The sequence below is a fragment of the Streptomyces sp. NPDC030021 genome (genome assembly GCF_055574035.1).
In genome coordinates this window covers 1-57671 of record NZ_JBVIAH010000031.1, presented here as the reverse complement: position 1 = coordinate 57671, position 57671 = coordinate 1, and the positions used below count along the sequence as shown (strand labels likewise).

Here is a 57671-nt window from a genome sequence, read left to right as displayed (position 1 = left end):
TCCCACACCTGGAGCGGGTCCGCGCCCGCGTCCCCGGCCGTACTGCCGGCCGCGTACAGGAGCTGCCCGTCGGGGGTCTCCAGGAAGACCGGGTTCCCCGTGAAGTCGGCCAGGATCCGCAGGACCTGCGGGATGCCCCCGCCGCCCAGCAGGGCCTCCGTACAGCGCCGGTGGACCTCCTCGGCCCGCTGGAGCAGGGCGTAGTGGTGGTTGACGATCTCGGTGTGGACCTCCTCCGTGACCGCCACGAAGGGGACCTCCCGGTGGAGCTGGACCAGGGGCAGTCCCGCCGAGCGCGCGGTCTCCACGAGGGTCGCCGGCAGCCGGGTGAAGCGCGGGCCCAGTTCGACCACCAGCGCGGCGATCCCGCGGTCCGCGAGGCGGCGTACGAAGGCACGCTGCTCGGCCGGCCGGGTGCCGAGGCCCAGGCCCGTGGTCAGCAGCAGCTCACCGCCCTTGAGCAGGGACGCGATGTTCGGCACCTCGCCCGCGTGCACCCAGCGGACGGTCCGCCCCAGGCGGTCGGCGCAGGCCACCACCTCCGGCAGTCCGCTGCGCAGCCCCGGCAGCTCCAGTGCCCGCTGAACCGTGATCCCGCCCTGGTTTTCCATATCGCGGGACGCTACCGGCAGAACCGTGCCCATCGTCAGGTGGGCCGGATGTTGTGGTTGAAGCGGAAGATGTTGTCCGGGTCGTACTGCCGCTTCAGCGCGCCCAGCCGCTGCATGTTCTCGCCGCCGAGGCCCGAGACCACCCGCTCCACGCCCTCGTCCCCGGTGAAGTTGAGGTAGACCGCGCCGGTGCTCCACGGCCGGGCGTCGGCGCGGACGTCCTTGACCCACTGCCGGCAGCGCTCGTCGTCGGCCGCGTCCTCCCAGATCCCGAACGGGTGCACCACCCACGGCGAGTCGCGGTACGGCACCGGGTAGTCGGCCGGGCCGGAGGCGATGGCGCCGCCCTGCGGGAAGACCAGGTGCTGGGTGCCGGTCGGTACCGGCATGGCCTCGGCGCGGGCGCAGAAGACGTCCACGAACGCGTCGGGACAGCCGGTGAGGTACTCGGCCGACCAGTAGTTCCGCATGCCCGGCGGGTCGTCGATCATGCACTGGAGATCGGCGTACGGGATGGCCGTGACGATCTCCGACTCGTGGGGGATCGCCAGCAGCGGCTCGGCCAGTTTCCGCATCTCGTCCTCGGGGCCCGCGTACGTCAGCAGCGCCCCGGCCAGCAGCCGGCCGACCAGGTGCGCCGGGACGAACTCCTCGGGCGGGCCGGTGAGGTAGAGCGCGGCGCCCGAGGCCTCCGGCGGTGCGGCCTCGATGACGTCCCGGTACGTACGGACCACCTCGGGCCCGCGCTCCGGCAGGTACAGCAGGAACGCGATCGACATGTCGGGCAGTTCGTACAGCCGCAGGGTCAGCGAGGTGGCGACGCCGAAGTTCCCGCCGCCGCCGTGCAGCCCCCAGAACAGCCCCGGATGCTCCTCCGCGGTCGCGTGGATCAGCTCGCCCTCGGCCGTGACCACGTCCACGCCCAGCAGGTTGTCCACGGCCAGGCCGAACTTCCGGTCCAGCCAGCCGCTGCCGCCGCCCAGGACGTAGCCGCCGACGCCGGTGGTGGAGGCCCGGCCGCCGGTGGTCGCCAGCCCGTACGGCTCGCAGGCCCGGTCCAGGTGGCTCATGGTGGCCCCGCCCTCGATGTGCGCGGCCCCGGCCGCCGGATGGACCGTCACCTCGTGCATCCGCCGCAGGTCCACGACGAGGCCGCCGTCGTTGAGGGACATCCCGGCCACGCTGTGCCCGCCGCCGCGCACGGCGATGTTCAGGTCCAGTTCCCTCGCGAACCGCACGGCGGTCACCACGTCCGCCGTGCTCTCGCACTGGGCGATGACGGCGGGTCTGCGGTCGATCATCGCGTTGAAGAGGGTCCGGGCCTCGTCGTACCCCGGGTCCTCCGGGGCGAAGACCTCGCCGGACAGATCCTCGCGGAGCGCGGTCAGGGCCGCGCCCGCCTTCGACAGGGGAGCCATGGCTGCCCCCTTCCACCGGAGGGAGGGCATAGGACCCTTCCAGGGTAGGCGCGAACGATCACCGGGGCGCGGCGAAAAGATCCGCGCCCCGGGCGAGTCGCCCGCAGCCGAGCCGGCCCAGGCCGGCTCTTTCGACCTAAGGGCTGTCCCGCAATCCCCGGTGGATCAGCGCACGGCGTCAGATGCGGTGCATCGCAAGGCGGAGGGGCGTCCTCATACTGGGCGTATTCGGGCGTTCCGACAACGCGGCGAGGTGCCGTAGCTGACGTCGTGCGCCCGCCGGGGATTGCGGGACAGCCCTTAGCCTCCGTACGCCCCGCTGGCCGTCAGCCGCAGGGCCGTGTCGATCAGCGGAACGTGGCTGAAGGCCTGCGGGAAGTTCCCGACCTGCCGCTGGAGCCGCGGGTCCCACTCCTCCGCGAGCAGACCCAGGTCGTTGCGGAGCGACAGCAGCCGCTCGAACAGCCGCCGCGCCTCGTCCACCCGGCCGATCATCGCCAGGTCGTCGGCCATCCAGAACGAGCAGGCCAGGAAGGCCCCCTCGTCGCCCTCCAGGCCGTCCACGCCGGCCTCCTCGCCCGCCGTCGGGTAGCGCAGGATGAAACCGTCGGGCGTGGACAGCTCGCGCTGGATCGCCTCGATGGTGCCGATGACCCGCTTGTCGTCCGGCGGCAGGAAGCCCATCTGCGGAATCAGCAGCAGGGAGGCGTCCAGCTCCTTCGACCCGTACGACTGGGTGAAGGTGTTGCGCTCCTTGTCGTAGCCCTTCTCGCACACGTCCTGGTGGATCTCGTCCCGCAGCTCGCGCCACCGCTCCAGCGGGCCGTCCGCGTCCCCGCTCTCGATCAGCTTGATCGTGCGGTCCACGGCCACCCAGGCCATCACCTTCGAGTGCACGAAGTGGCGGCGCGGGCCGCGCACCTCCCAGATGCCCTCGTCGGGCTGGTCCCAGTGGGTCTCCAGGTAGCGGATCAGTTTGAGCTGGAGCAGCGAGGCGTAGTCGCTGCGGGCGAGCCCGGTCATGTGGCCCAGGTGCAGGGCCTCGGTGACCTCGCCGTACACGTCGAGCTGGAGCTGGCCCGCGGCGCCGTTGCCGACGCGGACCGGGCGGGAGTTCTCGTAGCCGGGCAGCCAGTCCAGCTCGGTCTCGCCGAGCTCCCGCTCGCCCGCGATCCCGTACATGATCTGCAGGTTCTCCGGGTCGCCGGCGACCGCGCGCAGCAGCCACTCGCGCCAGGCGCGGGCCTCCTCGCGGTATCCGGTGCGCAGCAGCGAGGAGAGGGTGATGGCCGCGTCCCGCAGCCAGGTGTAGCGGTAGTCCCAGTTCCGGACCCCGCCGATCTCCTCGGGGAGGGAGGTGGTGGGCGCGGCGACGATCCCGCCCGTGGGGCCGTACGTGAGGGCCTTGAGGGTGATCAGCGAGCGGATCACGGCCTCCCGGTAGGGCCCGTGGTACGTGCACTGCTCGACCCACTCGCGCCAGAACTCGGCGGTCGACTCCAGGGCCGCCTCGGCGTCGGGGGTCTCGGGCGCGTCGCGGTGCGAGGCCTGCCAGCTGATGCTGAAGGCCTTCCGGTCGCCGGGGCCGACGGTGAAGTCGGAGTACGTCGTCAGGTCCTTGCCGTAGGTCTGCGCGTCGGCGTCCAGCCAGACGGAGTCGGGGCCGGCCACGGCCACGGTGCGCCCGTCGACCTTGTGCACCCACGGCACGACCCGCCCGTAGCTGAAGCGCATCCGCAGGGCCGAGCGCATCGGCACGCGCCCGCTGACGCCCTCCACGATGCGGATCAGCTGCGGCGCGTGATCCTCACGGGGCGGCATGAAGTCGATCACGCGGACCTTGCCGCGCGGAGTGTCCCACTCCGACTCCAGCACCAGCGAATCACCGCGGTAGCGGCGGCGGGTCGCACGCGGGGCCTCGGTGCCCGCCGGGAACGACGGGCCGATCCGCCAGAACCCGTGATCCTCGGTGCCGAGAATGCTCGCGAACACGGCGTGCGAGTCGAAGCGTGGCAGGCAGAGCCAGTCCACCGCTCCGTCCCGACAGACCAGTGCCGCGGTCTGCATGTCCCCGATCAGTGCGTAATCCTCGATGCGCCCGGACACGTGCATCTCCAGTCGAACGGCCACGTCCGCCCCGAAGGGCGCTTGCATTGCGCGGTTGCGCGGTCTCCTGTGTGCAGGGATCTCCGCGTGAGCCCATGATTCCGTATATCGGCTCGGTTAGGCCGTCTGACGGACTGCCCGGCGGTGATGTGTGCAATATCCGAGCAGGATATGACGGCACCCTAGTGATCTCCGTGAGCCTGTGGAGAATGCGGTTGGGCCGAACGGGTGAGCAGCGGCGATGCCGCCCCGGCGCACTTCGGCGCCCCCGGACCGAGCGCGCGCGCCGCGTGCCCGGAGGCGGACCGCTCCGGGCGCTGATAGGCTGGTACCCCGTGGACCGGTGGTCTGCCTGTGCGAATCAGGAGCCCCGAAACCGCAGCTTCGGCGCCCCCTGAGACCCTTCCGGATCGAGGGTGGCCGGCGCCGGACGCACCTCACCTCGCGACCACGGGAGCCCCCTCTTGGCGATGCCGCCCAAATCCATGACGACCAAGCACATCTTCGTCACCGGGGGTGTCGCTTCCTCCCTCGGCAAGGGCCTGACGGCCTCCAGCCTGGGTGCGCTGCTGAAGGCGCGCGGTCTGCGGGTCACGATGCAGAAGCTCGACCCGTACCTGAACGTCGACCCCGGCACGATGAACCCGTTCCAGCACGGCGAGGTGTTCGTCACCAACGACGGCGCCGAGACCGACCTGGACATCGGCCACTACGAGCGCTTCCTCGACGTCGACCTCGACGGCTCGGCCAACGTCACCACCGGCCAGGTCTACAACACGGTCATCGCCAAGGAGCGCCGCGGCGAGTACCTCGGTGACACCGTGCAGGTCATCCCGCACATCACCAACGAGATCAAGCACCGCATCCGCCGCATGGCGACCGAGGACGTCGACGTCGTCATCACCGAGGTCGGCGGCACCGTCGGCGACATCGAGTCGCTGCCGTTCCTGGAGACCGTCCGCCAGGTCCGCCACGAGGTCGGCCGCGACAACGTCTTCGTCGTGCACATCTCGCTGCTCCCCTACATCGGCCCCTCCGGTGAGCTCAAGACCAAGCCGACCCAGCACTCGGTCGCGGCCCTGCGCAACATCGGCATCCAGCCCGACGCCATCGTGCTGCGCGCCGACCGTGACGTCCCCACCTCCATCAAGCGCAAGATCTCGCTGATGTGCGACGTGGACGAGGCGGCCGTGGTCGCGGCGATCGACGCCAAGTCGATCTACGACATCCCGAAGGTGCTGCACACCGAGGGCCTGGACGCGTACGTCGTGCGCAAGCTCGACCTGCCGTTCCGCGACGTCGACTGGACGGTGTGGGAGGACCTGCTCGACCGGGTCCACAACCCCGACCACGAGGTCAAGGTCGCGCTCGTCGGCAAGTACATCGACCTGCCCGACGCCTACCTGTCGGTGACCGAGGCGCTGCGCGCCGGCGGTTTCGCCAACAAGGCCCGGGTCCAGATCAAGTGGGTCACCTCCGACGACTGCAAGACCCCGGCGGGTGCCGCGGCGGTGCTCGGCGACGTGGACGCGATCTGCGTGCCCGGCGGCTTCGGCGACCGCGGCGTCAACGGCAAGGTCGGCGCGATCACCTACGCCCGCGAGAACAAGATCCCGCTGCTCGGCCTGTGCCTGGGTCTGCAGTGCGTGGTCATCGAGGCCGCGCGCAACCTCGCGGGCATCGAGGACGCCAACTCCACCGAGTTCGACGCCTCCACCCCGCACCCGGTCATCTCGACCATGGAGGAGCAGCTGGCCTTCGTCGAGGGCGCGGGCGACCTGGGCGGCACCATGCGCCTGGGCATGTACCCGGCCAAGCTCGCCGAGGGCTCCATCGTGCGCGAGGTCTACGGCGACCAGGCGTACGTGGACGAGCGCCACCGGCACCGCTACGAGGTCAACAACGCCTACCGCGGCGAGCTGGAGAAGAAGGCGGGCCTCGTCTTCTCCGGCACCTCCCCGGACAACAAGCTCGTCGAGTACGTCGAGTACCCGCGCGAGGTGCACCCCTACCTGGTGGCCACCCAGGCCCACCCGGAGCTGCGCTCGCGCCCGACGCGCCCGCACCCGCTCTTCGCCGGCCTGGTGAAGGCGGCCGTGGAGCGGCAGCAGTCCGCGAAGTGAGAGCCTGACCGCATAACGTAGGCAGCCGGGGCACGGATCGTGTCCCGGCTGTCGCGTTCTCGGGGAAGGTATCGGCCATGGCCATGGGCAACGACATCGTGGACACACCGGAGTCGTGGGAGGTCGTCGCCTCCCGGACCCCGTTCGAGGGCGCGAAGACGGCCGTGAAGTCGGACCAGGTGCGGATGCCGGACTCCTCGGTGGTGCGCCGCGACTACCAGGTGCACCCGGGCTCGGTGTGCGTCCTCGCCCTCGACGAGGAGCAGCGGGTGCTGGTCCTCAAGCAGTTCCGCCACCCGGTGCGGCACCGGCTGTGGGAGCTCCCGGCCGGACTGCTGGACGTACCCGGCGAGAACCCGCTGCACGCGGCCCAGCGGGAGCTGTACGAGGAGGCGCACGCCAAGGCGGGCGAGTGGCGGGTGCTGGCCGACTTCTTCACCTCGCCCGGCGGATCCGACGAGGCCGTCCGGATCTTCCTCGCGCGGGATCTGGCGGAGGCCGAGGGGGAGCGGTACGCGGTCTCCGAGGAGGAGGCGGACATGGAGATCGCCCGGGTCCCGCTCGCGGACCTGGTCCACGGAGTGCTGGCGGGTGAGCTGCACAACCCGGGGCTGGTGACCGGGGTACTGGCCCTCGCGGCGGCCCTCGCCTCCGAGGGCGGCATCGATGCCCTGCGCCCGGCCCTCGCCCCCTGGCCGGCCCGCCCTTACGAGGCTTAGCGGGGGTCTTGGCGATCAGGCCGGGTTCGCGGGGTCTGGTGCCGCACCTCGCCGCGTTGTCCTCGGTCGGCGACGCTCCGCGTCGCCTCCCTCGTCCGCCTTGCGATGCACCAGACCCCGCTCACTGATCCGGCCTGATCGACAAGACACCCCCTGGAGGTGTCCGCGGGGCGCCGGCCGAGCGCGCCGCGCGAGCGGGGCGTGAAAAATAGGTCCATCTGCTGATCCGATTGGGGGATTTGCCCGCCGCGCTCCACCCGGGTCGTCGCTCTGCGTGAACTACGCTCGCAATCCGGTGGCAGGGAGAGGAGCGGATCCGTGGCGGATTTCGTCGGGCGGCGGCGTGAGCTCAAGGAGCTGCGCGAGGACATCGCGCGAACCGGGCTCGACACCCTCTCCGGCCGCAAGGCCAAGGCGCCCCGGGCCCGGGTGCTGCTCGTCGCCGGGCGGCCCGGCTCCGGGCGCACGGCCCTCGCCGAGGCCTTCGTGCACGAGGTCGCCGAGGAGTACCCCGACGGAGTCGTCCGCACCCGGCTCACCGCCCCCGGCGGGGAGACCGTGGCCACCGAGCGGGCCGTCCGGAGCCTGCTGGAGGGACTGGGGCGGCCCACCCCGCCGGGGGCCGGTGAGGACGAGCTGAGCTCCGCCCTGCGCACCGCCCTCGAAGGCCGCCGGGTCATCATCCTGGTCGACGACGCCGCCGACCCCGAGCAGGTGGACGCCCTGCTGCCGGACACCCCCGAGTGCCTCGTCGTGGTCACCGCCGAGGGGCCGCTCACCGGGATCCCCGACGTCCGGCCCTGCACCCTCGGCGGGCTCGACACCCCTTCCGCCGTGGAGCTGCTCGCCCAGCGCATCGGCGACACCCGGGTCACCGCCGACCCCCGGGCCGCCGAGGCCCTCGCCGAGGAGTGCGGGGGCCAGCCCGCCGCGCTCGTCCTCGTCGGCGGGTGGCTCGCCGCCCACCCCAAGGCCTCCGTCGCCGACGTGGCCAAGCAGCTCCACGACATGCCCGCCACCACCGGCGGCCCGCTCGCCCGCGGCTTCCGGCTCGTCTACGAGTCCCTGCCGCAGCCCGCCCAGCGGACCCTGCGGCTGCTGCCGCTCGCCCCGGCCGGCATCGTCGACTCGCACACCGCCTCCGCCCTGGCCGGCTGCTCCGTGGCCGCCGCCCAGTCCACCCTGGACGACTTCGCCGGGCTGGGCCTCGTCCGCCCCTCCCGCGACGGCCTCTTCCTGCTGCCCGGCTGCCTCGCGCCGCTGCTCCAGGCCCTCCTGGAGGCCAAGGAGCGCCCCGCCGAGGTCCAGCTGGCCCGGGCCCGGATGCTGGAGCGCACCGTACGGCTGCTGCACTCCTGCCGGGCCATGGCCGAGGCGGGGGAGCCCGGGGTGGACGCAGCCGTCGACGACGGCCTCCGCGAGCTGCTGGACGGCCTGCCGCGCGCCCTGCGGTTCCCCGACCGGCGGGCCGCCGCCACCTGGCTGGACACCCGGCTGCCCGCGCTCACCGCGGCCGCCTCCCTGGCCGTGGCCGACGGGGAGCTGGACACCCTGGCCCGCCGGCTGGTCGCGGCCCTCGTACGGGCACTGGCGGACCACCGGGGGACGGCCGGGGCCGCGCCCGAGCTGTACGGGCTGCACCGCCTGGTCCTGGACGTGGCCGAGCGGCGCAACCTGCGCCGGGAGCAGGCCGCAGCGCTGCTGAACCTGGCCGACCTGGACGCCGAGACCGGCCGGACCCAGGACGCCCTGGAGCGCTACCGGGCCGCGCTGGACGCCGGACGGGCGGCGAACGATCCGTACGCGACGGGCCGCGCGATGGAATCCGTAGGCGGCGCCTACCAGGAGCTGGCGGACTGGCACCGGGCCTCCGACTGGTTCGGCCGGGCGCTCTCCCAGGCCCTCGCACGGGGCGAGCGCGCGGACGAGGCCCGGCTGTACGGGCGGCTCGGGAACGTCCACACCTACGCGGGGCGGTACGGGGACGCGCTGCGCAGCTGGCGGGCGGCCGCCGCGGGCTACCGGAAGCTGGCCGATGTCCCCGGTCAGGCAAAGGCGTTGAGCGAGATGGCGCGGGTCCAGGAGTACGCCGGCCGGCCCGAGGAATCGCTGCACACCTGCCGCGAGGCGGTGGAGCTGGCCCGCAGGGCCGGCGACCAGCGACTTCAGGCCGCACTGCAGGTCCGGCTGGCCGACACGCTGGACAGACTGGGGGACCCCGCAGCTGCCAGGCTGCACCGCTCCGCAGCCGACAGATTGCTGGGAGATGACCCCGCAGCCTGCGAAATCCGTAGTGCTTCCGACTGAGATTATTGCTTTGCAAGGCTAGACAGCGCGTCGTCCTTCATTAGACTGGGTTCACCGCGGCTTCCCGTGGTGCATCCCGTTGCGCGTTCTTGTGGGCGGGTATGTATGGAAGTGCCCCGTAAATCCCCCTGAGCCAAGGACCGTGATCGACGATGAAGGTCGGCATCCCCCGCGAGGTCAAGAACAACGAGTTCCGGGTCGCCATCACGCCCGCCGGCGTGCATGAGCTGGTCCGCAACGGCCACCAGGTCTTCATCGAGCAGAACGCCGGTGTGGGTTCCTCGATCACGGACGCCGAGTACGTCTCGGCCGGCGCCGAGATCCTCGGTACCGCGGACGAGGTCTGGGCCACCGCCGACCTGCTGCTCAAGGTCAAGGAGCCCATCGCGGAGGAGTACCACCGCCTCCGCAAGGACCAGACGCTCTTCACCTACCTGCACCTCGCGGCCTCCCGCGAGTGCACGGACGCCCTGCTGGAGTCCGGCACCACCGCCATCGCCTACGAGACGGTCGAGCTCGCCAACCGCGCGCTTCCGCTGCTCGCCCCGATGTCCGAGGTCGCGGGCCGCCTGGCCCCGCAGGTCGGCGCCTACCACCTGATGCGCTCGGCCGGCGGCCGTGGCGTCCTCCCGGGCGGTGTCCCCGGCACCCACGCCGGCGAGTGCGTCGTCATCGGCGGCGGCGTCTCCGGCTGGAACGCCGCGCAGATCGCCATCGGCATGGGCTTCCACGTGACCCTGCTCGACCGCGACATCAACAAGCTCCGCGAGGCCGACAAGATCTTCGGCACGAAGATCAAGACGATCGTCTCCAACGCCTTCGAGCTGGAGAAGGCCGTCGTCGAGGCCGACCTCGTCATCGGCGCGGTGCTGATCCCGGGTGCGAAGGCCCCGAAGCTGGTCACCAACGAGCTCGTCGCCAAGATGAAGCCCGGAAGTGTCCTTGTCGACATCGCGATCGACCAGGGCGGCTGCTTCGAGGACTCCCGTCCGACCACTCACGCCGAGCCGACCTTCACGGTCCACAACTCGGTCTTCTACTGCGTCGCCAACATGCCGGGCGCGGTTCCGAACACCTCCACCTACGCGCTGACGAACGCGACGCTGCCCTACATCGTGCAGCTCGCCAACCTCGGCTGGGTCGAGGCGCTGCGTCGTGACGCCGCGCTCGCGCTGGGCCTCAACACCCATGACGGCCAGGTCGTTTACGGCCCCGTCGCCGAGGCCCACGGCCTTGAGACCCTTGAGCTGGGCACGCTGCTCGGCTGACACGTCAACGACTGACGTCAATCTCACGTATCCGGCCGGACCTTGCCCGCAAGGTCCGGCCGGGCGTGTTTGCGGGCTGCCCCGGGACCCCGCTCAACTCGCCTCGAACGTAACCCTTTAACCCTTTCGCGCACCCGCGAAACTTCGCAGCGACAGCTCGTGCGCCCTTGACAGAGTGGTGTTCGGTTGCCGACACATCGTGCCGGGTCCGGCGGATTGTGTTGCCGCTGGGCGGTGACACGCCATAGAGTCGCCAACCGTCGGCATGGTGCCACGCTGACCTATCGATAAGTGTCCTGGTCACGTCCGAGGAGGTAAGACGACTTGTGAATGAGTCGACATTTGCTCCTGGGGGTGGTCGAGCAGGGATGCCTGAGCGGGGCCAGGGCCCTACCGGGCTCGAAGCTGTCGGCTCCGTCGCAGTACGCACCTTCGCAAACCACCAGCACATGACGACGCCCCAAAAGAGCATGGACGGCCTAGACGTGAACTCCAGGGCCGGCGACCTGAGCGGCGAAAAGCCCGTGGGTTTCGCCGACTACGACAATGTGCCCGAGGGGCACTTCTACGACCCCGACGCGGAGTACGAACCGGACCCCGAGTACGCGGCCACTCTCGCCCCCGACGCTGCCCGTCAGCGCCGTGAGCGGATCGGCCCGACCGGACGCCCGCTTCCGTACTTCCCGATCCCGGGTCCGCTGACCGACCACGGTCCGGCGAAGATCATCGCGATGTGCAACCAGAAGGGCGGCGTGGGCAAGACCACGTCGACCATCAACCTGGGTGCCGCGCTCGCCGAGTACGGGCGCCGCGTGCTGCTCGTCGACTTCGACCCGCAGGGCGCGCTGTCCGTGGGTCTCGGCGTGAACCCGATGGAACTCGACCTGACGGTCTACAACCTGCTCATGGAGCGGGGCATGTCGGCCGACGAGGTGCTGCTCAAGACGGCGGTCCCCAACATGGACCTGCTGCCGAGCAACATCGACCTGTCCGCCGCCGAGGTGCAGTTGGTCAGTGAGGTGGCGCGCGAGTCCACCCTGCAGCGGGCCCTGAAGCCCCTGCTGCCCGACTACGACTACATCGTGATCGACTGTCAGCCCTCGCTCGGTCTGCTGACCGTGAACGCCCTGACGGCGGCTCACAAGGTCATCGTCCCGCTGGAGTGCGAGTTCTTCGCGCTGCGCGGCGTGGCGCTGCTGACCGAGACCATCGAGAAGGTGCAGGAGCGGCTCAACCCCGAGCTGGAGCTCGACGGCATCCTCGCCACGATGTACGACTCCCGTACGGTGCACAGCCGTGAGGTGCTGGCGCGCGTCGTCGAGGCCTTCGACGACCACGTCTACCACACGGTCATCGGCCGCACGGTGCGCTTCCCGGAGACCACGGTCGCCGGTGAGCCGATCACGACGTACGCGTCCAACTCCGTCGGCGCCGCCGCCTACCGCCAGCTGGCCAGGGAGGTGCTCGCCCGGTGTCACGCCGAGTGAGTCTGCCCGGAGCCGACGAACTGTTCCGTACGACCGGGGGGATGGCGCTCCAGTCGTCCTCACCGCGGCGCGGGGTCGAGGAGACGCCCGCCGCGGAACACTCGGCCACTTCGGCCGAGGGCGCGGCGGGTGAGGGCCGCGGCCGGGAGGCCGCGGACTCCGGCGGGCCCGTCGTGGGGCAGCCCAGGCGGCCGCAGGAAGGTTCTGCCGGACCGGCCGGCGTCGTGGGGTCCGCCCCGGCCGGCGCGGGCCGCCGGGGCAAGGGGCAGGGCCGGGGTGCGAACCGGCGCCCCAGCGGCCGTGAGCGCCACGACGAGAAGATCACGGTCTACGTCTCCGCCGAGGAGCTCATGGACCTGGAACACGCGCGGCTGGTGCTGCGCGGGGAGCACGGACTGGCGGTGGACCGGGGCCGCATCGTCCGCGAGGCGGTCGCGGTCGTCCTGGCCGATCTGGAATCCCGCGGCGACGCGAGCATCCTCGTACGGCGCCTGCGCGGCCGCTGACCGCCCTGCGGGCCCGCTCTCCCGGCGCCCCAGCCCGTCCGGGCCGCCGGCGCGTCGCTGCTGCTCGGCCCGCGGTGCGCTTTCCCGGAGCCCGGAGCCCGGAGCCGGGACCCGGCGGCCGTCCGCCCGGCGGCCGGGCCTCCGGGCGATCTGCGGCCCGGTCCCCCGGAACTCCGCCCCGTCGCGGGGAGCCGCCCGCACGGGGCTCCGTACGGGCGGGGAGCGCCGGTCCGGCGGTGAGGCGCCGTGCCGGGCGGTGGTCCACCGGGGAGCGCGGGGGAGCCCGTAGGCTGCTGGTGGCCGCGGCCACGGCGCCCGGCCCTCCACGCCGCCCCGATGCACCTCCTGGACCGCGATGCCCTTCCCCGCCGAATCCGGCCGACCGACCCGGCGCGTCCTGGGGCGTGGCCCCGGCGCTCCCGACGCGGCCCGGCAACCGGACGCGCGCGACGGGGGAGCGGGCCCAGAGGCCCCTGAGGCGCCCGCTGCGCGCCCCGCGCCGACGGCGGGCGGTACCCGGCCGGAACGTTCCCCCGGGCCCGCAGACGGGCAGCAGCAGCCCCCTGAGTCCCACCCGGACCCGGAGGCCGGGGCGGCCGTACGCCCGCCGACCGCGCCCCCCGCGGGCGGCGACGGGCGGTTCACCCTGCGGCTCGCCAACTTCGAGGGCCCCTTCGACCTGCTGCTCCAGCTGATCTCCCGGCACAAGCTCGACGTCACCGAGGTCGCGCTGTCCAAGGTCACCGACGAGTTCATGGCGCACATCCGCGCCATGGGGCCCGACTGGGACCTCGACCAGACCACCGAGTTCCTCGTCGTCGCCGCCACCCTCCTCGACCTGAAGGCCGCCCGGCTGCTGCCGGTCGCCGAGGTCGAGGACGAGGCGGACCTGGCCCTGCTGGAGGCCCGGGACCTGCTCTTCGCGCGCCTGCTCCAGTACCGCGCGTACAAGCAGATCGCCGAGATCTTCGAGCGGCGCGCGGAGGCCGAGGGCAGGCGGTACCCGCGGACGGTCGGGCTGGAGCCGCACCACGCGGACCTGCTGCCCGAGGTCGTCATCAGCATCGGGCCGGAGGGGTTCGCCCGGCTCGCCGTGAAGGCCATGCAGCCCAAGGCCAAGCCCCAGGTGTACGTGGACCACATCCACGCCCCCCTGGTCAGCGTGCGCGAGCAGGCCGGTCTGGTGGTGCGGATGCTGAAGGCGCGCGGGGAGGCCACCTTCCAGGAGCTCACCGAGGACGCGGTGGACACCCTCACCGTCGTCGCGCGCTTCCTGGCCCTGCTGGAGCTCTACCGGGAGAAGGCGGTCGTCCTCGACCAGGAAGAGGCCCTGCAGATCCTCACCGTGCGCTGGAGCGGCGGGGACGGCGACGGCATGCCGACCGTGACCGACGAGTTCGACCAGATCGTGGAGGCGAAGGATTGAACGGCGACGTGAGCGCGGTGGCCGCGCTGGAGCTGAAGCCGGCCCTGGAGGCCGTACTCATGGTCGTGGACGAGCCGGCCACCGAGGCGCACCTGGCCAAGGTGCTGGAGCGCACCCCGCGCGAGGTCGGGCAGGCGCTGCGGGAGCTCGCCGACGAGTACACGGCCGCGCGCCGGGGCTTCGAGCTGCGGCTGGTCGCCGGCGGCTGGCGGTTCTACACCCGGGCCGCGTACGCGCCGGCCGTGGAGGGCTTCGTACTGGACGGCCAGCAGGCCCGGCTCACCCAGGCGGCCCTGGAGACCCTGGCGGTCGTCGCGTACCGCCAGCCGGTCAGCCGGTCGCGGGTCTCGGCGGTCCGCGGAGTCAACTGCGACGGGGTCATGCGGACCCTCCTCCAGCGGGGTCTGGTGGAGGAGGCGGGGACGGAACCCGAAACAGGTGCGATCCTGTACAGGACGACGAACCACTTTTTGGAGCGGATGGGCCTGCGCGGCCTTGACGAGCTCCCGGAGCTCGCGCCCTTCCTCCCCGAGGCGGAGGCGATCGAAGCCGAGACGCAGGAAGGTGTTCCGTCGTTCGATCCGGACGCACCGGACACAGATGCAGACGACGACAAGACGACGGAACTTTGATGCGAAGCAGCGGCAACGGCAACGGTGGCGGCAACAGGAACAGCGGCGGCGGCGGCGGTGGCGGCGGGCGCGGTAACTCCCGCGGCGGCTCCTCCAGCGGCGGCGGTGGCTACCGCGGGAGCGGCTCCGGCGGTGGCAGCGGCTCCGGCGGCTCCCGCGGCGGCAGCTCCGGCGGCGGTTACCGGGGTGGCAGCTCCGGCGGCTCCGGCGGCGGCTCCCGTGGAGGCAGCTCCGGCGGCTCCCGCGGCGGCTACCAGGGCGGCGGCTCCCAGGGCGGCGGCTCCCGCGGCGGCAGCTCGGGCGGCGGCTACCAGGGCGGTGGCGGCTACCAGGGCGGCGGCTCCGACTCGCGCGACCGCGACCAGCCGGCCCCCCGCATCCGCAACCCGCGTCCCGAGGAGCGCCGCTACGACGTAGGCCCCGAGGGCGAGCGCAGCGGACGCAGCGGCCCCAAGGCGGGCGGCGGCGGTGCCCGCGGCGCCGCGGCGCGCGGTGGCGCCAAGGGCGGTCCCCGGACCTCCAAGACCCCCGGCATCGGCGGCGCCGGCGGCCCGCGCAGCGGCCCCGGCAGCCGCAGCGGCCAGTCCCGCCCGCGCGAGCTGGACGCGCGGATCGAGGAGCGCGTGCGCGACCGGTACGCCGACAAGCCCGTGGTCAAGACCCCGAAGACCTTCCCGGGTGCCGAGGAGGAGGGTGAGCGTCTGCAGAAGGTGCTCGCCCGCGCCGGCATGGGTTCGCGCCGCGCCTGCGAGGAGCTCATCGAGCAGGCCCGCGTTGAGGTCAACGGCGAGATCGTGCTGGAGCAGGGCAAGCGCGTCCTGCCGAAGGACGAGATCAAGGTGGACGGTTTGACCGTCGCCACCCAGTCGTACCTGTTCTTCGCGCTGAACAAGCCCGCCGGTGTCGTCTCCACCATGGAGGACCCGGACGGCCGTCAGTGCCTCGGCGACTACGTCACCAACCGTGAGACCCGTCTCTTCCACGTCGGCCGGCTCGACACCGAGACCGAGGGCATCATCCTGCTCACCAACCACGGTGAGCTGGCCCACCGCCTCACGCACCCGAAGTACGGCGTGAAGAAGACGTACGTGGCGGCCATCACCGGCCCGCTGCCGCGCGAGATCGGCAAGCGGCTCAAGGACGGCATCGAGCTGGAGGACGGCTACGCCCGCGCCGACCACTTCCGCGTCGTCGACCAGGTCGGCAAGAACTACCTGGTCGAGGTCACCCTCCACGAGGGCCGCAAGCACATCGTCCGCCGCATGATGGCGGAGGCCGGCTTCCCGGTCGAGAAGCTCGTCCGGACCTCCTTCGGTCCGATCGAGCTGGGCGACCAGAAGTCGGGCTGGCTGCGCCGCCTGACCAACACCGAGGTCGGCATGCTGATGCGCGAGGTCGGTCTCTAGAACGCAGGCCGGCCGCCGCGCAGGCGGCCGGTCCGATCACAGAAAACCCGCGGTGCCCCAGGGCGCCGCGGGTTTTCTGCTTGTCGGGGACCCCGATCACTGTTTATAGTCAATCTGACCATTAAACAGTCCGAGGGGGTCGTCATGAGCTGGACCATGAGCTGGACCGAAGTGCTGGGCTTCGCCACCGGCGCCCTGTGCGTCTGGCTGGTCGCCCGGCAGCACGTCGCCAACTGGCCGATCGGGATCGCCAACAACGTCTTCTTCATCGTGCTCTTCGCCCAGGCAGGCCTCTACGCCGACGCCGGGCTCCAGATCGTCTTCATCGCCCTCGCCGCCTACGGCTGGTGGTCCTGGACCCACGGGGGTGGACCAGGATCCGCCGAGGCCCTGCCGGTGCGCCGCACCACGCGCACCGAATGGGCCGCGCTCGCCGCGGCGGGGGCGGTGGGGGTGCTCGCGCTCACCCTGCTGCTGAGCCGGGCCACCGACTCCACCGTCCCCTTCTGGGACGCGGCCACCACCGGGCTCTCGCTCCTCGCCACGTACGGGCAGTGCCGCAAGCTCGTGGAGTCCTGGTGGCTGTGGATCGCCGCCGACCTCGTCTACATCCCGCTCTACGCGCACAAGGGGCTCTACCTGACCTCCGCGCTCTACGTGGGCTTCCTCGCCCTGTGCGTCGTCGGACTCCTCGGCTGGCGGCGCACCCTGCCCGCGCGGGACGCCCGTACGGCGGCGGAGGCGACGGCATGAGGCGCCACGGGCACGGCCTGGTCCTCGGCAAGTTCTATCCGCCGCACGCCGGGCACCACCACCTCGTACGCACCGCCCAGGACCAGTGCGAGCGGCTGACCGTGCTGGTGTGCGCGGCCTCCGTCGAGTCGGTCCCGCTCGCCGACCGGGTCGCCTGGATGCGCGAGGCGCACCCCGGGGCCGAGGTCGTCGGCGCGGTCGACGACATCCCGGTCGACCTGCACGACCCGGAGATCTGGGAGGCGCACATGGCCGTCTTCCGCGGCGCGGTCCCCGGGCGGGTGGACGCCGTGTTCACCTCCGAGGAGTACGGCAGCGAGCTCGCCCGGCGCTTCGGCGCCGAGGAGGTCCTCGTGGACCGGGAACGGACGCTGTTCCCGGTGTCCGGTACGGCGGTACGCAAGGACCCGGCCGGCTCCTGGGAGTTCCTCGGGCCGGCCGTCCGCGCCGCCCTGACCCGGCGGGTCGTCGTCCTCGGCGCGGAGTCCACCGGGACCACCACGCTCTCGCGGGCCCTGGCGGACCACTACCGGCGGCGCGGCGGCGTCTGGGCCAAGACGGGCTGGGTCGCCGAGTACGGGCGCCGGTACAGCGAGGAGAAGCTGGCGGCGGCCCGCGCCGCCGACCCGGCGGCCTCCTGGACGGACGTGTCCTTCACCTCGCAGGAGTTCCCGGTCATCGCGCGCCGCCAGGACGCGGACGAGGAGCACGCGGCCCGGCTCGGCTCCCCGGTGCTGTTCTGCGACACCGACTCCTTCGCGACCGCCATCTGGCACGAGCGGTACATGGGCGGCCGGAACGCGGAGGTCGAGCGGATCGCCGACGTCACCCGGCGTGACCTGTACCTGCTCACCGACCACGCCGACGTGCCCTTCGAGGACGACGGACTGCGGGACGGGCCACAGCTGCGGCCCTGGATGACCGAGCGGTTCCGGGCAGAACTGGAGCGCACCGGGAGACGTTTCCTCGTCGTGCGCGGGGACCGGGCGGCCCGGCTGGAGGCGGCCGTCCGGGCCGTGGACGGACTGCTGGCCGAGGGCTGGCACTTCACCGACCCCCTTCCGGAGCACCGATGACCGCCGGCTATGACCCGTACGCCTTCGAGCCGTTCGCGGTGACCGTCGACCTGGCCGTCTTCACCGTGCGCGGCGGCGCCCTGCACGTCCTGCTGATCCGGCGCGGCCAGGAACCGTACGCCGGGTCCTGGGCGCTGCCCGGCGGGTTCGTACTGCCGCGGGAGTCCGCCGAGACCGCCGCCCGGCGCGAACTGGCCGAGGAGACCGGCCTGCCGGACCGGCTCGTGGCCGCGCTCCACCTGGAGCAGCTGCGCACCTACAGCGAACCGGACCGCGACCCCCGGATGCGGGTGGTCTCGGTGGCCTTCACCGCCCTCGTCCCCGACCTGCCGGAGCCGGCGGCCGAGGGCGGCGGGGACGCGGCGCACGCGCGCTGGACCGCGCTGGACGAGGTCTCGGAACTCGCCTTCGACCACGCGGTGATCCTTGCGGACGCACGCGAGCGGATCGGCGCCAAGCTGGAGTACACCTGCCTGGCCACCGGCTTCTGCCCGCCCGAGTTCACCCTCGGCGAGCTGCAGTCCGTCTACGAGACCGTCTGGAACACCACCCTCGACCGCCCCAACTTCCGCCGCAAGGTCCTGGCGACGCCGGGATTCGTCGAGGCCGTACCGGGCGCCGCCCGGCTCACCGGCGGCCGCGGCAAACCGGCCGCCCTCTACCGGCCCGGTCCGGCGACCACCCTCCACCCTCCCCTGCTGCGACCGGAAGGATCCCCCCGATGACCAAGCGAGCCGCGACGGGCGCCCTGATCGGCCTGGCCCTGGGCGATGCCCTCGGCTTCCCGACCGAGTTCAACGACGTGCCCTCGATCCTGGCCAAGACGGGCCCCTGGCGCGAGATGAGCCTGCCGCGCCCGGCGATCGTCACGGACGACACCCAGATGACCCTCGCCCTGGCCCGCGGCATGCGTACGGCGGCCGAGCGCGGCCCGGTCGGCCCGCTGCGCCTGACCCGGCCGGTCCGCGAGGAGTTCGTCGACTGGTACCACTCCCCGGAGAACAACCGGGCCCCGGGCCGCACCTGTATGACGGCCTGCCGGCTGCTCGACACCCCGGACCGGGACTGGCGCGACGCCAGCCAGATCGGCTCCAAGGGCTGCGGCGCCAACATGCGGGTGGTCCCGGTCGGGCTGGTGCCGGACTGGACCGAGGAGGAGCGGGCCGGCGCCGCACAGCTCCAGTCGGCCCTCACCCACGGACACCCGACGGCGCTCGCCGCCTCCGACCTGACCGCGCGGGCGGTGTACCTGCTGGCTGGGGGCACCGAGGTGACCGGGCTCGTCGGACGGCTGCGCTCCTACGCCCTGGAGAACCGCACCCGCTACCACGAGCGCTGGCTGGGCGACCTGTGGATGCGGACCGCGTCCGACGCCTCCCCGGAGTCCTTCATCGCGCGGGGCTGGGACGAGTGCCTGGCGGTCCTCGACCGGCTCGCGGCCGCCCTGCGGTCCCCCTCCCCGGAGACCGACCCCTGCCTGACCACGGGCGAGGGCTGGATAGCCGAGGAGGCCCTGGCCACCGCCCTGCACTGCTTCCTGCTCTTCCCCGACGAGCCGCTGACCGCGCTGCGCCGGGCCGCCTGCACGCGCGGCGACTCCGACTCCCTCGCCTGCCTCGCGGGCGCCTTCGCCGGAGCCCACCTCGGCGCGGACGTCTGGCCCCGCGAATGGGAGGGCCGCATCGAGTACCGGGACGAACTCCTGGCCTTCGGCACCCTCTGGGACGCTTGATCCATGCTGGACGCACTGAGTATCGACCTGACCCCCGTCGTGGCGGAGCAGCCCGACCCGCTGCTCTTCGCCACGGTCTCCGGCGCGCACCTGTACGGCTTCCCGTCCCGGGACTCCGACATCGACCTGCGCGGCGCCCACCTGCTCCCGGCGCAGGCCCTCCTCGGCCTGCGCGAACCGCAGGAGACCCGGACCCGCATGTGGGACCGGGACGACGTGGAGATGGACCTCGTCACGCACGACCTGCGCAAGTTCGTCCGCCTGATGCTGAACCGCAACGGCTACGTCCTGGAGCAGCTGCTCTCCCCGCTCGTGGTCCACACGACGGCGGCGCACGAGGAACTGATCGCGCTGGCCCCCGGCGTGCTGACCTCCCACCACGCCCACCACTACCGGGGGTTCGCGGGCACCCAGTGGCGGCTCTTCGAGAAGTCCGCCGCACTCAAACCGCTGCTCTACGCGTTCCGGGCACTGCTCACCGGCATCCACCTCATGCGGTCGGCCGAGGTGCAGGCGCACCTGCCGACCCTGCTGACCGAGGTGCCGGAGGCGCCCCCGTACCTCGCCGCCCTCATCGAGGCCAAGGTGGCCGCCGAGCACGGGGGCTACGAAGGACCGCCCGTCGGCGGCGTGCGCGAGGACTTCGAGGCGCTGCACGCCGTGCTGGACGCGGCGCAGGCCGCGTCCGCGCTGCCCGAGCGGTCGACGGCGTACGACGCGCTGGACGAGTTCGTCGTACGGCGGCGCACGCTACGCGGCTGACGCGCGGCGGGTGCGGACCAGGAAGTCCTGCACCCGGGCGTGGTCCGGCTCCGCGGGCAGCACGGTGGAGGCCAGGGCGCTCTCCGTCTCCTCCTGGAGGCGGCCCATCCAGGCGTCGACCTCCTCCCAGCCGAGCTCGCCGCGGCGGACCGCGAGCAGGCGGTCGCGGTACGGGCCGGCGTCGATGGTCAGCCGGCCGGTGCGCAGGAGGTCACGGCAGGACAGCAGCAGGCGCAGCAGGTGCATGGCGTGCTTCCAGCGCGGGGCGCCGTGGATGCGGACGTCCGCGAGGAGCTTGCCGCGCTGGGAGGCCGCGTACCGGCTGAAGCTGGTGTGGGCCCGGCGGGAGAGGAAGGCCCCGCGGAGGGAGAGCAGTTCCTCGCCGACCGGGGTGACCTCTTCCACCAGGGGGGAGTGCAGGCACTCCAGGATGTTCGGGTTGGCCCGCAGGGCGAGTTCGCAGAAGCGCTCCAGCTCCCAGGAGAACTCCTCGTCCCGCGGGCCCTCCACATGCGCGGGGGGCTTCTCGAACCGCCAGAACAGCGGCGTCGGGGCGAGGTAGACACCGCGCAGGTCGGTGTCGCTCGCCTCCGTCGCCAGTCCGAACGCCCGGGAGCCCATCACACACCGGTAGACCGTGTGGTCCCGTACCAGCGTCAGATCGTCCATCCGCGGAGCGTAGGCGCCTGACCTGCCGCTATGCGAGCGAGATATTGCCGTCCGCCGCGACCTTGATCTTCTTCTCCGCCAGCCCCTTGGTGGCCGGACCCTTGGTCACCGCGCCGTCCGCGATCGCGAACTTGCTGTTGTGGCAGGGGCAGTCGATGCTGCCGTCCTCCACCTTGTTGACCAGGCACCCCTGGTGGGGGCAGACCGCCGTGAAGCATTTGAAGGTGCCGGCCTTGGGCTGGGTGACCACGACCTTCTCCTCCTTGAAGACCTTGCCGCCGCCCACCGGCACGTCCGCCTTCTTGGTGAGGGCCTTGCCGGCCGCGGCGCCCGCGTCCGACGGGGTGGCGGGAGCCGGGGCGGCGGGCTGGACGGCCGCGTCGTTCGGTTCCCCCGGGGAGGCCTTTTCGCCGCTTCCACCGCCGCAGGCGGTGATCGCGCCGCCTGCCAGGGTGGCTGCGCCGATCGTCAGTACCGTGCGCCGGGCGGTGTGCGTGAGGTCGCTCATGAGTCTCTCCTCGCTTCGTGGCCGGATGGCGTGCAGCATCCTGGCCTGCGGCGGGCCTCAGGTGAAGCCTGCCGCGCCGGTTCATCGGCCCGGTTCCCATGGGGCCAGTGAGGCAGGGCTGCCGGGTGTGCGTACGACCTCCCACACGTGGATCACGGCTTCCCGGTTCAGCGGACCGTGAACATGTGGATATCGGCCACCGGAATCACCCTCCCGGCGGACCTCGGCGGTCAGCACGCCCTCGTCGAGCTCCACCGCGAGCAGGATCCCGGGTACCGACCGGTAGTGCGCGTCGACGATCGCGAGTGCCGTGGGGCGGTCCGCGGAACAGTGGACGAACCCCTCGGCCTCCAGCGAGGGCGGGGCGTACGGGAGCTCGGGCGCGGCGGCCCAGTCGGCGAGCGGGACGATGTGGAAGATCATGCGGATCGTTCTACCGCAGGGGGCGCGGACATGTGCGCCAGGTGGCGGCATGATCCGCAATGGGTGACATTGTCCGTGTCTCGAAGCCGGGTACCCCGCTGTCCGCGCGGCCCGGTCCCCCTGCGAAAGGCATGACGATGGCGGGTAACGACCTCGGCTCCCTGCTCGGCGGCCTCCTGGGCGGCAGCGGCGGCCAGGGCGCGAGCTCCGGCGGCGGCAACATCCTCGGTGCGCTGCTCGGCGCCCTCACGGGCGGGGCCGGCGGTTCCCAGGCCGGCGGTTCCCAGGCCGGGAGCAACCCGCTCGGCGGGCTGCTGGACATGCTGACCAAGTCGGGCCTCGCCGACCAGGCCCAGTCCTGGATCGGCACCGGCGACAACCAGTCGGTCAGCGGCGCCCAGATCGCCGAGGCGCTGCCCGACGAGGCCCTGCAGAAGGCGGCCGCGCAGGCCGGCGTCAGCCCGCAGGAGGCCGCCGACCAGATCGCGCAGGCGCTGCCGGAGGCCGTCGACAAGCTGAGCCCGGAAGGACAGCTTCCGAGCGGGTCGCTGGAGGACATCATCCGCGCGCAGAAGTTCTGACCGCCCGGCAGCGCCGCACGAGGGCCCGGCCGCCGTCCCACGGGATGGGCGGTCGGGCCCTCGTGCCGCAGGTGCTGGATACCCTGGCCGGACAGTCCGTCAGCTCGCCTTTTCGTCCCCTGGGAGTGCCTCGTGAGAACCGCCGTCGTCATCGGAACCGGACTGATCGGCACCTCCGCGGCGCTCGCCCTGTCCGCCCGGGGGATCACCGTCCACCTCGCCGACCACGACCCGGACCGGGCCCGTACGGCGGCCGCCCTCGGGGCCGGCACCGACGAGGTCCCCAAGGAGCAGGTCGACCTCGCGATCGTCGCCGTACCGCCGGCCCACGTGGCCGCGACCCTGGCCGACCTGATCGGGCGCGGGGTCGCGCGCGCCTACGTGGACGTGGCCAGCGTCAAGGGCGGACCGCGGCGGGAGCTGGCGGCGCTCGGCGTGGACGTCACCGCCTACATCGGGACGCACCCGATGGCCGGCAAGGAGCAGTCGGGGCCGCTCGCCGCCACCGCGGACCTCTTCGAGGGCCGCCCGTGGGTGCTGACCCCCACCCGGGACACCGACCACGAGGTGCTCAACCTCGCACTGGAGCTGGTGGCCCTGTCCCGGGCCGTACCGGTGGTCATGGACGCCGACGCCCACGACCGCGCGGTGGCGCTCGTCTCGCACACCCCGCAGCTGGTCTCCAGCATGGTCGCGGCCCGGCTGGAGGAGGCCGACGAGACGGCGGTCCGGCTGTGCGGGCAGGGCATCCGCGACGTGACCCGGATCGCGGCCTCCGACCCGCGGATGTGGGTGGAGATCCTTTCGGCCAACCCGGGGCCGGTGGCCGACGTCCTCGCCGGGATCGCCGCCGACCTGGAGGAGACCGTGGAGGCACTGCGGGGCCTGCAGTCCGCCGACGTGGAGAAGCGGCGCGGCGGCGCCGCGGGCATCGAGGACGTGCTGCGCCGCGGGAACGCGGGCCGGGTCCGGGTGCCGGGCAAGCACGGCGCGGCGCCCACGGTCTACGAGACGGTGGCCGTGCTCATCAGCGACCAGCCCGGGGAGCTGGCGCGGATCTTCGCCGACGCGGGGCGGGCCGGGGTCAACATCGAGGACGTACGCATCGAGCACGCGACGGGCCAGCAGGCCGGCCTCGTCCAGCTCATGGTGGAGCCGCGGGCGGCGGCCGGCCTGACCGCCGAGCTGCGCGAGCGGGGCTGGGCACTGCGACAGCAGTAGCGGAGCACCAGGGGCGGCCCGGGCGGGCCGGCCGACCCCCGGAACGCACGGCGGGGACGGGGGCCGTCCGGGGCCGGTAACCTTGGGGAGGGGCGCTTTGCCGCGCCCGGACACGTACGCGCAACCAGGAAGGTGCCCGCACCGTGGAAACCGCAGCTCCGTCCGCCGTGATCGTCGCCATCGACGGTCCCTCCGGCACGGGCAAGTCCAGCACCTCCAAGGCCGTGGCCGCCAAGCTCGGGCTGCGCTACCTGGACACCGGCGCCCAGTACCGGGCCATCACCTGGTGGATGATCACCAACGGCGTCGACACCGACGACCCGCAGGCCATCGCGATCGCCGCCGGCAAGCCCGCCATCGTGTCCGGCACCGACCCGGCCGCCCCCACCATCACCGTGGACGGCCTCGACGCCGCCGGTCCCATCCGGACCCAGGAGGTCACCTCCAAGGTCAGCGCCGTCAGCGCCGTCCCCGAGGTGCGCACCCTGATCACCGATCTGCAGCGCTCCATCGCCGCCGAGGCGGCCCAGGAGGCCGACGGGATCGTCGTCGAGGGCCGGGACATCGGCACCACCGTCCTGCCCGACGCCGACCTCAAGATCTTCCTGACCGCTTCCGCCGAGGCGCGCGCCGCCCGGCGCAGCGGCGAGCTCCGCGGCAAGGAGGCCGCCGACCTCGCGGCCACCAAGGAGGCGCTGATCAAGCGCGACGCGGCCGACTCCGGCCGCAAGACCTCCCCGCTGGCCAAGGCCGGCGACGCCGTCGAGGTGGACACCACCGACCTCACGCTCGACCAGGTGATCGAGTGCGTCGTGACGCTGGTGGAAGAGAAGCGGGCGGGCCGCAAGTGAGCCAAGCGCCCTCCCTCAAGGGTGCGGCGGTCGGCAGGCGCATCGGCATCGGGCTTATGTACGGGCTCTGGAAGCCGCGCGTACTGGGGGCCTGGAAGGTGCCCGCCTCGGGCCCCGTCATCCTCGCCGTGAACCACTCGCACAACATCGACGGCCCCATGGTCATGGGCACCGCGCCCAGGCCGCTGCACTTCCTGATCAAGAAGGAAGCGTACGTGGGCCCGCTCGGCCCCTTCCTCGAAGGGATCGGGCAGGTCAAGGTCGACCGCGGCGGCCCCGACCGGACGGCGATAGGCCGCGCCCTCGGCGTGCTCGACAATGGAGGGGCCCTGGGGATATTTCCCGAGGGCACCCGGGGCGAGGGCGACTTCGCCTCGCTGCGCGCGGGCCTCGCGTACTTCGCGGTCCGCAGCGGCGCACCCGTCGTCCCCGTGGCCGTCCTCGGCAGCGGGGACACCCCGGGCCGGGTCGTCAAGGGCCTGCCGGCCCTCAAGAGCCGGGTCGACGTCGTCTTCGGCTCGGCCTTCGACGCGGGTGACGGCAGTGGCCGCCGGACCCGTACCGCGCTGGACGAGGCCACCGTACGCATCCAGGACCGGCTGACCGCCCACCTGGCCGACGCCAAGCGCCTCACCGGGCGCTGAGCGAGACTTGAAACCAGTAGTGGAACCGCGCTGCGCGGGTACCACCGATCACCACGAACGACGAGGAACGGACTTCATGAACGACCAGCACGACCACGGAGCACTTGGCGACGCCGAGTACGCGGAGTTCATGGAGCTCGCCGCGGAAGAGGGCTTCGACATCGAAGAGGTCGAAGGCGCGATCGAGGAGGCCGGTCACGGCCCGCTTCCCGTCCTCGCCGTCGTCGGCCGCCCGAATGTCGGCAAGTCGACCCTGGTGAACCGGATCATCGGCCGCCGTGAGGCGGTCGTCGAGGACAAGCCCGGCGTCACCCGCGACCGCGTCACGTACGAGGCCGAATGGGCCGGCCGCCGCTTCAAGGTCGTCGACACCGGCGGCTGGGAGCAGGACGTCCTCGGCATCGACGCCTCCGTCGCCGCCCAGGCCGAGTACGCCATCGAGGCCGCCGACGCGGTCGTCTTCGTCGTCGACTCCAAGGTCGGCGCCACCGACACCGATGAGGCCGTCGTACGGCTGCTGCGCAAGGCGGGCAAGCCCGTCGTGCTGTGCGCCAACAAGGTCGACGGCCAGAGCGGCGAGTCCGACGCGGCCTCCCTGTGGTCGCTCGGCCTCGGCATGCCGCACCCGGTCTCCTCGCTGCACGGCCGCGGCACCGGTGACATGCTCGACGCCGTCCTGGAGGCCCTGCCCGAGGCCCCCGAGCAGACCTTCGGCGGCGCCGCCCCCGGCGGCCCGCGCCGCATCGCGCTGATCGGCCGCCCGAACGTCGGCAAGTCCTCGCTCCTGAACAAGGTGGCGAAGGAGGACCGCGTCGTCGTCAACGAGCTGGCCGGCACCACCCGCGACCCGGTCGACGAGCTGATCGAACTCGGTGGCATCACCTGGAAGTTCGTCGACACCGCCGGTATCCGCAAGAAGGTCCACCTGCAGCAGGGCGCCGACTACTACGCCTCCCTGCGCACGGCCGCCGCCGTCGAGAAGGCGGAGGTCGCGGTGATCCTGATCGACACCACCGAGACCATCAGCGTCCAGGACCAGCGCATCATCACGATGGCCGTCGAGGCGGGCCGCGCGATCGTGATCGCGTACAACAAGTGGGACGAGCTCGACGAGGAGCGCCGCTACTACCTCGAGCGCGAGATCGAGACCGAGATGCAGCAGGTCGCCTGGGCGCCCCGGGTGAACGTCTCGGCGCTCACCGGCCGCCACATGGAGAAGCTGGTCCCGGCGATCGAGACGGCGCTGGCGGGCTGGGAGACGCGCGTCCCCACCGGCCGGCTGAACGCCTTCCTCGGTGAGGTCGTCGCCGCCCACCCGCACCCGATCCGTGGCGGCAAGCAGCCCCGCATCCTGTTCGGTACCCAGGCGGGCAGCAAGCCGCCGCGGTTCGTCCTCTTCGCCTCCGGCTTCCTGGAGCACGGCTACCGGCGCTTCATCGAGCGCCGCCTGCGCGAGGAGTTCGGCTTCGACGGCACGCCGATCCACATCTCGGTGCGGGTGCGCGAGAAGCGCGGCGCCCAGTACAAGAAGAAGAAGTAGGACCGGGCGGGGACTCCGGCGGACTCAGCGGGGTCAGTAACCCCGGCGCGGAGCGGGCGGCAGGGCCGCCGGGATGTGCGTCATCCCGGTCTGGTGCTGCCGCCCGTCGGCGTATCCGGGGGTGGCCGCGTACGAGTACACCGGCAGCGGCTGCGGGGTGTACGAGGGCTGCCAGCCGTCGACGCGCTGCCACGCGGAACCGTTCCAACCGCTGCCGTACGAGCTGCCGCTCGTGTACGAGCCCCCGTAGGAGAAGGACGTGAACCCGTGGTCCTCCTCGCCCGTACGGTCGCCCGGCAGCGCCCGGAAGGCGCGCAGGTACTCCGAGTACAGCGTGTCGTAGATCGGGGTGTGCGAGACGGCCGGAGGGGTGTCCCGGTCCCGTGCGGGACGCATCGCGGGGACGGTGCTCGGATAGGACGGGGCGCGGGAGGAGTCGTATGAATGCACGTACCAGCCAACGAAACCGGCGCGCTGCGGATGCGGGGTGACAGGGGACGAAACGCAGATCGCCGGGGGTGTGCGGGACGGACCGCACACCCCCGGCGCACGCCGCCCGGCCCCTCGGCGGGGGGCTGGGCGGCCGTTCTCGTACCGGCTGGGATCAGGCGCCGGGCGTACCCGCCAGCGGCATCGCGGCGGCCACGAGCTTGCCCGCGGCGGCGGCCTTGTCCAGCGCGTCGCGCAGCAGGTCCTCACGGGGCTGCTGGCCGATGGAACCGACCGGGGCGGCGTAGATCAGTACGCGCTGGGTCTTGTTGACGGCGGCCCGCCAGCCGTCGGTGACCGACAGCGCCTGGTGCGCCTGCCACCAGGCGACCTGGCCGCCGCCGTCGTTGCCCGGCTGCAGCACGGCGTGCAGCTGGCCCGCGGCGAGCAGGACCGACCAGCCGCCGAGGACGGTGGGGACCTCGGCGGTGTCGGTGACCGGGATGAAGCCCTGCTCGATCAGGAGCGGCAGGAAGTCGTCGCCGGGACCGTCGCTGCCGGGGCGGGCGATGGGCGCGGTCGGCTCGACGACCAGGGCGGGGTGCAGCTCCCCGGCGATCAGGATCAGGCCGCTGGTGATGCCGAGGACGGCCTGGCCGCCGGGCACGTTCTGCGGGGCGGCGCCGGGGCCGCCGACGGCGGCCGGGCTGTCGCCGGTGATGCTGCGGACGGCGCCCTGGAGCTGCTCCTCGGAGACCGAGACCACCTGCGAGGGGATGCAGGTGGCATGGGCGAAGGCGAGGACGGCGGTCTCCTCGCCGACGAACAGCACCGTGCTGGTGCGGTCGTTCTCGGGGTCGCCCGGGGTACGGCAGGAGGTGCAGTCGTAACTGCGCGGCGCGTCTTCGCCGACGAGCAGCCTGTCGGCTTCTTCGTCACCGATCTCGGCACGTACCTCATCACTGACGTCGAGCATGCGCGGCACGGGGTGGCTCCTCGGCATAGGTGCGGGGCCGGGAGGCTCCCGGCTCGCCGGGCTCAACGGCCGGGCGGCGGCCGGGGTCACGCCATTTGAGGGAACGGATTCGAACCTGGCCCCCGGAAGGGTGAACCGTGCGACCGGAGCTTTGCTTTCATACCAACTGTTTCTCGATTGTGCTCAGTTGATGCCCAGGTGTGGTCGTTTGGGGCGGTGGTGACGGTCGGCCGACCGGGTGGGGTGCGGTGCCCTGCCGCGTGGCGGGCCGAAGGGGGCCGCGGGTGGCTGCGTAGCGTGACCCGATGCCCAACCACCGGACCTGTCGGGCCGCATCCGGCGGCGCCGTCGTGCTCGCCGCCGTGCTGGCGCTCGTACTGCCCCGCGCGGCCGCAGCCGCGGCCGTGGCTCCGCCGCCACCGGCGCCCGGGCCGGCCGGGGCGGCGCACCCCGGCTCGCCCGGTGTGATCGGGGACGGGCCGGGGGACTGCGGACCGGGCGGGGAATGGCCCTGGGACTGCGTGGCCGACTGCGAGAGCGGCGGGCGGTGGGCGGTGAACACCGGCAACGGCTTCTACGGGGGGCTGCAGTTCTGGCAGCCGACGTGGGAGGAGTACGGCGGGCTGGCGTTCGCGAAACGGGCCGACCTGGTCGGCCGCGTGCAGCAGATCCGGGTCGCCGAGGACGTCCTCGGCTCGCAGGGCTGGAACGCGTGGCCGGTGTGCTCCAAACGGTACGGGCTGGCCGGACGGATGCACGCGGTGCGGGACGGCGACACGCTGGTGTCGGTCGCCCGCAAACACCGGGTCCGGGGCGGGTGGCGGGCCCTGTACGAGGCGAACCGGGAGCGGATCGGGCCGAAACCGGAGGCCCTCACGGTGGGCATGCTGCTGGCCCTCCCGGCCCCGGAGCCCGCCGCCCCGCCGCAGGCCCCGGCCGGGCCGGCGCCCGCGCCAGCGCCGGTGCCGGGTCCGGTCACCGCTCCGGCCGCTCCGCCAGCGGCCCCGCGCCCCTGACCCGGGCCGCCCGGGCCGCCCGGGCCGTCCGGGCCGTCCGGGCCGCCCGCGCGTTGCGCGATGCCGTACGGGCGCCGACCCTGGAAACGACGAGCCGAACGGCTCGCTCGGACACCGGTGGTGAGCCAGATGGTCCAGAGCAGACACCCACGCGCCCACCCACACGTACACCCGCGCGCACCCGTACGGGCCGCGGCCTGCACGGCGGCCGCGGTCCTGCTGGCCGTCCCGGCGGCCGTGGGGTGGTCCGCGCCCGCGGTGGCGGCGGGGCCCCCGGGCCCACCGTCCGCCGCGGTCCTGGTCCTGCCCGCCGCGGACGGGCCGGCGGATCCCGCGGCGGCCAAGGAACAGATCGAGAAGAACTGGACCGCATTCTTCGACCCGAAGACCCCCACCGACGAGAAGGCCGAGCTGTTGCAGCACGGCGACCTGCTCAAGGTGCTGCTGGACGGCTTCTCGACCGGTGCCGAAGCGGCCAAGACCTCGGTCAAGGTCACCGGCGTCACCTTCACCTCACCCACCGAGGCCGAGGTGACCTACGACCTGAAGGTCGGCGACGAGACGGTACTGCCCGGCAGCAAGGGGACCGTGGTGTTGGAGGACGGGGTCTGGAAGGTCTCCCTGAAGACCCTCTGTTCGCTCGTCGAGCTCAGCGGCGCCGAGGCACCACCGCTGGTCTGCTGAGGCCCGGCCGGACGCGGCGCGCTGGCAGACTCTGGGGATGCTCGATACCTCCGCACGACTCCTGCGCCTGCTGTCCCTGCTGCAGGCCCACCGCGAATGGACCGGGGCCGATCTCGCGGATCGCCTCGGGGTCACCGCGCGGACGGTCCGGCGCGACGTGGACCGGCTGCGGGAGCTCGGGTATCCGGTGAACGCCAGCCCCGGGACCGGCGGCGGCTACCAGCTGGGCGCCGGGGCCGAGCTGCCGCCGCTGCTGCTGGACGACGACGAGGCCGTGGCCGTCGCCGTGGGCCTGCGGACCGCCGCCGGGAACGGGGTCGAGGGCATCGGGGAGGCCTCCGTACGGGCCCTCGCGAAGCTGGAGCAGGTGCTGCCGTCACGGCTGCGCCGCAGGGTGTCCGCGCTCAACGAGTTCACCGTACCGATGCTGCGCGGCGCCCAGCGGTCCACCGTGGACCCCTCGGTGCTGACCGAGCTGGCCTCGGTCTGCCGGGACGGCGAGCGGCTGCGCTTCGGGTACCGCGACCACGAGGGGAACGCCAGCCGCCGCACCGTCGAACCGCACCGGCTGGTGTGCACCGAGCGGCGCTGGTACCTGGTGGCCTGGGACCTGGACCGGGAGGCGTGGCGGACCTTCCGTGCGGACCGGATCGAGCCCAGGCCTCCGCACGGTCCGCGGTTCACCCCGCGCCCGGCGCCCGCCGAGGACCTCGCCGCGTACGTCTCCGAGGGCGTGTCGCAGCGGGTGTACGCGGCCCGCGCGGTGGTGCGGCTGAAGGTTTCGGCGCAGGACGCGGCACGGATCATCGGGCCGAGCGACGGGGTCCTGGAACCGGTCGACGGGCAGAGCTGTCTGCTGCGCACCGGGGCGGTCAACCTGGACGTTCTGGTGATTCACGTCATGCTGCTCGGTTGTGAGTTCGAAGTCGTCGAGCCGCCGGAGCTGACGGATCGGATCAGGGCCGCCCGGGATCTTCTGGGGAGGGCCGTGGAGACCGGAGAAGTGAAGGAAATGTAGGGGAGCTGAGGGGGATTCAACTGGTCTGGTCCAAGAGGATCGTGGCAATCCCGGACAGGAATTCGGCAGGGTTCGGCGCAAATTCCAAACCGCCTGAACCCCGGGCGTGTCGCGGACCGGTAAACAATTTGCGGCTGTTGATATTCTGTGACACAAGCGTGACCCGGGACGGACGAACGTCCGGGCGTGGCGCTGACGAACGGCGAAGGCGGGCCGGGTCCGAGGACCTGGCCCGCCTTCGTGTGTCGCGGGGAGAGGTGGTGCGTACCGCCCCCGCGGTGGGACGTCAGCCGCCGGCCACCGGACGGGCCGCGGCCCCCCGGGCGGGGGCCCGCTCGGTGTGCGCCGGGCGGCGGCTGCCGACCGGCGTGACCGGGGTCCGCTCGGAGCGGATCACGTGCGGCCGGCCGGCCGGGTGCACGGCGGGCCGGGCGGTGGGGGAGTGCGCGGTGACGTTGCTCGCGGTGCTCGTGGTGGTTGCGGCGCTCGTGGTGGCCGTGGTGGCCGCCACTGCCACGGTGGCCGTGACGGGCTGCGGGACCGGCTCCGCGGCGGTGCCGGCAGCGGTCCCGGCGGGGCTCCGCAGCTGCCACTTGCCGCCCGCCGAGAGCAGCGGGGTGAGCACGGAGACGACCGGGGCGGGCATCCGGCCGGTCTCGGCGCGGCGGCGCAGCAGCTCGCGCACGTCGAAGACGTAGGCCTCGGTCCGGGCGATGAGCGGCTCGAACCAGGGGAGGGCCAGCAGGATCAGCAGGCCCGCGGACCATCCGAGCAGGACGTCGCTGACCCAGTGGGTGCCGAGGTACACGGTGGTGGCGCCGACGCTCAGCGAGACGACCGCGGACACCACGGACAGCACCCGGCGGGTGACGCCGGTGGAGGCCAGGTAGGCCAGGATTCCCCATGTCACCACGGCGTTGGCGGTGTGACCGGAAGGGAATATATCGCCACCGGCGAAGAGTTCGGCGGATCCGATCTCCGTGGCGTAGTGCGGACCGAGCCGGCCGAGGCCGAGCTTGACGGAGCCGACGGTGATGTTGAGCAGCAGCAGCGCCACGCCGAGGGTGATCAGCGGGCGGAGGGTGTGCTGCCGCCAGGAGCGCCAGCCGAGCCAGGCGGCGACCATGACCGCGGTGGGTCCGCGCTGGCCCAGCACGACCAGATAGTCGAGGAAGGCGTGCAGCTGCGGCCACTGCTCGTAGGGCCGGAAGAACATGATCTGCCAGTCCAGGCGGACCAGCCAGGAAGTGGTCAGTACGGCAACCACGATTGCGAGATAGAAGGCGAGGGTCGATCCCAGGAGTACGACGCGGTGCCGGCTCATCTGCGGGGTTTGCAGATGAGCCGGTCGCTCTGGTTCCCGGTCCAGCCGGGCGAACACCCGCTCCAGACGGGTCAGGATTTGGTCGGTACGCACTCAATCGACGTTACCGCCCGTCGATGGTCGGCCCGGGCGAATCGCGGGCTTTGTGATGACCATGTGATGTGGAGTTGGTCTCACGCGGGACTTAATTCCCGTTATTTCGACAGTGGTTGGCGGTCGCTTGATCCGCTGCCTCGGTGAATTGTTTCGGTCACTTATCCGGACTTTATTGCCCAGCGGGCCATTTCTTTTGCTGAAAGATGGACCGGAATGATCCATTCCGTGACGTGGGGGCTCTATGGAGGACCCGAGCCGTTCAGCCAGAACGCCCCGTAGACCGAAGAGGCCAGGGCCAGCGCGCCCACCACCGCGGCCGCCCGCCCGGTCCGCCACCGCGCCAGCGCCACCGCCGGCGGCAGCACCAGCGGGAAGGCGGGCAGCAACAGCCGGGGCTTGGAGCCGAAGTACCCGGACGCGCACAGCGCCAGCGCCACGACGATCCCGCAGTACACGAGCAGCGGCACCGGCTGCCGCTGCTGGACGCACTTCGCGTACAGCCAGAGCACCAGCACGACCCCCGCGATCAGCCCCACCCCGGCGAGGAACGCGGACGAGGCCAGCTTCGCCCCGATGAACCCCGCGAACGCCCAGCCGCCGTCGAAGCCGTTGCCCCAGCCGCCCTGCACGTCCAGGTAGCCCAGCAGGCCGCCCCCGGTGCGCGCGCCGACCCACAGCACGTACGCCGCCGCGCCCGCCGGAGCCAGCAGCACCCCCGCGACCGTCCGCCAGGACCGCTCCCCGCGCCGCCAGGCCATCGCCGCGGCCACCCACACCGCCGCGACCACCGCCGCGCCGACCGGGCGGGTCAGCCCGGCCCCGGCCGCGAGCAGCCCCGCCGTCAGCCACCGCCCGCGCAGGGCCCCGTAGAGAGCCCAGGCGGCCAGGGCGGTGAACAGCGACTCGCTGTACGCCATGGACTGCACGATCCCGACCGGCAGCGCCGCCCAGACCGCGACCGCGAACACCCCGGCCCGGCGGCCGTGGACCAGATCGGCCACCGCGAAGATCCCCCAGGCCGCGGCGAGCCCCGCGACCACCGACACCACCAGACCCGCGGAGCCGTACGAGAACCCGGTCGCGGCGGACACCACCCGTTCCAGCCACGGCAGCAGCGGGAAGAACGCCAGGTTCGAGTGAACGTCCCCGTTCGGGAGGAGCACCTCGTACCCGTACCCCTCCGCTGCGATGCGGGCGTACCAGAGCGAGTCCCAGCGGGCCGACAGCAGCGTGTGCGGGCTGCTGCCGACCGCCGCGCCCCACACCGCGAGCACGGTCAGCCCGAGCAGCCGGACCGCCGCGAAGGCGGCCAGGGCGGGCGCGGCCCGGCGAAATCCAAGATCTTCCACAGGCATGATTATCGGTGGAGCCGGCGATACGCCCCACGAGGGGCAGGAAACGCGGCGTGCGGAAACCACGCGCCGTGAGCGCGCGTGTACACGGGGGAAGAAGGACTGCGGAGGGAGTGGCATACACCACACCGGGGCCGCCGCCGGGATGAGAGCTTGACCACGTGTCGTGCAGACGAACTCGCGTACGCTGACCGTTCACTCGCGTGTCGATGCCGGACCCCGTTGGACGCCGCACAGCGCACCACCCCCCGTGGCTCCGCAAGACGCTGGTCCGCCGAGCGCGAGGGATCACCTGGGAGGTACATGCATGTCGGGGACGAACGCGGCCGGGGTCCGGACCCCTTCCCCCTGGCAGCGGCTGAACGCCGCCTCCGGTGGGACCAACCGCTGGGTCGTCCTGGCGGTGCTCTGCGTCAGCCTGGTCCTCGTCGCGCTCGACGCGACGATCCTGCACGTCGCCGTCCCCTCCGTCACCGAAGACCTGCGCCCCGGCTCGATCGAGCTCCTGTGGATCGTCGACGCCTACCCGCTGGTCTGCGCCTCGCTGCTCATCCTCTTCGGCACCCTCGGCGACCGGGTCGGCCGCCGCCGCATCCTCCTCCTCGGCTACGGGCTCTTCGGCGTGGCCTCCGCGATGGCGGCCCTCGCCGACAACGCCCACGTCCTCATCGCCGCGCGCGCCCTGCTCGGCATCGGCGGCGCGATGATCATGCCCGCCACCCTGTCGATCCTGCGGCAGGTCTTCCCAGACCGGCGCGAGCGGGCCCTCGCCATCGGCATCTGGACCGCCGTCGCCGCCATTGGCGCGGCCAGCGGCCCGGTGCTCGGCGGCTTCCTCGTCCAGCACTTCTGGTGGGGCTCGGTCTTCCTCATCAACATCCCGCTGATGGCACTGACCCTGCCGCTCGGCCGCTGGCTGCTGCCGGAATCGCGCGGCTCCGCCGACGGGCCGTGGGACGTGCTCGGCGCGCTGATGGCCGCCGCCGGTGTACTCGGCACGGTGCTCGGGATCAAGCGGCTGGGCGCCGAACGCCGGCTCCTCGACGCCGAGGCACTGCTCCCGCTGCTGGTGGGCGTGGTGCTGCTCGTGCTGTTCGTGCGGCGCCAGAAGCGGCGCGAGCACCCGCTGATCGACATGCGGATGTTCTCGCGGGCCGCCTTCTCCGCCTCGGTCGCCTGCATCGTCCTCGCCATGCTGGCCCTGGTCGGCCTGGAACTGATCGCCGTCCAGTACCTGCAGCTGGTGCTGCACCTCAGCCCGCTGGAGACCGGCCTGCGGCTGCTGCCGCTGACCTTCGCCGCCATGGCCGCGGGCGCCACCGGCTCGTACACCCTGGGGCGGGTCGGGCCGCGCACGATGGTGTCGCTGGGCTTCGTCCTGACGGCCTGCGCCGTGCTGCTGCTGACGATCATGGGCCAGCAGGACCGGCCGCTGCTGCTGACCATCGGCTTCATCCTGCTCGGCTTCGGGCTGCAGACCACGCTGTTCGCCGCGTACGAGTCGATGCTGAGCGAGGCCCCGGCGGCCACCGCGGGCGGCGCGGCCTCGATCGGCGAGACCTCGTACCAGCTGGGCGCGGGCATGGGCATCGCGCTGCTGGGCAGCGTGATGAACGCGGCGTACCGGCCGGGGCTCCTGGGTGTGCCGGGGGTGACGGCGGCGGATTCGGCGGGCGCGGCGAATTCCCTGGGCGAGGCCTACCAGATCGCGGCGCACCTCGGGGGGCCGGCGGGGGCGTCGCTGTACGCGGCGGCGCGGCAGTCCTTCGTGCACGGACTGCATGTGACGTTGCTGGTGAGCGCGGTGCTGTTGTTCGCGGGGGCGGTGATGGCGCTGAAGTTGCCGCGGGCGATGGATTGCGGGGCGGCGGAGGATGTGGCGGCGCCGGCCGCCGGCGAGGCGGTGCGGTTGCCCGCGCAGGCGAAGGGTGAGCTGCGGGCGGCCCCGGCCCCGGTCGAGCAGGCGGGCTGACGCCGTCCGGTGCCGCCGGGTGCGGCGCCGTTGCCGGGGCTCCGCCCCGGACCCCGCGCCTCAAACTCCCCCAGCTACCGCTGGGAGGTGCCCCCTGGCGGGGCTGAAAGAGCGCCTCAATCGCCGGCGGGCTGGGTTGGTGCGGCGGGGCTGGAATGGCGGGGCGGATCAGTGGGGGCTGGATTTGCCCGGCCCGGGCGAATAGCTTCGGGCGAGCGCAAAACTTGCGCTGCTAGTGCTGTGACCGGAAAGGTTTGCCGGGTCACGGCGTCCGGTGCATGGGGTCTCCCCAGGCCCGCAGGGCCTGGGGGAAGCATCGCAAGGCGGAGGGCCGCGGGCCGTACTGGACGTACTTCCGTGGTCCGACAACGCGGCGAGGTGCCGTGCCGGGCGTCGCGACCCGGTGGACCTTTCCGGTCACAGCACTAGGTTCTGTCTCAGGCCGCCGGGAGGCCCAGTGTCCGCGTTCCTGCCCCATGATCCGCTCGGGCTCGACGAGCTCCTCGGGCCCGAGGACCTCGCCGTCCGGGACACCGTCCGCGCCTGGGCCGCCGACCGGGTGCTGCCGAACATCGCGCAGTGGTACGAGGACGGCGAGCTGCCCGGGATCCGCGAGCTGGCCCGGGAGCTCGGTGGCATCGGAGCGCTCGGGATGTCCCTCCAGGGCTACGGGTGTGCCGGTGCCAGCGCCGTGCAGTACGGCCTCGCCTGCCTGGAGCTGGAGGCCGCCGACTCCGGGATCCGCTCGCTCGTGTCGGTGCAGGGGTCGCTCGCCATGTACGCGATCTGGAAGTACGGCTCCGAGGAGCAGAAGCAGCGCTGGCTGCCCGGCATGGCCGCCGGTGAGCTCATCGGCTGCTTCGGGCTGACCGAGCCCGATGTGGGATCGGACCCCGCGGCGATGCGGACCTACGCCAAGCGCGACGGCACCGACTGGGTGCTGAACGGCCGCAAGATGTGGATCACCAACGGTTCCGTCGCGGCGGTCGCCGTGGTGTGGGCGCAGACCGACGAGGGGATCCGCGGTTTCGCGGTGCCCACCGACACCCCCGGGTTCTCCGCGCCGGAGATCAAGCACAAGTGGTCGCTGCGGGCCAGCGTCACGAGCGAGCTGGTGATGGACGACGTACGGCTGCCCGCCGACGCGGTGCTGCCGCTGGTCACCGGGCTCAAGGGACCGCTCGGCTGCCTCAGCCACGCGCGGTACGGGATCATCTGGGGATCCATGGGCGCGGCGCGGGCCAGTTTCGAGTCCGCGCTCGACTACGCGAGGACGCGGGAGCAGTTCGGCAAGCCGATCGGCGGTTTCCAGCTCACCCAGGCCAAACTGGCGGACATGGCCCTGGAACTCCACAAGGGCATCCTGCTCGCCCACCACCTGGGCCGGCGCATGGACGCGGGCACCCTGCGGCCGGAGCAGATCAGCTTCGGCAAGCTCAACAACGTCCGCGAGGCCATCGAGATCTGCCGCACCGCGCGGACCATCCTCGGCGCCAACGGGATCTCCCTCGAATACCCCGTCATGCGGCACGCCACCAACCTCGAATCGGTCCTCACCTACGAGGGCACCGTCGAGATGCACCAGCTGGTGCTGGGCAAGGCACTCACCGGTCTGGACGCCTTCCGGTGAGAGCCCTGCTCAGCTCTGGTTGAAGAAGTCGCGTGAGCGGCCGCCCGCTTCGCCGCTGACGATCTGGGTGTCGGCCGGGGTCAGGAGGAAGACCCTGGTCGCCACCCGCTCGATCGAACCGCGCAGCCCGAAGGTCAGTCCGGCCGCGAAGTCGACGACGCGCTTCGCGTCACCCGGGTCCATCGACGACAGGTTGACGATCACCGGAACCCCGTCGCGGAACAGCTCGCCGATGCCCCGCGCGTCACGGAAACCGTCCGGGGTGACCGTCGCGATGCGACGGCCGTGCTCCACGGCCGACTCGGATGCCACGCGGACCCGCGGGTCGGTGACCCACTGCTCGCCGGGGCCGGCCACCGAACCCTGGGCGGCCTCCGCGTAGTCGTCGTCGTAGTAGCGCTCGTCGTCGCTGTCCTCCACGAGACCCAGCCAGGCACTCGCCTTGCGCACCGAACCCATGGACTGCCTCCTTTCACCGCGGTCAGTCTGTCTTCTCTCCGCTGCCCCTATGCTCGTCCATGATGCTGACAACGCGCCAAGTGGATAGTCGCCGCGCAGGGGTTTCGTGACGGTACTGGTGCAGAACATCCGTTGCACGGTCAAGGATCCTGGTGGCTACCACTGCTGACTGAGTGAAAATACGACCGCCGCCGCCGTACGGGTGAGCGACGCGGACGTACGGGTGAAACGGGCGGGTCGATACGATGCCCGGCAGGCACGCGTACGACACACGGGGGAAGCAGCTTGTTCGGCATCGTGAGACCTTGCACGCACCGGTTGGGGGAGCGGTTCAAGGCGGAGTGGATGGCCCATCTGTGCGGGCTGTGCCTGGCACTTCGGGGAGATCACGGACAGTTCGCCCGGATCGTGACGAACTATGACGGGCTGCTCGTCTCCGTTCTGACGGAGGCTCAGTCGGGTACCGCGCCCGAGGCCCGGCGCACCGCCGGGCCCTGCCCGCTGCGCGGGATGCGCACCGCCTCGGTGGCCCAGGGCGAGGGGGCGCGGCTCGCCGCCGCCGTCTCGCTCGTGCTCGCCTCCGCCAAGGTGCGCGACCACGTGGCCGACCGGGACGGGCTGTTGGCCCGTGCCCCCATCGCCGCCGCCGCGCGCAAGGTGGCCCGCGGCTGGGACCGGGCCGGAGCCCGCACCGGAGCCTCGCTCGGATTCGACACCGCCGTGCTCGTCGACGCCGTGGACCGGCAGGCGGGCATCGAGACGCTCGCCGGCCTCGGCACCCCCGTGCTCGTGGTGACCGAGCCGACCGAGACCGCGACGGCCGCCGCCTTCGCGCATACCGCGCAGCTGGCCGGACGGCCAGGCAACGCACCCGCGCTGGCCGAGGCCGGCCGGTACTTCGGCCGGCTCGCGCACCTGCTGGACGCGGTGGAGGACCAGGGCGCCGACGCCGTCGCGGGCGCCTGGAACCCGCTCACCGCCACCGGGACCTCGCTCACCGAGGCCCGCAGGCTCTGCGACGACGCCCTCCACGGCATCAGGCTGGCCCTGCGCGAGGTCGAGTTCACCGACGCGGGGCTCGCCCACCGGCTGCTCGTGCACGAGCTGCGCACCTCGGTGGACCGGGCCTTCGGCACCGGCAGCTGCGGCCACACCGCGATGGCCTCCGCAGGCCAGGGCGGCAGCGGCAGCCCGTACGCGGGCCAGCCGTACGGTGGCCAGGGCGGGAACCAGTACGGCCAGAACCCGTACGGCCAGAACCCCTACGGCGGGGCCCCGTACGGCGGTGGAGCGGGCGGCCCGGGGATGCCGCCCACGGGCCCGGGCGGATTCGGTGGCGCGCCGCCCCCGCAGCGGCCGCGCCGCGGTCTGCTCGCGGGCTGCGCGGTGGCCATCGGGCTGTTCTGCACCTGCCAGATGTGCTGCACCGAGCACGAGGGCCCGTGGTCCCGGAAGAAGCGGGACCCGTGGTGCGACGCCTGTGAGTGCTGCGACTGCTGCAACGGCACCGGTTCCAGCGGCGGGAGCGGTGGCGGTGGTGGCGGTGGTGGCGACGGCTGCTGCAGCTGTGACTGCTGCGGCTGCGACTGCTGAGGCTCTTTCAGATTTCACAGGTCCGGACGGCGTACGCGGGGATTCCCGTCCGGACCCGTGTGGAAGGGTTGAGCGGGATGAGCGACGACGCAGACGACCCGCACGCCGCATGGCGGGAATGGCACGAGCGCAGGGCGGCGGCCGTGTCCGCGCCCTACGGCCCCCTCGCGCTGACCGGAACCTTCTGGCTCGCCGACTACCCGGAAGGTCGAATTCCGGCCGTTCCGGGGCGCTGGCGCCGGACGGAGACCGGTGTGGCGCTGACCGCCACCGCCGGGGACTCCGTCCGCCTCGACGGCGAGCCCTTCACGGGTGACGTCGTCCTGGGCGCCGACGAGGCCCCGCCCGCGAGCTCCCGGCTCTCCGCCGGGGAGCTCCGGATCGTGGTGATCCGGCGCGAGGGGGAGTGGGGCGTCCGCGTCTACGACCCCGCCTCCGAGGCCCGCCGGACCTACACCGACATCGAGGCCACCCCCTACGACCCCCACTTCGTACGGCCGGGGCGATTCCGGCCGTACGCCGAGGACCGGAGCGTCGAGGTGGAGAACGCCGACGGGCGGGCGCGCGGACTCGGCCTCGGCGGGGAGCTGGTCTTCTCCTTCGGGGGAGCCGAGCACACCCTCCAGGTCGCCGTCGACGCCGACGACGGCAGCCTCTGGGCCGTCTTCGGCGATGCCACCGGAAGGCGCTCCAGCCACCGCTTCCGTTTCCTCAAGCCCGGCATACCCGACGCGCGAGGCGCGATCGCGGTGGATTTCAACCGCTCCCTGCTGCCTCCCTGCGCCTTCGCGGACCACTTCATCTGCCCTTTCCCGCCGCCCGGGAACACGCTGCCCTTCGAGGTGACGGCGGGCGAGCGGAGGCTGAAAGCCGCTCTTGCGACCGGTATCTGACGACAGGACACTCCCGACAGCGCTTGTCAGGGGCACGGCCAAAGTTCATGCGCCCGCCGTGCCCCCGGCTGCGCCTCACGGGCTCTGGCACCCCCACAACCGCCGGGCCCCCAACCCTCTCCAGGAGGACGAGAAGTGAGGATCAAGCGCATGACCCGTACCAGGCTGCTCGCGGCGGCCACCGGCCTGGCCGCCGCCGCAGCGCTCGCCGTCCCCACGGCCGCAAGCGCGGACTCCAGCCGGGACGGCAAGGACACGGCATTCAGCGCCGACCGGCTCGCCTCGGCCGGCGCCTCCGTCCTGCGCGCCAACGTGGCGGGCACCGCCTGGCACACCGACCCCGCCACCGGAACCCTCGTGGTCTCCGCCGACTCCACGGTCTCCGAAGCCGGTATCGCGAGAATCAAGAGCGAGGCCGGAGCCGACGTCGGAGCCCTGCGCATCGAACGCATCCCCGGCAAACTCACCAAACTGGTCTCCGGCGGCGACGCCATCTACGCCACGAGCTGGCGCTGTTCGCTGGGCTTCAACGTGCGCAGCGGCAGCAACTACTACGCTCTGACCGCCGGACACTGCACCGACGGCGCGGGCACCTGGTGGAGCAACTCCGCCCGCACCAGCGTCGTGGGCTCCACGGTCGGCTCCAGCTTCCCGACCAACGACTACGGCCTCATCAAGTACGCCAGCAACACGCCGGTGCCCCCCGGGACCGTCGGCAGCCAGGACATCACCAGTGCCGTGAACGCCACGGTCAACATGTCGGTGACCAGGCGCGGCTCCACCACCGGTATCCACAGCGGCCGGGTCACCGGGCTCAACGCCACCGTCAACTACGGCGGCGGCGACATCGTCTACGGCATGATCCGCACCAACGTGTGCGCCGAACCCGGCGACAGCGGCGGCCCGCTCTACTCGGGCACCCGCGCCGTCGGCCTCACCTCCGGCGGCAGCGGCAACTGCTCCTCCGGCGGCACGACCTTCTTCCAGCCCGTGGTCGAAGCCCTCAACGCCTACGGTGTCAGCGTCTACTGACGGTGACTCACGCTCCCCCGTCGCACCCCTGGACGTCCTCCCGCCTTCTGGGAGGATGTTCCAGGCGACCGTGTCCACGGGGGAGGCTGGTTTCTGCATGAAACGAATCGGCGTGACCGGGCACCGAGCCATTCCGGACTCGGTGCTCGGCCATGTGGAGAGCGGACTGCGCGCCGTACTGGGCGGCCACGAAGGACCGTTGGAGGCCTTCTCCAGCCTCGCCGAGGGCGCGGACCAGCTGTTCGCCGCCATCGCCCTCGAACACGGCGCCGACCTCACCGTGGTGATCCCCAGCGGGGACTACGAGGACGCCTTCGAAGACGCCGAGGCCCTCGCCCGCTACCGGGGCCTCAAGAACCGGGCCACCCAGGAGGTCCGGATGGACTTCGCCCGCTCCACGGACGAGGCCTACTACGCCGCCGGCACCTACATCGCCGACTCCTGCGACCGGCTCGTCGCCGTCTGGGACGGGCAGCCCGCCCGCGGGCACGGCGGCACCGCCGAGATCGTCGCCTACGCGCGGGCGCTCGGCAAACCGGTCACCGTCATCTGGCGCGAGGGCGTGACCCGGGACTGAGCCACACCCTCCCGCCACCAGCGCCTCAACTGCTGTGCCGGGCCAGCCAGTCCGTGTGCTGCGGGGACACGTACCGCTCCGTCTCGTACACCGAGGAAGGCCACTGCGACTCGGTGATGGTCGTCTGCATCACGACCATCATCGCCGCCAGGTCCTGCTCGATCAGCGTGTGCGCCTCGATCAGCGGATGGTGGCGGCGCACCTCGTTCCAGGCGATCCCGGCCGCCGCCGCCGCGCTCAGCAGCGCGGTCAGCCTCGGCCCCGGACCCGAACCGAACGACCCCAGCAGCGCGAACAGCAGCGCCAGGCAGGTCAGCAGCACGATCGTCCACGACCACAGGTTCGTCGCCCGCCGGGACACCTCCGTGCGCCGCCGGTACCAGTTGCGCTGCTCGATCAGCCGGTCCCGGACGTACGTCTCGCGCCGCGCCTGGTAGTCCATCCCGCGCAGCCGCTGCATCGCGCCGGTGATCTCCCCGCCCTCCGGCACCGTCCCGGCGGCCCGCGGATCCTCCCAGCCCATCTTCCGCAGCTCGGCCAGACCCGCCTCCAGCCGGGTGCGGTACGTCGCCTCGGGCGCGGCGACCTCGCTGCCGAACGGCGCCCCGTGCACCGCGTACCGCCAGGCCAGGGACTTGATGAACTCCGCCGCACTGCGGTTGAGCTGCCACTGCGGGCGGGCCCGGCGCCGGGTCGCCCGCATGCCCACGCCCAGCACCCCCACGTACGCGAGCACGCTCAGCAGCCCGAAGAGGTACATCGAGCCCAGCTTCGGCCCGTCGGGCAGAGCGGCGGCCGCCGCGGCCGCGACCAGCAGCAGCAACTGGGCGCGGGTGGCCTGGGTGGACTCCCGCTGCCGGGAGATCGCCGCCTGGTCGGTGTGGTGGAAGAGGGCCGGCAGGTCCTCGTTTCGAAAGGTCATGCTGTCGGTCACAGCGCCCCCCTGCTGTCGGGTGGCGGGCGGCGGGGCCCCCGCGGTCGCGGAGCCCCCGCCGCCCTCCGTCGGATCAGACGGCGAGAGGCTCCAGGTCGCGGTGGACCCGCCGCTCGTCGCGCGCGTACCGGGTCAGGCTGTGGTCCTCGCCGAGCAGCCGGGTCAGCTCGGACACCGCCTCCGCCCGCAGCCGGGCCGCCTCCTCCTTGCGGCCCATCGAGTCCAGGCTGACCGCCATGTTGGAGCTGCTCGCCAGGGTCTCGGGATGGTGCGCCCCGAGCGCCTCGCGCAGCCGCATCACCGCGATCCGCTCCAGCTCCAGAGCGCCTTCCGGATCGCCCAGGTCGGCCAGCGTGTTGGCCAGGTTGAGATGGGCGAAGACGGTGTGCGGGTGGTTGTCGCCGAGGACGTCCCGCATCCCCCGTATCGTCTGGCGCAGCATCGTCTCCGCCGTCTCCGCGGCGCCCGTGCCCCAGTGGAAGACCGCCAGGTTGTTCACGGCCGCCAGGGTGTACGGATGCCGCTCGCCCGGCACCTTCATGTACTCGTCCACCACCTCCTGCGCCAGGTCCCGCGCCCCGCCCGGATCCCCGGTCGCGAACAGGTCCGAGGCCAGGTTGAGCTCGCAGGACAGCAGGTCCGGGTTGACGGAGGTGTACTTGGCCCGGTAGCGGGCCCGGGTGGCCGTGGTCAACCGGAGGGCGTCCTCCAGCTGGCCGGCCCGGCGCAGCGACACCGCCAGGTTCTTCGCGGCCGACAGGGTGCCGGGGAAGGCGCTCCCCAGCGTCCGCTTGTAGGTGTCGTACGTCCGGCTGAGCAGCTGCACCGAGTCCTCGTACCGGCCCACCTCGCGCAGGTCGCGCGCCAGGTTCTGCGCGGAGGACAGGGTGTACGGGTGCTCCGGCCCGAGCACCTCCGTGCGCAGGTCGTGCACCTCCTGGTCGATCTCACGGGCCCTGGTGTACTGACCCACGAGCCGCAGGTTCAGAGCCAGGTTGTTCGCGGCGGCCAGCGTGCGCGGGTGCGCCTCGTGGAAGATCTGGCTGAAGCCCTCGTGCGCCTCGGTCGCCAGCTCCATCGCCTGACCGTAATGGCCCAGCGCGCCCAGCGTGTTGGCCAGACCGCTCATGGTCATGTACGTGTGCGGGTGCGAGGGGCCGAGCACCGCCTTCTGCCGCTCCAGCGTGACCTCGTCCAGCTCCTTCGCCTCCACGAACCGGCCCTGCGAGCGCAGGATGTTCGACAGGTGGAAGCGCAGGTACAGGTACTGCAGGTCGTCGTTGCCCAGCATCTCCTTCCACGCCTCGCGCAGCTCTTCGCCGAGCGCGTACGCGGCCTTGAAATCGCCGCGCTTCCACAGATAGCGGACCCGGTCGATCAGCAGCCTGCGCGTCTCCGGTTCCTTGCAGTACCGGGCCTCCGACGGGGTGAGGTGCGACCAGATGGTGTTGAACCGCGGCCACGTCTCCGGGTTGTCGATCGGCTCGTCGTCGTCCGGCCGGGCGCCGGCCAGGATTCGGTGGACGGCGTGCCGGGCCTCCCGCTGGTCCTCCTCCGGCATCTGCGACCGGATCACGGCCTGGACCAGCCGGTGCACCTGGATGCTGTTGCTGACCTGGTCGACCTTGGCCAGCGCGAACCGGCCGATCTCCCGGATCACCCGGCCCAGCACCAGCTTCTCCTGGAGCGAGGCGTCGTAGGGCTTGAGGGCGTCGATCATCTCCTTGCTGTAGAGCAGGTTCGCGGAGATCGGCTCGGGAGCCAGGAAGGCGCACAGCTGGAGCAGCCGCACGGCCGCCGGGGAACGGGACTGCAGCCGCTCGATGGAGATGTTCCAGGTGGCGGCCACCGGCTCCGGATATCCGGGCGGCTGGTTCAGGCCCAGGACGCTCGCCGCCTGCTGGGCCAGCTGCTCGATGTACGCGGCCACCGGGGTCGCGGTCTCCGCGATCCAGGCACCCGCCTGCTCGACGGCCAGCGGCAGGTCGCCCACCGCCACCGCCACCTGCTCGGCGTCGTCCTTGCTGAGCCCGGGGGCCCGGCGCTGCAGGTGCTCGATGGACTCCTCCCGCAGGAACACGTCCACCGGCAGCGCGTCACCGTACTGCGACCAGGACTGGTTGCGGGAGGTCACCAGGACATGGCCCGGCCCGCCCGGCGGGAAGAACCGCTTGAGCGTCTCCGGATCGTCCGCGTTGTCGAAGACCAGCAGCCAGCGCGAGGAGGGAACCCCGCGCCGCAGCAGGTCGATCGCCTCCTGGGAGGCGGCCGCCATGTCCTCGCCGGTCTGCGCGCCCAGCCGCACCGCCAGCTCCGCGAGGGCCGCGACCACGTCGTCGGTCTGCTCCGAGGAGATCCACCACACCAGGTCGTAGTCGGCCATGAACCGGTGCACGTACTCCAGCGCCACCTGGGTCTTGCCGACGCCGCCGAGACCGAACAGGGTCTGCGGCTGGGGCAGCACCACGGCCATGCCCCCGCCGAGCTGGTCGCGCATCCGCTCCAGCACGATGCTGCGCCCGGTGAACCCGGGATTGCGCGGCGGCGCGTTCCAGATCTTCGGGACGGTCCCCGGGAAGCGGGGACCGGGCTGCGAGGCACTGTTGACGCTGTCGGGCAGGGCCATGGGCCGCTCCACCGCCCGCAGCAGCGCGGTGGTCGCGTGCGCCTCGTCGAGCCGGAAGAGGTCCACCGGGTTGCGGTCGATGTACGGCGTGGAGAGCCGTACGTCACCCACCCTCAGCGGCACCAGCTGGCGCCGGCCCCCGGTCGGGTCCTCGGCGGCCGCGCGCTCCCACACGTCCACGGCCCGGGCCGACTTGAGATAGGCCGTCGAGAGCAGCACCACGGTCCGGGCGGCCGTGTCGATGCTGATGCCCGCGCCCCCGAGGGTGTCCCCGGCGGCCGCTTCCGGTGCCCGCTCGGCCGAGACGTCCTTCGGCACGACCCGGAAACCGGCCCGGGTGAGCACCGACTCGATCCAGTCGGCCCACATCCGGTTCTCGGCGACGTAGGACAGGAACAGGTCGGCGGGCAGCGCCGGGCGGCGCCGGGTGAAGGCGTCCCTGATGCGCAGCCGGACCTCCTCGCCGATGACCGGCATGGAGGTGATGTGGCCTTCGGTGACCACGGCGGTGAGCCGTTCGAAGGCGGAGAGCAGGGAGTTGGTGAGCCCGGCCTCGTCGCCGAAGGTGGCCAGGGTCTCCTCGTAGGCGTAGTAGGGGCGGTACGGGATCTCCACCGCGCCCCAGTAGGAGGTGAGCTCGTCCCCGACCAGGCCGTCCGGGAAGCGGTCGAACTTGATCCGGGCCAGCGCCCGGCCGGCGTCGGCCTTCTCCTTCTCGCCCTCGTCGATGCGCATCGGGACCGGGTAGATCTTGATGCCGCGGTCGTTGAACCGCTCGTCGATCTGGCGGGCGACGGACGCGGCGCCGTCGATGGACTGGTCGGACAGGGTGAAGCAGTCGACGAGGATGTCCGGGAGGTGGACCGTGCAGATGTCGGCGATGTCGGACAGACCGGTACGGCTGTCGATCAGGACGTAGTCGTAGTTCCGCTTCATGTCGGCGCGTAAGGCGTCGAAGAAGAGCCCGCCGCCGAGCCGGTCGTAGAAGTTGTCCCAGTCGAAGGTGGAGACGGTCGCCGAGTACTCGCGGTTCTGCCGGCCCGCCGAGACGAAGTCCAGGGTGCCGCCGTCCGGGAACTCCCAGCCGTGGGTCTCCGGGGTGAGCGAGACGGCGTGCGGCTGTATCCGCGCGTAGTCCTTGTGCCAGTCGTCGGGCCGCTGCACCGGGCTGGTCGCCGCCCAGGCGTACTCGCTGATCAGATCGATGACCCCGGTGGTGGCCCCCAGCGTGGAGGGGTCCAGGAAGGGATGGAAGAAGCGGTGCAGGCCGGGCGCCTCCAGGTCCCAGTCCACGGCGAGGACCCGCTTGCCGTTCGCCGCCAGGATCCAGGCGGTGTTGGCCAGTGCCATGGTGCGGCCCGTGCCGCCCTTGTACGAATAGAAGGTGACGATGCGTCCGTCACGGCTGTCGCTGTCGCCGCCGCTGCTGTCACTGCTCGCTGTCATCCGCGTCCCCCCGGTCGGTGTCGTTGTCGTCGTTGTCGTGGAGGCCGGCCCCCGCCGGCCCGGCCCGGTGCCGGTCGGAGTCGGGCGGGAACGGGACACGGGGCGATGGCGGCCCTGGCGGCCCGTTCATCCCCATCGGCCCCAGCAACCGGGGCCGTTCGATGGAGGTGTCGCCCTTCGGCGGATACGGCTGCGCGTGTCTGAGGAACTGCTGGGCGGCGGCCTCGACCACCTGCGGCAGGATCTGGCCGAGGGTCTCCACGTTGGCCACGCCGTTCGCGGCGGCCCGGCAGGCGGCCCGGCCCTGGCTCATCGTCTTGGGCATGGTGTTCTCCAGCCGGTCGGCCAGCTCGTTCTCCTTCGACCGGCTCTGGTGGTCGTACCGGTTCCACGGCACGACCACGTTGATCCAGGGCCGGGGCTCCCGGTCGAAGGCGGCCAGGCGCCGGCGCCGCTGCTCGTCCTCCACCGCCCACCGGTCGACGATCAGGATCTCCGGCCGGGTCGGCAGCTGCTTGCTGTCGAGGTGCCCGGCCTCGTCGTCGAAGGAGGACATGGTGGTCTGGTAGTTGAGGTTCTTGACCAGGTCCTCGGCGACGTAGGCGATGGGCCGCTGGGCGACCGGGTGGTACGGGTTCCACTCCAGCGCGGTGTCCCCGTAGTACTCGGGGGTGCGGCCCTCGGGCAGATCGTGCCGGGAGGCGGCGGCCACGGTCACGTGCAGGGTGCGGGCCGGACTGCCGCTGGAGCCGAAGGCGCTCGGTACGTTGCGGTAGTCCAGCGGGCGGATGGGGTCCAGGTGGGCGGTCTCGGCGACCTGGACGATGCGCCGGGCGAGCTCGTAGACGGCCTGCTCGTACTGCTCGGCGTAACCGCGCAGTTTGATCAGCCCGTACAGGCCGTCGGTGACGTAGCGCTCGCCGAAGGTGTTGTGGTTGAACTGCAACCGCTCGGCCGGGCCGGGGAGTTGCTCCGGAGGCACCGGCACCCATAACGCGGGCACGATGGCCTCGGCCTGTTTGTTGCTGACCGCGCCGTGCTGTACGGCGCGCTGCGCGAAGGCGAACCACTCCTTCCCGCACATCTCGCTGGCGAAGTAGCGCGGCGAGAACAGGGGAACGAAGACCCGGCAGTTGGCGAGTGCCCGGGCGAGCCGTTCGGACCAGCCCTCGCCGCTGCGTATCTCCCGGTCCATGAACCCGACGTCGTACCCGGCGCGCAGGTCCGTCAGCGCCATGACATGCCCGCAGAGATCACGGAACAGGCGCTCGACCCACATGTCCGGGTCGGGGCCCCCGGCCCCGAACCTCGGTGTATGTGCGTAACTGAGAAAAAAGTACGGCTCCCCTGATGCGGGCACACGACCCCCGTCCCGAAGATGCGAAGCGAAGAAACATCATTCCGGAGCTGCTTCGCCACATCCCCTCATCGTTCAGTCAATCAGCGTCTGTTTTCGGTCATCCAGTCAAGGGCGTGATCGACGGCCTCCGGGAGGGAGAAGAGCATGGTCGACGCACCTCCCACCCGCCCCCTGCGCACCCGTGAATCCGGGAACGCGTCACCGATCTCCGCGAAATCGCTGTCGTCCAGCGCGACGTCCTCGTATGCGGTCCACTCCCCCTCCTGCCGGTGCCTTTGCAGCCCCGGAAGGTTCACCTTCACCACACACTCGTACATGCGCAAGGGGGGCTTCGGAATTCGGTACTCCGCGAGATGGAAAGCGGTGCAGACCGAAAACCCCACATTGATCATGAGTACCTGCCCGCCCTCCCAGCACAGCTTTCCCAGGGGTGACTCTTCCCCCAGATGGCTTTCGAGGCGATGCCCCGAGCACAGCCGCTCCGCGTCCGCCCCGAGGGCCGCGAAGGAGGTCTGCGGGTGGGCGCTGCGCGCGGCGCCCGGTGCGGTGCGGACGGCCTCCGCCAGGGACCCCATGCCCTGGCTCGGGGTGCTCACCGGGTCGAACGCGGACATCCGCTCGCGGAAGGCCCGCACCCCGGCCTCGTCCAGACCGCGGATCCGCTCCAGGTGGGCGGTGGAGGTCTTGGAGTTCTCCGGGGTGAACGCCGGGACCACCAGGGTGCCGCGCGGCCCGAGGACGCCCGTCAGGGCGTCGCGCAGCAGCTCCGCGCGCAGCCCGGTCCCGCCGAGGGCGGAGTGCACCATGAGCCGCATGCCGGGGCGGACCCCGGCCAGCCGCAACTGCACGGCGAGCCGGAGCCTGCCGGGCGCGGAGGAGGGCGCGGAGGAGGGCGCGGAGGACCGCGTGGGGGACGGCGTGGGGGACGGCGCGGAGGGCCGCGCCCGGGAGGGCGCGGTCACGCGTCGACCGTCTTCAGTTCGTAGCGGAGCTCCGCGACCAGGCTCTTCCCGGTGACGGTCAGCTCGGCCGCCTCCGAGAGCTGGTCCAGGGCCCGGTGGATACGGTCCGAGCCACCCGGCTCGGGCGTCGCCGTGGCCCGTCGGTACGCCTCCACCGCCACCCGCTCGTGCACGTCCGCCAGCAGCCGGGACACCGGTACCGGCCGCTCCCGCCACGGCGAGCGGTGCTGCCACTGACCGTCCAGCGCGTACAGGTCGGCCACCTCGGTCAGCGCCCGCAGCCTGGTCCGCCGCCGCCCGGTCAGCAGCGCCAGCGCGGTCTCCCGCACCCCCGCCGCGTACGGCACCCCGAGCGCCCCCGGCCCGTGCCGCCCGGCCTCGCCCCAGCCGCCCGCCCGCGGGCCGCCCGCGAGCGGGGTCAGCGTGGTCAGCCCGGTGGCCGCCGCCCGGGCGAACTCCGGCACCGCCTTGTGCAGCAGCGCCCACGCCCGGTCCAGCCTGCCCCGCCATTCCTCGGCCTCCCCGGCGCCGAGGCGGAGCCTGGGCGGGCGGGGGAAGCAGTTGCGGTACGGGTCGAGGTCCTCCAGGGCCACCGGGGCCGCGTCCGGCCCGGGCGACCAGGTGCGTACGGGCTGCCAGCGGGCGTCCCCCGCCGTGGGCCCGAAGCGGTGCTCGGTGCGGCCGTCCCGTACGGCGTACCCCTCGGCGGTGACGTGCAGCGCGGCCCGGCCCTCCGTGCCGGGCTCCCCGAGCCGCAGCAGCCCCAGCGTCGGCAGGTACACCTCGCCGTCCCGGTAGGCCACCTCGGCCGGCAGGTCCAGCCCGCCGCGGAGCACGGCCGCGGCGGCCAGCGCGGTCAGCCTGCGCGCCGCCTCCGGGGCGTCCTGCCTGCCGTCGCGGGCGGCGTCCAGGGCCGCCAGCACCCAGGTCCGGGTGAAGGGGTGGTCCAGTACGGCGTCCAGCGCGTCCGGGCCCGCCTCCCCGGCCCCCTCCACGGCGGTCAGCAGCTCCCAGGCGCGCGCCCAGCCGGGGTCCGCGGCGAGGTCCGCGTGCAGCCGGGCCAGCAGGATCCGGGTCAGCTCCTCCTGGGAGCGGGCGAGTTCGGCCGGGTCGGTCAGCTGCGGCGCGGTCTCCCGCGGAGCGGTGCGGCCCTCGACCCCGTCCACGAGCTCGCGCAGGTCGGTGCAGTAGACGGAGGGGTTGTCGAAGCCGTTCCGGTCGCGGTAGCGGTGGGTGTAGAGCCCGCCCCCGCACGAACGTACGACGGGGCACCGGCGGCACGAGTCGCTGACGCCCGCGAGGCCCAGCTGCCGGGCGCGGACCCCGGGATGGGCCGCGACCTGGTCAAACGTGTGGTCGAAGACATTGAAGCCGGTGGCCGCGGCCCCCTCGAAGGCACTCTTGAGGGAGTCCACCTGTTCCAGGGTCCCGTCGGTCTCGACGACGACGAGGTCGGTGGGCGCGAGGCCGAGCGACTCGGTGAGGCTGGGGCCGCCGCGCAGGGTGGAGAGCAGGGACTCGAAGAGCCGTACGGGTACCGGGCGGCCCAGCCGGTCCCAGTGGTCGAAGATCCGCAGCAGCCAGCGCGCGTAGGCGTCGGGGGCGCCGTCGGGACGGGCCGGGGGTGTTTCCCAGGTGGCGTGGGGGAGTAGGAAGTCCACGCGCGGGGGCTCCAGTTCGACCAGCGCGTCCAGGACGGCGACGGGGTCGTTGGCCACGTCCACGGTGCAGAGCAGGCCCTGGTAGAGGTGGCGGTACGGCTCGGAGCGGAGCAGTGCGACGGCGGCCAGGACCAGCGGGTGGCTCGTACGGCCGTCGGCGAAGCGGCGGTGGCGGTCGTTGGCGGCGCGGTCCCCGTCGAGGGAGATGCCGACCCGGACGCCGTACTCGTCGAACAGGTCGAGGTAACGGGTGCTGAGCTGGAGCCCGTTGGTATGGATCCGCAGGTCGAGGGCGGCGATCCCGCTGAGCGCCCGGCTGAACTCCTCGCACACGAGGCGGAGCCGGGTCGTGCCCGCCAACAGGGGTTCCCCTCCATGGAGAATCACCGTGACGGAGGGGAGTGCATGGTCACGGGCATGTTCGGCGAGCCTGGACGCGGTATGCGAAATAACCTCGGGGGAGATCACTTTCGGCTGGGCTCGCCAGCTCTGATCTGCGTGTTCGTAGACATAGCAATGATCACAAGCAAGATCGCATCTGCTGTGAACCTTTAGGACGATCTCGCGAAATGCGATCAGGCCGGTCATTCCACCAGTCTAGAGCGCCGAGTTCGGGTCAGAGCGCGGAGTTGAAGATCGGTGCCTGAACCGGACGAGCAGATTCGGCCGGCAGCACGCGACCGAGCGTCGTCGCCGCGGACGCGGTGTGGACGTCGATCTTGCCGAGCGGGACCCGGTGGGCCTTGACCGAGCTGGTCGCGGGGGATGCTGAAGTGTTCACGGCACCGTCCTTGGGGAAGCCATGTGGAATGGACATGTGAATGACAACGGCTACATGCTGCTGTCAAGCAGGGACTTTACTAGGACAGTCCCCCTTGGCAACACGAGACATGACGCCTGGTCAAGACTTCCATGCAATGCGCGGCGGATTTCTCAAGAGGGCGGATTCGGCCGTTTGCCGCAAGGAAAGATCCTTTTCATCGCCGGGAGTCCCGGCGGCGGCCCTGTCCGGACCGGACCTACGCCGGCCGCACCCCGCTGACCTGGTGCGATGCGAGGGCGTGTCCCGTCGGCCGGGAGTCCGGCCCGGCCGACGCGGAACCGCCCCCGCCGAACAGCAGGAAGAGCGCGGTGATCACCGCGGCGGCGGCGCCGATCGCGCCGACGATGTCCCCCTTGGACGCGGCCCCGGCGGCGGCCCTGGTGTGCTTGTACACGGCGTGGCCGACGAGGAGCCCGACGGCGAGGATGAGCAGGCCGACGTCGTCGATGTGCAGGGTCATGGGACAGCCTCCACGGCTCGTGGGGCCCACCCGTCGAGTGGTGGCGGGCCCGGCGACGCGGACCTTACTGCGAACAACCCATGCGTAACGGCATGGCGATCGCTGCCCATTTGGGTAGGGTTCGAGCGCCTATGGAGTCAACAACCGCTAGGCGGGCTGCTGTTCGTTGAGATCCGGCGCCGGAAGGTCGCGCAGCAGCCAGTTCAGTACGTCGGGCAGCGCGCGCAGGGAGGCGAAGTGCGCGGCGGCGGGAACGATGTTGGTCGTGGCCCCGGGGATGCGGCGGGCCAGCCAGCGGGAGTGGCCCACGGGGGAGAACACGTCGAGCTCGCCGTGCCAGATCAGCACCGGACAGCGGATGTCGGCGGGGTCGAAGCCCCAGGGGCGGCTGAAGGCGAGGACGTCGTCGATCCATCCGTACGCCGAATGGCGCAGCCCCTCGCGGTAGTTCCGCAGGAGCATCGACCGCAGGCCGGCGTCCGAGACGATCATGCGGTCGTTGTCGGTCAGCTCCCGGCGCAGTTCGTCCAGCAGCCGGCCGGGGTCCTTGCGGATGCCGTCGGCGCGCGGGATCAGCCGGGCCGCCAGCTCCTCGGGGTCGTCGGTGGCGGTGGTGTACTCCCGTACGTTCGACGCGGCCATCCCGGCGAACCAGTCCAGGTCCTCCGCGTCCCGGGGGGCGAGGCCGACCATTCCCGCGGTCCGGGTGACCCGGTCCGGGAGGAGGGCGGCACAGGCCAGTGCTCCGGCTGCGCCGCCGGAGCGGCCGGCGACCGCGAAGGTGTCCAGTCCGAGGGCGTCGGCGATGGCGGCCACGTCCTGGGCCACGTCGGCGACCGTGCGGCCCACATGGCGGTCGGAGCCGCCGTAGCCGGGTCTGTCGTAGGCGATGAGCTGCATCCGGCGCTGGTAGAGGACCATGCCCCGGGGGGCCGGGCCGAGGCGGCTGCCGGGCATGCCGTGCAGCAGAAAGACGGGTTTACCGTCGGGATCGCCCCAGCGCTCCACGGTCAGAGCGCGCCCGTCCGCTGTGCGCACCTGATTGCGCACGCGCTCCCTCCTTCACGGTCGATGTGAGTCGTCATCGCGATTGTGCGCGCTGGGGGAGGAGTGCGGTAGGGCGCACTTCCGGCGGAATTCTTGTGAATGCCTTCACGAGCCCGGGAAGGCCTTTGTTCCTCATGCATATGCCCTGGTCAAGGGGGTGTACCGGGGGAGTGAACGGGCGTGAACGGATGCCCGGTCGCCGTGAAAGGCCTTTTCGGTGCGGCGGCTTCCGCTTTTGGCTGTCGAATTGACTCGCGGGGCCGAGTCGTCGGGCCGAGTCATCGAGCCGAGTCGGCAGGCCGGGAAAAGGAGGGAAGTTCCTGACCCGCCGGCGCGAGAAGCGCCGATCGGGCCCTCGTCTCAGACGCGGGGCACGAGCAGGGCCGCCGCCGAGCGGGCCTGCTCCAGGGCGCGGGCGCGGTCCGCGCCGCGCTGGCCCAGGACGACCCGGGTGCTCAGGCCGTCCAGCAGGGCGAGCAGCTCCGAGGCCCGCGCGGGCACGTCCATGGGCACGAAACGGCCCTGGTCCACGCCCTTGGCCAGGAGTGCCTCCAGGTCCCGCTGCCAGCTGTCGTCGATCTCCTCCTGGGCGGCCTTCAGCGGCTGGTTGGAGGCGGTACGGGCCCACAGCTCGATCCACAGCGTCCAGCGCGGGTCGCGGGGGCCCTCGGGGAGGTAGAGCTCCAGGAACTGGTCCAGCTTGCGCGCCGCCGTCACCCTGCGGCCCAGCAGTGCCCGGCGCTCCCCGGTGAGCTGCTCCTCGCTCCAGCGCAGGGCCTCCAGCAGGAGCCGGTCCTTGCTGCCGAAGTAGTACAGGATGTGGCCCCCGCTGGTGCCGAGGCGCTCGGCCAGCGCGGACATGGTGAGCGCGGCCAGTCCGTCCTCGGCGATGGCCGCCATGGCCTCTTCCAGCATCCGCTCCTGGGCGATCTGCCCGTCGCGCCGCCGTGCTGCTCCCGCCACCGCTCCCGCCCTCCGGATCTTCCTGGTCCGACCTTATCCCGGACAGGGTCTTGACGGGGTCGAGGTCCAGCCCTCATCTTGAATGCCATTCAAGAAATTAGAACGCCATTCAAGATCGTTCAAGGTCAGGGGTCCTCATGGGGCAGCAGGAGACAGTCGACGTCGACGAGGTGTTCCGGGTCGAAACACACGGGATCGACCCGATTCCGGACGCCGAACGCCATGGCAGCGCCAAGGACCTCTTCTGGCTCTGGTTCGGCTCCAACCTCACCTTCACCTACGTGATCAACGGCGCCCTCGCCGTCGCCTTCGGGCTTTCCTTCTGGCAGGCCACCGCCGTGGTCGTGATCGGCGGACTCTCCTTCTTCGCCATCAGCGCCGCCGGACTCAGCGGCATCCGCACCGGCACCGCCACCCTGGTCATCTCCCGCGCCACCTTCGGGGTGCGCGGCAACTTCCCGGCCGGCGTCCTCAACTGGGTGGTGAGCATCGGCTACACCATCGTCAACACCGTGGTGGGCACCCTCGCGCTGGAAGTCTTCTTCGCCGAGATCGGCTGGCAGAGCGGCACGGCCGGCCGCGCCGTCGCCCTGCTGGTCACCCTCGCGCTGACCTTCGCCGTCGCCATGTGGGGCCACGCCACCGTGCAGTTCGCCGAACGCTGGATGGCCTACGTCCTCGCCGCCGGCTTCGGCGTCCTGCTCCTCTTCGTCCTGCCCGGCGCCGACACCGCCGCCCCGGCCGCCGCCGCACCCGGGCTCTCCGGCTGGAGCCTCGCCTTCGTGGTCATGCTCGCCGGACCCTTCTCGTACCTGCCGATGCCCGCCGACTACACCCGCTACCTGCCCCGGACCACCTCGCTGAAGTCCATCACCTGGATGGGCGCCCTCGGCGGCTTCCTCTCCTCGGTGGCCCTCGGCGTCGCGGGCGTCGCCGCCGCCACCCAGACCGACATGACCGACGCGGTCGCCGGAGCCGAGAGCCTGCTGCCCGGCTGGTTCCAGCCGCTGTTCCTGGCCCTCGTGCTCGGCGGCTCGGTCACCAACTCGATCATCACCCTCTACTCCTCCAGCCTGAACCTCCAGGTCCTCGGCATCCCGTGGAGCCGCGCCCGGGCCATCGTCATCAGCGCCGCCGTCACCGCCGCCGGCTCGCTCGCCGCGCTCTTCCTCACCGACTTCACCACCTCCCTCCTCTCCTTCCTCTCCCTGCTGATCATCGTGTTCGCCCCCTGGGGCGGAGTCTTCCTCGCCGACATGCTGCTGCGCCGCTGCCACTACGACGCCGACGCGCTGCACGCCGGGAGCGCGGGCGCCTACTGGTACCGCTCCGGCTACCACCCCGCCGGCATCACCGCCCTGCTCGCCGGCATGGCCTTCGCCGCCCTGACCTGCGACTCCGAGCTGTGGACCGGGCCCCTGGTCGCCCCGCTCGGCGGCGCCGACCTCACCCTGCTCGGCTCGGTCGTCTCCGGACTCACCTACTGGGCCCTCACCCGCCGCCGGGTCGCGGCGTACGCCCCGGCCGCCTGAACGACACCGCACACGCAATGGAGCACCCCCACATGGCACGCCACCCCTTCCCCGCCGACCTGCTGCTCACCGGAGCCCGGATCCACACCGTCGACCCCGGCCGGCCCGAGGCCGAGGCCCTCGCCGTCCACGACGGGCGCATCGTCTGGGTCGGCGCGGACGACGAGGCCGCCGCCTGGGCCGGCCCGGACACCGAGCGGATCGACGCGGGCGGCAAGCTCGTCCTGCCCGGCTTCATCGACGCCCACAACCACGTCCGGCTCGGCTCCGACGCGGACTGCGTCCAACTCGCCGGGGTGCGCACCCTCGAAGGCATCCACGAGCGGATCCTGGCCTGGCGGGAGGTCAACCCGGACGCCGGCTGGATCGAGGCCGAGGCCTTCGACTACTCCGCCATCCCGGGCGGGCGGATGCCGTGCGCCGCCGACCTGGACCCGGTCACCGGGGACACCCCGGCGATCGTGCTCTCGTACGACGTGCACACGGCCTGGCTGAACACGGCGGCCATGCGGCGGCTCGGGGTCTCGCGGGACCGCACCGACCTCCCCTTCGGCACGGCGGCGGTGGACCCGGAGACCGGCGAACCCACCGGATTCGTCAAGGACTTCGCCATCAAGGGACTCTCCCGCGACGGCCACCGGGCCCTGCGCGAGCTGGGCGTGCCGTGGGCCTCGCCGGACCGGCAGTACGGGCGGCTCGCCAAGAGCCTCGACGACGCCATCGGCTACGGCATCACCACGGTGGTCGAGCCGCAGAACTCCCTCGACGACCTCGAACTCTTCGAACGGGCCCGCTCCGAAGGGCGGTTGCGCTCACGGATCGTCGCGGCACTGTTCCACCCGCGCGGCACCGGCGACGCCGACCTGGACGAATTCGCCGACGCGGCCCGGAGGTTCGCCGGGGACCGGCTGCGGGTCGGCCCGCTCAAGCTGTACATCGACGACGTGGTGGAACCGCGTACGGCCGCACTGCTGGAGCCGTACACCGGATGCGGCGCGCACCGGGGCGAGACCTTCTACCCGGCGGAGGAGTTCGCGGAACTGCTGGCGAAGCTGGACGCCCGCGGCTTCCAGTGCTTCGTGCACGCGACCGGCGACCGGGGCATCCGGACCGTCCTGGACGCGGTGGAGCACGCGCGGACCCTCAACGGCCCGCGCGACGCCCGCCACCAGGTGGTCCACGTGGAGTGCCTGGACCCGGCGGACGTACCGCGCTTCGCGGAGCTCGGCGTGATCGCGTGCATGCAGCCGAGGCACTGCGCGCCGGAGATCGCGGGCCCCGGCCAGGACTGGGCGGAGAACGTGGGCGAGGACCGCTGGCACAAGGCCTGGCCGATGCGGAGCCTGCACGAGGCGGGGGCGGTGCTGGCGTTCTCCAGCGACTGGAACGTGGCGGAGATGGACCCGATGGTCGGCATCTACACGGCGGTGACGCGCCGCCCGCTGTCCGGCGGCGGCCCCGCCTGGCAGCCGGCCGAGACGGTGGACGTGGCGACGGCCGTGTACGGCTACACGATGGGCTCGGCCCAAGCCAACTTCCTTGAGCAGGAACGCGGCTCCCTCACGGTGGGCAAGGCGGCGGACTTCGTGATCCTGTCCCGGGACATCCTCACCGTCCCGGCGGACGAGATCCCGGGCACGGTCGCCGAGACGGTCGTGGTGGCGGGCGAGGTGGTCCACCGGAAGTCCTGACCCCCCTGTGGTCGGCTCGGCGGTGCCCGTGCGGGGTGCCCGGCGGTCGGCTCGGCGGTGTGGCTTCCCTGCCGTGGTGGGTCGCCTCAATCGCCGGCGGGGCCGGTCCCTTGCGGGGGGCTTGGTGGTGTGCGGCGGGTCCGGATCCATGCCGGGCGCTGCCCGGGCCCCGGCGGTCGGCTCGGCGGTGTGGCTTCCGTGCCGTGGTGGGTCGCCTCAATCGCCGGCGGGGCTGGGTGGTGTGGGTCGGGGCCCCGCACGAGGGTCTCCTCGGCTCGCGCCAGGCGGCCGTGGTTCTGCCAGACGGCCTGGGTTGCGCGCTCGTCCTGCGGGGACCCTCCTGCGT

50 protein-coding genes (1 of these 50 running past the window's edge) are annotated in these 57671 nt (G+C 72.2%); 30 read left to right on the top strand and 20 right to left on the bottom strand.

Annotated features, from left to right (window positions below; all coding sequences use genetic code 11):
• From ACZ4YL_RS38235 to ACZ4YL_RS38225, 3 genes are all read right to left on the bottom strand, one after another.
• A protein-coding gene (locus ACZ4YL_RS38235; protein WP_468122873.1) for a PucR family transcriptional regulator crosses the window boundary here: on the bottom strand, positions 1-611 show its beginning. 1009 nt of this gene lie to the left of the window's left edge; only the first 611 of its 1620 coding nucleotides appear in the window; it begins with the start codon at positions 609-611; its stop codon lies beyond the left edge, outside the window.
• Positions 612-646: 35 nt separating this feature from the next.
• Positions 647-2029: an FAD-binding protein gene (locus tag ACZ4YL_RS38230; RefSeq protein WP_468122872.1), complete on the bottom strand. Its 1383-nt coding sequence runs from the start codon at positions 2027-2029 to the stop codon at positions 647-649.
• Positions 2030-2329: 300 nt separating this feature from the next.
• Positions 2330-4159 (bottom strand): glycoside hydrolase family 15 protein, encoded by a 1830-nt coding sequence (locus ACZ4YL_RS38225; protein ID WP_301372030.1) that lies wholly within the window; start codon positions 4157-4159, stop codon positions 2330-2332.
• A 446-nt stretch (positions 4160-4605) separates the two neighbouring features.
• Here ACZ4YL_RS38225 and ACZ4YL_RS38220 point away from each other — a divergent pair, with 446 nt between their 5' ends.
• From ACZ4YL_RS38220 to ACZ4YL_RS38155, 14 genes are all read left to right on the top strand, one after another.
• A complete protein-coding gene (locus tag ACZ4YL_RS38220) occupies positions 4606-6258 on the top strand; it encodes a CTP synthase (protein ID WP_052875776.1) in 1653 nt (550 codons plus the stop codon).
• An 83-nt stretch (positions 6259-6341) separates the two neighbouring features.
• Positions 6342-6977, top strand: coding sequence for an NUDIX domain-containing protein (locus ACZ4YL_RS38215; protein ID WP_468122887.1), 636 nt, complete (start codon positions 6342-6344; stop codon positions 6975-6977).
• Between the two features lie 318 nt (positions 6978-7295).
• Positions 7296-9284 carry a tetratricopeptide repeat protein gene (locus tag ACZ4YL_RS38210; RefSeq protein WP_468122870.1) on the top strand — a complete coding sequence of 663 codons (1989 nt, stop codon included), beginning with the start codon at positions 7296-7298 and terminating at the stop codon, positions 9282-9284.
• Positions 9285-9436: 152 nt separating this feature from the next.
• Positions 9437-10552 carry an alanine dehydrogenase gene (ald, locus tag ACZ4YL_RS38205; protein WP_468122869.1) on the top strand — a complete coding sequence of 372 codons (1116 nt, stop codon included), beginning with the start codon at positions 9437-9439 and terminating at the stop codon, positions 10550-10552.
• Positions 10553-10920: 368 nt separating this feature from the next.
• Complete coding sequence (locus tag ACZ4YL_RS38200) at positions 10921-12039, top strand: ParA family protein (RefSeq protein ID WP_468122868.1); 1119 nt, start codon at positions 10921-10923, stop codon at positions 12037-12039.
• Entirely contained in the window at positions 12024-12545 is a 522-nt protein-coding gene (locus tag ACZ4YL_RS38195; RefSeq protein ID WP_468122866.1) for a hypothetical protein, read from the top strand. The genes ACZ4YL_RS38200 and ACZ4YL_RS38195 overlap by 16 nt, the downstream gene beginning before the upstream one ends.
• Positions 12546-12900: 355 nt before the next feature.
• Positions 12901-13971, top strand: coding sequence for a segregation and condensation protein A (locus ACZ4YL_RS38190; protein WP_468122865.1), 1071 nt, complete (start codon positions 12901-12903; stop codon positions 13969-13971).
• Positions 13968-14603, top strand: a complete 636-nt coding sequence (scpB, locus tag ACZ4YL_RS38185) for an SMC-Scp complex subunit ScpB (protein WP_301372043.1) — start codon at positions 13968-13970, stop codon at positions 14601-14603. The genes ACZ4YL_RS38190 and scpB overlap by 4 nt, the downstream gene beginning before the upstream one ends.
• On the top strand, positions 14603-16009 hold the full coding sequence (locus tag ACZ4YL_RS38180) for a pseudouridine synthase (protein WP_468122864.1): 1407 nt from the start codon (positions 14603-14605) through the stop codon (positions 16007-16009). The genes scpB and ACZ4YL_RS38180 overlap by 1 nt, the downstream gene beginning before the upstream one ends.
• A gap of 144 nt (positions 16010-16153) precedes the next feature.
• Complete coding sequence (gene pnuC, locus ACZ4YL_RS38175; protein ID WP_468122863.1) at positions 16154-16762, top strand: nicotinamide riboside transporter PnuC; 609 nt, start codon at positions 16154-16156, stop codon at positions 16760-16762.
• Positions 16759-17838 carry an AAA family ATPase gene (locus ACZ4YL_RS38170; protein WP_468122861.1) on the top strand — a complete coding sequence of 360 codons (1080 nt, stop codon included), beginning with the start codon at positions 16759-16761 and terminating at the stop codon, positions 17836-17838. Before pnuC ends, ACZ4YL_RS38170 begins: the two co-directional genes overlap by 4 nt.
• Positions 17835-18563: an NUDIX hydrolase gene (locus ACZ4YL_RS38165; RefSeq protein WP_468122860.1), complete on the top strand. Its 729-nt coding sequence runs from the start codon at positions 17835-17837 to the stop codon at positions 18561-18563. The genes ACZ4YL_RS38170 and ACZ4YL_RS38165 overlap by 4 nt, the downstream gene beginning before the upstream one ends.
• Entirely contained in the window at positions 18560-19570 is a 1011-nt protein-coding gene (locus ACZ4YL_RS38160) for an ADP-ribosylglycohydrolase family protein (RefSeq protein ID WP_468122859.1), read from the top strand. The genes ACZ4YL_RS38165 and ACZ4YL_RS38160 overlap by 4 nt, the downstream gene beginning before the upstream one ends.
• A 3-nt stretch (positions 19571-19573) precedes the next feature.
• Positions 19574-20332: a nucleotidyltransferase domain-containing protein gene (locus ACZ4YL_RS38155; RefSeq protein ID WP_468122858.1), complete on the top strand. Its 759-nt coding sequence runs from the start codon at positions 19574-19576 to the stop codon at positions 20330-20332.
• Here the strand turns inward: ACZ4YL_RS38155 and ACZ4YL_RS38150 are convergent.
• The 3 genes from ACZ4YL_RS38150 to ACZ4YL_RS38140 form a co-directional block, all read right to left on the bottom strand.
• Positions 20321-21001, bottom strand: coding sequence for a nucleotidyltransferase domain-containing protein (locus tag ACZ4YL_RS38150; protein WP_468122856.1), 681 nt, complete (start codon positions 20999-21001; stop codon positions 20321-20323). The genes ACZ4YL_RS38155 and ACZ4YL_RS38150 overlap by 12 nt on opposite strands.
• Positions 21002-21029: 28 nt before the next feature.
• A complete protein-coding gene (locus ACZ4YL_RS38145) occupies positions 21030-21509 on the bottom strand; it encodes a Rieske (2Fe-2S) protein (RefSeq protein WP_468122854.1) in 480 nt (159 codons plus the stop codon).
• 81 nt (positions 21510-21590) lie between these two features.
• On the bottom strand, positions 21591-21932 hold the full coding sequence (locus tag ACZ4YL_RS38140) for a DUF952 domain-containing protein (protein WP_468122853.1): 342 nt from the start codon (positions 21930-21932) through the stop codon (positions 21591-21593).
• Positions 21933-21991: 59 nt separating this feature from the next.
• Here ACZ4YL_RS38140 and ACZ4YL_RS38135 point away from each other — a divergent pair, with 59 nt between their 5' ends.
• From ACZ4YL_RS38135 to der, 5 genes are all read left to right on the top strand, one after another.
• On the top strand, positions 21992-22513 hold the full coding sequence (locus ACZ4YL_RS38135; protein WP_468122851.1) for a YidB family protein: 522 nt from the start codon (positions 21992-21994) through the stop codon (positions 22511-22513).
• Positions 22514-22645: 132 nt separating this feature from the next.
• On the top strand, positions 22646-23734 hold the full coding sequence (locus ACZ4YL_RS38130; RefSeq protein ID WP_468122849.1) for a prephenate dehydrogenase: 1089 nt from the start codon (positions 22646-22648) through the stop codon (positions 23732-23734).
• 143 nt (positions 23735-23877) lie between these two features.
• Entirely contained in the window at positions 23878-24585 is a 708-nt protein-coding gene (gene cmk, locus ACZ4YL_RS38125) for a (d)CMP kinase (RefSeq protein WP_468122848.1), read from the top strand.
• A 56-nt stretch (positions 24586-24641) separates the two neighbouring features.
• Complete coding sequence (locus ACZ4YL_RS38120) at positions 24642-25229, top strand: lysophospholipid acyltransferase family protein (RefSeq protein ID WP_382550876.1); 588 nt, start codon at positions 24642-24644, stop codon at positions 25227-25229.
• Positions 25230-25305: 76 nt separating this feature from the next.
• Positions 25306-26769, top strand: a complete 1464-nt coding sequence (gene der / locus ACZ4YL_RS38115) for a ribosome biogenesis GTPase Der (RefSeq protein ID WP_382550867.1) — start codon at positions 25306-25308, stop codon at positions 26767-26769.
• 33 nt (positions 26770-26802) lie between these two features.
• Here der and ACZ4YL_RS38110 read toward each other — a convergent pair whose 3' ends face one another.
• Positions 26803-27165, bottom strand: coding sequence for a hypothetical protein (locus ACZ4YL_RS38110; protein WP_468122847.1), 363 nt, complete (start codon positions 27163-27165; stop codon positions 26803-26805).
• Between the two features lie 208 nt (positions 27166-27373).
• Positions 27374-28183, bottom strand: coding sequence for a hypothetical protein (locus ACZ4YL_RS38105; protein ID WP_468122845.1), 810 nt, complete (start codon positions 28181-28183; stop codon positions 27374-27376).
• A 296-nt stretch (positions 28184-28479) separates the two neighbouring features.
• On the opposite strand from ACZ4YL_RS38105, the gene ACZ4YL_RS38100 reads away from it, so the two are divergent.
• The 3 genes from ACZ4YL_RS38100 (at position 28480) to ACZ4YL_RS38090 (ending at position 30892) form a co-directional block, all read left to right on the top strand.
• Positions 28480-29190, top strand: coding sequence for a transglycosylase family protein (locus tag ACZ4YL_RS38100; RefSeq protein ID WP_468122843.1), 711 nt, complete (start codon positions 28480-28482; stop codon positions 29188-29190).
• Between the two features lie 129 nt (positions 29191-29319).
• On the top strand, positions 29320-29874 hold the full coding sequence (locus tag ACZ4YL_RS38095; protein WP_468122842.1) for an MTB12 C-terminal domain-containing protein: 555 nt from the start codon (positions 29320-29322) through the stop codon (positions 29872-29874).
• A 37-nt stretch (positions 29875-29911) separates the two neighbouring features.
• Positions 29912-30892 carry a helix-turn-helix transcriptional regulator gene (locus ACZ4YL_RS38090; RefSeq protein WP_468122840.1) on the top strand — a complete coding sequence of 327 codons (981 nt, stop codon included), beginning with the start codon at positions 29912-29914 and terminating at the stop codon, positions 30890-30892.
• 286 nt (positions 30893-31178) lie between these two features.
• Here the strand turns inward: ACZ4YL_RS38090 and ACZ4YL_RS38085 are convergent, their stop codons facing one another.
• Together ACZ4YL_RS38085 and ACZ4YL_RS38080 are read right to left on the bottom strand one after the other, a co-directional pair.
• Complete coding sequence (locus tag ACZ4YL_RS38085) at positions 31179-32309, bottom strand: phosphatase PAP2 family protein (RefSeq protein ID WP_468122838.1); 1131 nt, start codon at positions 32307-32309, stop codon at positions 31179-31181.
• A 242-nt stretch (positions 32310-32551) separates the two neighbouring features.
• Complete coding sequence (locus ACZ4YL_RS38080) at positions 32552-33667, bottom strand: hypothetical protein (RefSeq protein WP_468122836.1); 1116 nt, start codon at positions 33665-33667, stop codon at positions 32552-32554.
• Between the two features lie 304 nt (positions 33668-33971).
• Here ACZ4YL_RS38080 and ACZ4YL_RS38075 point away from each other — a divergent pair, with 304 nt between their 5' ends.
• Both ACZ4YL_RS38075 and ACZ4YL_RS38070 read left to right on the top strand, forming a co-directional pair.
• Positions 33972-35636, top strand: coding sequence for an MFS transporter (locus tag ACZ4YL_RS38075; protein WP_468122835.1), 1665 nt, complete (start codon positions 33972-33974; stop codon positions 35634-35636).
• Positions 35637-36093: 457 nt separating this feature from the next.
• The gene (locus ACZ4YL_RS38070; RefSeq protein WP_030730023.1) at positions 36094-37266 is read left to right on the top strand and encodes an acyl-CoA dehydrogenase family protein; all 1173 of its coding nucleotides are present in this window, start codon (positions 36094-36096) and stop codon (positions 37264-37266) included.
• 9 nt (positions 37267-37275) lie between these two features.
• Here the strand turns inward: ACZ4YL_RS38070 and ACZ4YL_RS38065 are convergent, their stop codons facing one another.
• Positions 37276-37725, bottom strand: a complete 450-nt coding sequence (locus ACZ4YL_RS38065) for a cell division protein SepF (protein ID WP_052875748.1) — start codon at positions 37723-37725, stop codon at positions 37276-37278.
• 285 nt (positions 37726-38010) lie between these two features.
• Between ACZ4YL_RS38065 and ACZ4YL_RS38060 the strand changes: the two genes are divergently transcribed.
• From ACZ4YL_RS38060 to ACZ4YL_RS38045, 4 genes are all read left to right on the top strand, one after another.
• The gene (locus ACZ4YL_RS38060) at positions 38011-39318 is read left to right on the top strand and encodes a DUF5685 family protein (protein WP_468122833.1); all 1308 of its coding nucleotides are present in this window, start codon (positions 38011-38013) and stop codon (positions 39316-39318) included.
• 77 nt (positions 39319-39395) lie between these two features.
• A complete protein-coding gene (locus ACZ4YL_RS38055; RefSeq protein WP_468122832.1) occupies positions 39396-40211 on the top strand; it encodes a DUF1684 domain-containing protein in 816 nt (271 codons plus the stop codon).
• A gap of 135 nt (positions 40212-40346) precedes the next feature.
• Positions 40347-41243: a S1 family peptidase gene (locus ACZ4YL_RS38050; protein ID WP_468122830.1), complete on the top strand. Its 897-nt coding sequence runs from the start codon at positions 40347-40349 to the stop codon at positions 41241-41243.
• A gap of 97 nt (positions 41244-41340) precedes the next feature.
• Positions 41341-41820, top strand: a complete 480-nt coding sequence (locus ACZ4YL_RS38045; RefSeq protein ID WP_468122829.1) for a hypothetical protein — start codon at positions 41341-41343, stop codon at positions 41818-41820.
• Positions 41821-41845: 25 nt separating this feature from the next.
• Here the strand turns inward: ACZ4YL_RS38045 and ACZ4YL_RS38040 are convergent, their stop codons facing one another.
• From ACZ4YL_RS38040 to ACZ4YL_RS38000, 9 genes are all read right to left on the bottom strand, one after another.
• Positions 41846-42742 carry a DUF4231 domain-containing protein gene (locus tag ACZ4YL_RS38040; protein ID WP_468122827.1) on the bottom strand — a complete coding sequence of 299 codons (897 nt, stop codon included), beginning with the start codon at positions 42740-42742 and terminating at the stop codon, positions 41846-41848.
• 85 nt (positions 42743-42827) lie between these two features.
• Positions 42828-46826 (bottom strand): FxSxx-COOH system tetratricopeptide repeat protein, encoded by a 3999-nt coding sequence (gene fxsT / locus ACZ4YL_RS38035; protein ID WP_468122825.1) that lies wholly within the window; start codon positions 46824-46826, stop codon positions 42828-42830.
• On the bottom strand, positions 46810-48186 hold the full coding sequence (locus tag ACZ4YL_RS38030; RefSeq protein ID WP_468122823.1) for a TIR-like protein FxsC: 1377 nt from the start codon (positions 48184-48186) through the stop codon (positions 46810-46812). The genes fxsT and ACZ4YL_RS38030 overlap by 17 nt, the downstream gene beginning before the upstream one ends.
• Before the next feature lie 80 nt (positions 48187-48266).
• Positions 48267-49148 carry an AAC(3) family N-acetyltransferase gene (locus tag ACZ4YL_RS38025; protein WP_468122821.1) on the bottom strand — a complete coding sequence of 294 codons (882 nt, stop codon included), beginning with the start codon at positions 49146-49148 and terminating at the stop codon, positions 48267-48269.
• A complete protein-coding gene (gene fxsBH / locus ACZ4YL_RS38020) occupies positions 49145-51397 on the bottom strand; it encodes a radical SAM/SPASM protein FxsBH, inactivated beta-hydroxylase extension form (protein WP_468122820.1) in 2253 nt (750 codons plus the stop codon). The genes ACZ4YL_RS38025 and fxsBH overlap by 4 nt, the downstream gene beginning before the upstream one ends.
• Positions 51398-51425: 28 nt before the next feature.
• Positions 51426-51590, bottom strand: a complete 165-nt coding sequence (fxsA, locus tag ACZ4YL_RS38015; protein ID WP_094744751.1) for an FxSxx-COOH cyclophane-containing RiPP peptide — start codon at positions 51588-51590, stop codon at positions 51426-51428.
• A 238-nt stretch (positions 51591-51828) separates the two neighbouring features.
• On the bottom strand, positions 51829-52092 hold the full coding sequence (locus ACZ4YL_RS38010) for a hypothetical protein (RefSeq protein ID WP_468122819.1): 264 nt from the start codon (positions 52090-52092) through the stop codon (positions 51829-51831).
• Between the two features lie 147 nt (positions 52093-52239).
• Positions 52240-53142, bottom strand: coding sequence for an alpha/beta fold hydrolase (locus tag ACZ4YL_RS38005; protein WP_301372113.1), 903 nt, complete (start codon positions 53140-53142; stop codon positions 52240-52242).
• 357 nt (positions 53143-53499) lie between these two features.
• Positions 53500-54102: a TetR/AcrR family transcriptional regulator gene (locus ACZ4YL_RS38000; protein ID WP_468122818.1), complete on the bottom strand. Its 603-nt coding sequence runs from the start codon at positions 54100-54102 to the stop codon at positions 53500-53502.
• A gap of 137 nt (positions 54103-54239) precedes the next feature.
• Between ACZ4YL_RS38000 and ACZ4YL_RS37995 the strand changes: the two genes are divergently transcribed.
• Positions 54240-55634, top strand: coding sequence for a purine-cytosine permease family protein (locus ACZ4YL_RS37995; protein ID WP_468122816.1), 1395 nt, complete (start codon positions 54240-54242; stop codon positions 55632-55634).
• 32 nt (positions 55635-55666) lie between these two features.
• Positions 55667-57325 (top strand): amidohydrolase, encoded by a 1659-nt coding sequence (locus ACZ4YL_RS37990; RefSeq protein WP_468122814.1) that lies wholly within the window; start codon positions 55667-55669, stop codon positions 57323-57325.
• The last annotated feature ends 346 nt before the right edge of the window (positions 57326-57671 follow it).

What these genes read in the sequence shown, in the direction of transcription:
- ACZ4YL_RS38100 (WP_468122843.1), top strand. Translation starts at nt 28,480, where the DNA reads ATGCCCAACCACCGGACCTGTCGGGCCGCATCCGGCGGCGCCGTCGTG.
- ACZ4YL_RS38080 (WP_468122836.1), bottom strand. Translation starts at nt 33,667, where the DNA reads ATGCCTGTGGAAGATCTTGGATTTCGCCGGGCCGCGCCCGCCCTGGCC.
- ald (WP_468122869.1), top strand. Translation starts at nt 9,437, where the DNA reads ATGAAGGTCGGCATCCCCCGCGAGGTCAAGAACAACGAGTTCCGGGTC.
- ACZ4YL_RS38135 (WP_468122851.1), top strand. Translation starts at nt 21,992, where the DNA reads ATGGGTGACATTGTCCGTGTCTCGAAGCCGGGTACCCCGCTGTCCGCG.
- ACZ4YL_RS38200 (WP_468122868.1), top strand. Translation starts at nt 10,921, where the DNA reads ATGCCTGAGCGGGGCCAGGGCCCTACCGGGCTCGAAGCTGTCGGCTCC.
- ACZ4YL_RS38010 (WP_468122819.1), bottom strand. Translation starts at nt 52,092, where the DNA reads ATGACCCTGCACATCGACGACGTCGGCCTGCTCATCCTCGCCGTCGGG.
- ACZ4YL_RS38215 (WP_468122887.1), top strand. Translation starts at nt 6,342, where the DNA reads ATGGGCAACGACATCGTGGACACACCGGAGTCGTGGGAGGTCGTCGCC.
- ACZ4YL_RS38150 (WP_468122856.1), bottom strand. Translation starts at nt 21,001, where the DNA reads ATGGACGATCTGACGCTGGTACGGGACCACACGGTCTACCGGTGTGTG.
- ACZ4YL_RS38090 (WP_468122840.1), top strand. Translation starts at nt 29,912, where the DNA reads ATGCTCGATACCTCCGCACGACTCCTGCGCCTGCTGTCCCTGCTGCAG.
- ACZ4YL_RS38220 (WP_052875776.1), top strand. Translation starts at nt 4,606, where the DNA reads ATGCCGCCCAAATCCATGACGACCAAGCACATCTTCGTCACCGGGGGT.
- ACZ4YL_RS37990 (WP_468122814.1), top strand. Translation starts at nt 55,667, where the DNA reads ATGGCACGCCACCCCTTCCCCGCCGACCTGCTGCTCACCGGAGCCCGG.
- ACZ4YL_RS38160 (WP_468122859.1), top strand. Translation starts at nt 18,560, where the DNA reads ATGACCAAGCGAGCCGCGACGGGCGCCCTGATCGGCCTGGCCCTGGGC.
- ACZ4YL_RS38040 (WP_468122827.1), bottom strand. Translation starts at nt 42,742, where the DNA reads ATGACCTTTCGAAACGAGGACCTGCCGGCCCTCTTCCACCACACCGAC.
- ACZ4YL_RS38065 (WP_052875748.1), bottom strand. Translation starts at nt 37,725, where the DNA reads ATGGGTTCGGTGCGCAAGGCGAGTGCCTGGCTGGGTCTCGTGGAGGAC.
- ACZ4YL_RS38145 (WP_468122854.1), bottom strand. Translation starts at nt 21,509, where the DNA reads ATGAGCGACCTCACGCACACCGCCCGGCGCACGGTACTGACGATCGGC.
- ACZ4YL_RS38120 (WP_382550876.1), top strand. Translation starts at nt 24,642, where the DNA reads ATGTACGGGCTCTGGAAGCCGCGCGTACTGGGGGCCTGGAAGGTGCCC.
- ACZ4YL_RS38110 (WP_468122847.1), bottom strand. Translation starts at nt 27,165, where the DNA reads ATGCGTCCCGCACGGGACCGGGACACCCCTCCGGCCGTCTCGCACACC.
- ACZ4YL_RS38190 (WP_468122865.1), top strand. Translation starts at nt 12,901, where the DNA reads ATGCCCTTCCCCGCCGAATCCGGCCGACCGACCCGGCGCGTCCTGGGG.
- ACZ4YL_RS38095 (WP_468122842.1), top strand. Translation starts at nt 29,320, where the DNA reads ATGGTCCAGAGCAGACACCCACGCGCCCACCCACACGTACACCCGCGC.
- pnuC (WP_468122863.1), top strand. Translation starts at nt 16,154, where the DNA reads ATGAGCTGGACCATGAGCTGGACCGAAGTGCTGGGCTTCGCCACCGGC.
- ACZ4YL_RS38045 (WP_468122829.1), top strand. Translation starts at nt 41,341, where the DNA reads ATGAAACGAATCGGCGTGACCGGGCACCGAGCCATTCCGGACTCGGTG.
- ACZ4YL_RS38055 (WP_468122832.1), top strand. Translation starts at nt 39,396, where the DNA reads ATGAGCGACGACGCAGACGACCCGCACGCCGCATGGCGGGAATGGCAC.
- ACZ4YL_RS38155 (WP_468122858.1), top strand. Translation starts at nt 19,574, where the DNA reads ATGCTGGACGCACTGAGTATCGACCTGACCCCCGTCGTGGCGGAGCAG.
- ACZ4YL_RS38165 (WP_468122860.1), top strand. Translation starts at nt 17,835, where the DNA reads ATGACCGCCGGCTATGACCCGTACGCCTTCGAGCCGTTCGCGGTGACC.
- ACZ4YL_RS38140 (WP_468122853.1), bottom strand. Translation starts at nt 21,932, where the DNA reads ATGATCTTCCACATCGTCCCGCTCGCCGACTGGGCCGCCGCGCCCGAG.
- ACZ4YL_RS38170 (WP_468122861.1), top strand. Translation starts at nt 16,759, where the DNA reads ATGAGGCGCCACGGGCACGGCCTGGTCCTCGGCAAGTTCTATCCGCCG.
- ACZ4YL_RS38230 (WP_468122872.1), bottom strand. Translation starts at nt 2,029, where the DNA reads ATGGCTCCCCTGTCGAAGGCGGGCGCGGCCCTGACCGCGCTCCGCGAG.
- fxsT (WP_468122825.1), bottom strand. Translation starts at nt 46,826, where the DNA reads ATGACAGCGAGCAGTGACAGCAGCGGCGGCGACAGCGACAGCCGTGAC.
- ACZ4YL_RS38180 (WP_468122864.1), top strand. Translation starts at nt 14,603, where the DNA reads ATGCGAAGCAGCGGCAACGGCAACGGTGGCGGCAACAGGAACAGCGGC.
- der (WP_382550867.1), top strand. Translation starts at nt 25,306, where the DNA reads ATGAACGACCAGCACGACCACGGAGCACTTGGCGACGCCGAGTACGCG.
- fxsBH (WP_468122820.1), bottom strand. Translation starts at nt 51,397, where the DNA reads ATGACCGGCCTGATCGCATTTCGCGAGATCGTCCTAAAGGTTCACAGC.
- ACZ4YL_RS38075 (WP_468122835.1), top strand. Translation starts at nt 33,972, where the DNA reads ATGTCGGGGACGAACGCGGCCGGGGTCCGGACCCCTTCCCCCTGGCAG.
- ACZ4YL_RS37995 (WP_468122816.1), top strand. Translation starts at nt 54,240, where the DNA reads ATGGGGCAGCAGGAGACAGTCGACGTCGACGAGGTGTTCCGGGTCGAA.